Below are 57,671 nucleotides of genomic sequence, written 5' to 3'. Positions count from 1 at the left end.
GACGAGCAGACCGGTGGTCAGGGGCAGGGAATCGTCGACGAGAGCGACGACCGCGGCGGCGACGTGTTCCGGCAGCACCTCCTGCTTGAGCAGGGTCCGCTGCGCGTAGTACTCGCCGAGCTTCTCCTCGGGGACGCCGTAGACCGCGGCGCGCTGGGCGCCCCAGCCGCCGGCGAAGATCCCCGACCCGCGCACGACGCCGTCCGGGTTGATGCCGTTGACCCGTACCCCGTCGGGGCCGAGTTCGGCCGCCAAGAGACGTACCTGGTGGGCCTGCGCGGCCTTCGCCGACGAGTAGGCGATGTTGGCGGGACCGGCGAAGACGGCGTTCTTGCTGGCGATGTAAACGATGTCCCCGCCGTGGCCCTGGGCGCGCAGCACCCGCGCGGCCTCCCGTGAGACGAGGAACGAACCGCGGGCCATCACGTCGAACTGCAGGTCCCACGTCTCGGTGCTGGTGTCCTCCAGCGGCGCCGAGCGGGACAAGCCGGCGTTGTTCACCACGATGTCCAGGCCGCCGAAGGAGAGGCAGGCGGCCTCGATCGCCTCCCGCACCGACGCTTCGTCGGACACGTCGACGCGGACGGCGCTGGCGACGTCCGGGCCGCCGAGTTCCTTGGCGAACTGCCGGGCCCCCTCGTGGTCGAGGTCGGCGATCACGACGCAGGCGCCCTGGGCGGCCAGCGCCGTGCAGGTGGCGCGCCCGATCCCGGACGCGCCGCCGGTGACCAGGGCGACCTGGCCGGCGAGCGCCTTGGGCTTCGGCCGGCGGCGCAGCTTACGTTCCTCGAGTTCCCAGTACTCGACCCGGAACTTCTCGCTCTCGTCGACCGGGGCGTACGTCGACACGGCCTCCGCTCCGCGCATCACGTTGATCGCGTTGACGTAGAACTCGCCGGCGATGCGGGCGGTCTGCTTGTCTCCGCCGAAGGAGAACATGCCCACGCCCGGGACGAGCACGATGGCCGGGTCCGCGCCCCGCATCGGCGGGCTGTCCGCGGTGGCGTGCCGGTGATAGTAGGCGGCGTACTCCTCGCGGTACTGCGCGTGCAGCTCCCGCAGCCGCGTCACCACCTCTTCTAGCGGCGCGTTTGGGGCGGTGTCGAGCAGGAGCGGACGTACCTTCGTGCGCAGGAAGTGGTCCGGGCAGGAGGTGCCGAGCGGCACGAGCCGGTCGAGCGCTTCGCGGCCGAGGAAGTCCAGTACCACCTCGTCGTCGCGGAAGTGGCCGACGACGCGGCTGTCGGTGCCCGCGATGCCGCGCAGGATCGGCGCGAGTTGCGCGGCCCGCGCCCGGCGATCCGCCTCGGGCAGCGGGGCGCGTGCGGCGCGTGCGGCGCCGAACGGCTCGGTCTTGCCGGTGCGCTCGATGAATTCGGCGGCCTCGCGGATGAGCCGCAGCGCCCGCTCCTCGCACTGCTGGCTGGTCGCCCCCCAGGTGGTCAGTCCGTGTCCGCCGAGGACCACGCCCTCGGCCTGCGGCTGGGTCCGGACGATCTCCGCGATCATCTTTCCGAGTTCCCAGCCCGGCCGGATCCACGGCACCCAGCGCACCCGGTCGCCGTAGCACTCCTGCACGAGCCGCTCGCCGTCGGCCGCCGCGGCGAGGGCGATGACGCTGTCCGGGTGCAGGTGGTCGACATGCGTGGCCTCGACCAGGCCGTGCATCGGGGTGTCGATAGACGGTGCGGCCCCGCCCGGGCCGAAGGAGCAGAAGGTGAAGAGGTCGACCATGTCGTCCTCGTGCTCGACCCCCTGGTACCGGTCGTCCAGGCGGCGCAGTCGGTCGAGTTCGAGCACGGCGAGCCCGGGGTAGCGCAGGGTCCCGAGGTCGCCGCCGGATCCCTTGACGTAGAGCAGGGTCGTGGTCTCGCCGGTCGCCGGGTGTACGACCTCAGCCTTGCACGACGAGTTCCCACCGCCGTAGTTGGTCACCGTCGGGTCCGCTCCGAGTTGGTTCGCCCTGTCGAGCATGGCGGTCACCTCGGCGGACACACCGGCGGGAACGTCATCTCGGGTGCTGTTCACGGTCATACCTCAATCTGCTCCGGGGAGTTCCTTCGGTCCTGCGTGGTGGTGGTCGGGTGTGGGGAGAGCCAGCCGCGGCGCACGAGCGCGTCGACGAACCGGGCGTATCCCTCGTCGAGCTGGGCTTTCTCGGCGGGGTCGGGCTCGATCGTGCGGGTGAGGGTCACCATCGCGTCGACGGCCGCGGCCAGATCGGAGTGCACGGCGGACGACGCGGCCAGGACGGCTACGCCGAAGGCGCTGGATGCCTCGGCCGGTACCACGAGCGGACGGCCCAGCACGGTGGCCCGGATCCGCAGCCAGGGCAGGCTACGGCTACCGCCGCCGACGGCGCGCACCGCGCCGCGGCTGGCAGCGCCGGCCCCGGCGAGGACGTCGAGGGCCAGCCGTTCGACGTACGCGACGCCATCGAGCAGCGCGCGGTAGTGCTCGCCTGGGTCGGCGGTCTCCTCGTCGAGCGGTCCGCCGGCGTCGGGCGCGACGAACGGGAACCGCTCGCCGCGGCCCGGCGCGGGGTAGCGCAGCGTCCGCGCGGGCCCGTGCGCCGCGGCCGCGAGGTCTAGGGCCGTCAGGTCGGCGTCCGGGAACGCGTCGCGCAGCGCCCCGGCGCCGGCGTTGCTCGCTCCCCCGGCCCACCAGCAGCGGTCCGGCGCGAGGTGGCTGTAGACACCGAGGGCGGAGTCGGCCACCCGGCGCGGAGCGGCCACCTTGACCACCAGCGTGGTGCCGAGCACGCCGACGGTGTCACCAGCCCGCACGGCGCCCGCCGCGATCTGGCCGGTGCATCCGTCGGTCATCCCGAGCACCACCGGTACACCGGCGGCCAGGCCGGTCGCCGACGCGGTGCCCGCCGAGAGGCCGCCGACCGGGGTTCCGGGCGACGCCAGGCGCGGCAGCCTCGATTCCGGGACCTCCGCCGCGTCGAGCAGGTACGCGGGCCAGCGCAGCGTCTGCGGGTCGGCACCGGTCTTGAGGGCGTGGCTGGTGTCGGTGGGCACGTCCTCGCCTGTGAGCCGCGCAACGACGAGGTCGCTGACGTGCCGGTAGCGGGGCGCGGGCCGGTGCCGGTGCAGCCACGCGACGCGGGCGAGCGCCGGCGCGGCCGCCACCAGCCCAGGATCGATCCCGGCTCCCGGCCGCCCGGCCCGGCGGTCGTTGTACAGCAGGGCCGGTCCGACCGGGGCGAGGTCGTCCGAGCAGGGAACGACGGTGCCGGAGGTTGCGGTCACCGCCACTGCCCGGACCGGGCAGCGCAGGTCGGCACCGAGCCGGGCGAGGACCGCCACCGCCACGTCGGCGTGGACCGGCGACTGCTCAGCGCGTCCGTTAGCGGTCCGCTCCGGCGGCGGAAGTGGTTGCGCCGCCCGCGCCACCACGTTCCCGGCGGGGGTGACCGCGACGGCGCGTACGTCGGCGGTGGCGACGTCCAGGCCGATGACCACCTCGTTCATGCGCGCCCGTCCCCGAGGATCAGCCGGGGAAGCGTACGCAGGTCGTGGACGGCGACGTCGGGCTCGGCGAGTTGCTCGGCCGTCGGCTCCGGAGGGGCTTCGCCGCGCAGCACCCAGACCGTTGCGAGGCCGAGGGCGCGGGCGGGCCGAACGTCGGTGTCGAGGCGGTTGCCGACGTGGACGGCGTTCGCGGGACTGGTTCCCGCCTCCTTGACCGCCCACTCGAACAGCGCCGGGTCGGGCTTCTCGTGGCCGACCAGCGCGGAGACCGCCCAGACCTGCATGAACGGGGCTACGCCGTCGCGGCGCAGCGCGTCGAGGACGTCGGCTTCCTGGTTGGCCAGCACTCCGATGCGTACCCGTCCGTGCAGGGCCCGCAGGCAGGGCAGCACGTCGGGGTGGAGACTGCCCGGCCCGTGCCGCCAGTACCGCCGGGTACGGGCGTGCAGGTCGTCGCGCCGCCGCTCGTCGCCGAGGAACTCCGCGGCGAGGGCGCGCCGCAGTGACCCGGACTGCGCTGCCCGTACGCCGTCGTAAACGGCCCGGAACCGGGCACGGTCGGCCGGCGGCCGGCCCTGCTCGGCGAGCAGGTCGTCGAGCGCCGCCAGCACGGCGGTCGCGAAGTTCTCGTCGTCGTAGATCGGGCCGCCGATGTCGAAGAAGACCGCCTGCACGGTGCGCCCGGCGAACGGCGGGTCCGTCCGGGTCATACCGTTTTCCCGGCGAGCAGGGCGCGCCGGGCGACCTCGTCGGCGCGGGAGGCGAGCGCGTTCCCGCCGGCGGCGTCCAGGTAGCGGGGGGTGCCGACGGCGTGGGCCAGCGCGCGGGTGCGGGCGGCCTTCACCGCCATCGCGGTGACCGCCTCGACCTCCTCGGGCGAGCGGCCCAGCGCGACCATGCCGTGGTTGCCGAGCAGCACCAGCCGGGGCGGCGCCCCGTGCCGTTCGGCGTGCTCGGTGATCGAGCGGGCCACGGCGCGACCGAGCGCGAGGCCCGGCTCGTGGTAGTCGACCCAGGCGGGGCGGCCGACCACCACGGCCTCGTCGGGGAAGAGCGGCGCCTGCCACAGCCGTTCCCCCTCTTCGATCGAGACGAGCCCGACGATCGCGGTGGGATGGGTGTGGGCGACCCAGGTGGCTCCGCCGGCGTGCACCGCGGCGACGTGAACGAGCGTCTCGATCGAGGCGCGCCGCCCGCGCGGATCGTCGGCCACGGCCAGCAGCGCGGAGAGTTCGTCCTGCGTGGCGCGGGGGTCACCGAGGACCCGGGCTGCGGCGTCGAGATCGACGACCACGAAGTCCTCGGTCTTCGCCCGGTCCATCCGGGCGCCGCTCGCCTTGACCACCAGTTCGCCGTCGGCGACGGTCGAGGTGTTGCCTTCGGCGAGGCTGACCAGGTCCCGGGCCGGGTCGCCGATGCGCAGGGTCAGGTCGACCAGCTCGGTGGGGACGGCGCCCGCGTCGCTGCGCACGCTCACCGCACACCTCCGCGGCGGCGCAGGGTGATCGCGTTGAGCAGCGCGGAGAGCACGAGGACGGCACCGAGCGCGAGGAGTTGGAACTGGCTGCCGTCCGAGCCTTCGAAGGCGAGCAGGATGCCGGCGTTGAGCCAGACGATGAGCAGGGCGGCGATCACCACCCCGGCCACCCGGCCCAGGCCGCCGGTGATCGCCACGCCGCCGAGCACGGCGATGGTGATGGCCGGCAGGGCCATCCCGTTGCCGACGCTGCCCGCGTCGGGGCGGGCGGAGGCGAACTGGGCGACGGTGACCACGGCGACCACCCCGGAGAGCAGGCCGGAGGCGACGTAGGCGCGGAAGCGGGTCTGCCGGACGTTGAGGTTGGCGAACCGGGCGGCCACGTCGTTCGTGCCGATCGCGTACAGCTTGCGGCCGTAGGTGCTGCGGTTGATCACCAGCCACACCACGAGGACGCACGGCACGAGGAAGGTCAGCATCTGCGCCGGCAGGTCCGGCACCGCGGGCAGGTCGAGCGGCCGGGTCAGGGAGTGCAGGTCCTGGATGGGCTTGGTGGAGATCGGCGCCCGGTCGTTGCTGACCAGCGCGAGCGACCCGTACGCGTAGTAGGTGGCGAGCGTGGCGATCAAAGCCGGGAACCCGAGGTACGCGATCAGCAGCCCGTTCGCCGCGCCGAGCACCCCGCCGACCAGGACGGTCAGCGCCAGCGCGGGGAGGACGGGCCACCCCCACTGGCCGACCATGAAGCCGAAGGCCATCCCGGAGAGGCTGACGATCGATCCCACGGACAGGTCGATCCCGCCGCGCCCGGAGACGATGACAATGAACTCGGCGAGGCCGAGGAGGCAGAGCGGGACCATTGTCTCCAGCGCCGAGGCGAGGTAGTCGGCGTCGTACGGCGCGACGAGGTAGTCGTTGCGACCCAGGTACCAGAACCACACCACGACGATGACGAGCAGCACGCTCAGCAGCGCGACCCGTTCGGAGAGCACGAATCGCAGTGCGCTCGCGATCCTCGCACCGGTCGGGGCCGGCTTGGTCTTGTCGTCCTTGAGCTGTTCCGGTTCGGCTGTTCTGGTCGTCATCGTGCCCTCCTGCGGCGCTCACGGACCAGGTCGACGCCAACCGCGACCAGGATGAACGCGCCGATGAACAGTTCGGTCAGCTCGCTGGGCCAGCCGAGCAGGGTGATAGCGCTGGTCACGGTGCCGACCAGCAGCGCGCCCAGCAGCGTCCCCAGCACGGTGCCGCGGCCGCCGAGGATGCTCGTCCCGCCGATCACGACGGCGGCGATGACCTGCAATTCCAGGCCGGTGCCGGCGTTCTGCTGCACCAGGCCGCCGCTGCCGACCAGGACGCAGGCTGCCAGCCCGACGAAGAAGCCGGTCAGGGCGTACGCGGAGACGATGCGTCGGCGGACGCGGACGCCGGCGAGACGGGCCGCGTCGGCGTCGTTGCCGATCGCGTACCAGTGGCGGCCGGTCGCCCAGTAGCGCATGTAGCACCAGGTGAGTGCGGCGAGCACCATGGCGAGCCACCAGGCGTGCGGCACGCCCAGCAGGCCGAGCCCGGCCTGACCGCCGCCGAACCACCCCAGGGTGTCCGGCACGCCCGCCACCTGCTTGTTTTCGAAGATGCGCAGCGCCACGAAGCGGAACACGTTCAGGGTGCCGAACGTGACGATGATCGGGTGGATGCCGCCGAGGCTGACCAGCAGCCCGTTGACGCAGCCGAGCGCGAGTCCCAGCGCGACCGCCACCAGCACCGCCAGCGGCGCGGGCGCTCCGGCGTCGCGGACGAGCTTGGCCACCACCACCATGACCACGGCGGCCATGCTGCCGACGGAGACGTCGATGCCGCCGGTGACGATGACGGGCGTCATCCCGATGCCGATGATCGCGGTCGCCGCGACGGCGAACAGGATGTTGCGCAGGTTCGAGCCGGTGAGGAAGGTACTCGTACCGACGGACAAAGCGAGCCAGAGGGCCGCGATGACGACGACGAGCGCGAGTTCCTGGCCTTCGACCGCGCGGGCGATCGGGCGCCGCCGGCGCAGCGGTACGGTCTGGACGAGTCCGGTCATGCCGCTCCCACCTCCGTCGTCGAGTCGCCGCCTGGTGTCGACGCCCGATCCGATCCGTCGTCGCCTGCGGCGGCGGCCAGGACGTCGGCCTGACGGGCACCGCGGTCGAAGCTGGCGGTGATCCGTCCCGCGCGCACCACCAGCACCCGGTCGGCGAGCTGCAGGACCTCCGGCAGGTCGGAGGAGACGACGAGGACGGCGCTGCCGGCGTCGGCGAGCTCGACGATGATTCGGTGGATTTCGTCCTTGGCCCCCACGTCGACACCCTGGGTGGGTTCCTCCAGCAGGAGGATGCGGGGCCGTTCGACGAGCTGGCGGGCGAGGACGACCTTCTGCTGGTTGCCGCCGGAGAGGTTGCCGACGAGGGTCGCCGGGCCGGGTGCCTTGATGGCGATGCGTTTGATGAAGTCCTGCGCGACGGACCGCTCGCGGCCGCGGTCGACCCATAGGCGGGCGCGGCTGAGCAGTCGAAGGTGTGCGCTGGAGATGTTGAAGGCGATGCTCTTGGAGCTGAAGACGCCCTGCACTTTCCGGTTGGCGGGCAGCATGGTGATGCCGTGCCGTACCGCGTCGGCGGGGGATTTGAGCGCGACGCCGCGGCCGTTGATCCGGACGGCACCGGAGTCGGCCGGATCGATCCCGTACAGTGCCCGGGCGATGCTGGCGGCCCCGGAGCCGACCAGGCCGTAAAGGGCGACCACCTCGCCGGGCCGCACTGCCAGATCGACGTCGGCGAAGACGTCCTGGCGGCCGAGGCCGGACGCCGCGAGTGCGGGCTCGGCGTCGGCCACGGTCCGTGTCACCTGCCCGGTTTCGAGCTTGTGCCCGACCATCAGCTCGGCGACGGCGCGGACGGTGAGCTCCCGGGTGGGTCGGCTCGCCACCACCTGCCCGTCCCGCAGCACGGTCACGCGGTCGGTGATCTGGGCCAGTTCGTCGAGGCGGTGGCTGATGTAGATGACCGCGACGCCGCTGTCGCGCATCCCGCGGACCGCGGCGAAAAGCGTCTCGATCTCCCGGTCGGTGAGGATGGCGGAGGGTTCGTCGAGGATGAGGATCCGCGGCTGGCTCGCGAAGGCCTTGGCGATGCTGACCAGCTGCTGCTCGGCGACCGACAGGTCGGCCACCCGGACGTCGGCGACCGCGGCGTCCAGGCCCATGCGTTCGAGGAGCGCGACGACCTCCTCGTGCTGGCGGCCGCGCTGGACGATCCCGGCCCGCCGCCGTTCCCGCCCGATGAAGACGTTCTCCGCCACGGTGAGTTCGCCGAAGAGCTGCGGCTCCTGGTACACGGTGGCGATGCCGGCGCCGAGCGCCGAGGTGGTGCTGCCCGTGGCGATTGTCTCGCCGTTGATCTCGATCCGCCCGGCGTCCGGCGTCTCCGCCCCGGAGACGATCTTGATGAGCGTCGACTTGCCCGCGCCGTTCTCCCCGACGAGCGCGTGCACCTCTCCGCGGGCGAGTTCGAAGTCGACGCCACGCAATGCGTGCACGCCGCCGTACCGCTTGTCGATGCCGGTGAGTCTCAGCACCGGGGGCGCGGTCGCCGACGCGGTCGCGCCTGGCCGAGTGTCCGCCGTGGTCATGCTGGCCTCCGGTGGGGCGGGCCGGGCCGAGGGCCCGACCCGCCGCGCCTGCTAGTAGTTGAACTGGTCGACGTTGTCCTTGGTGATCCGCAGCGGGTCGCCGAGCAGCAGTTCCTTCTTGTCGCTGAAGTACTTGACGCCGCTGAGGTCGCTGCTGACCTGGTTGTCGCTCGCGAGGGTCTTGCCCTCGGCGAGCTGCTTGCCCGCCCACGCGGTCAGGTAGCCGAGGTTCTCCACGTTCCACAGGATCGCCGCGCTGGACGAGCCGTCGGCCAGGTAGGGCTTCATCGCCTGCGGGGTGCCGAGGCCGACGGTGAAGACCTTGCCGACCTTGCCGGCCTCGCGGACGGCCTTCGCGACGCCCGGCGCCGAGCTGGTGCACTCACCGACCAGGCCGGTCAGGTCGGGGTGGGCGTTCATCAGGTCCTTGGCCATCGAGACCGCCTTGGCCTCGTCCTCGCCCGCGTAGACCGTGTCGACGATTTGCGCCTTGGGGTACTTCTCCGCGGTGTACTTCTTCTGCACATCGATCCAGGCGTTCAGGTTCGCGGCGGTCTGGCCGCAGGAGACGATGGCGTACTTGCCCTGGCCGCCCATCTTCTCCAGCAGCGAGTCCGTGAGCGCCTGGCCGATACCGTCGGTGTTGGCCTGGTTGACGAACACCTCGCGCACCGAGTTCGGCGCGTCGGTGTCCGACGTCATGACGTGGATGCCCTTGGCCTTCGCGTCGGCGAGCACCGGCGCCATCGAGTCGGGGTCGTTGGGTGCGACGACGAGCACGTCGACCTTCTGCTGGATCAGGGACTTGACGATGTCCGTCTGCGCCCCCGGGTCCGCCGTGGTGGACCCCTTGTAGATCCAGTTGATACCGAGGTCCTTGGCGGCCTTCTGGCCGCCGGTGTTCATCGCCTCGAAGTACGGGATGCCCTGCAGCTTCGGAACGAACGCGACGCTGATCTGCTTCTGGGTGCCGCCGGACTCGCTCGACGACCCGCTGCCGCCACCCTTCTTGCTGCAGCCGGCCATCGCGAGCGCGCCGACGAGCCCGACGGCGAGCAGTGTCGTCGCCCTCTTCGACATCCGCATGGATACTCCTCTCTAGCCTGCCCCCGCCCGGCGGGTGCAGGATGCCGCCTCGGGGCGGCGGATTCGGAATGGTTACTCGACCAGGTCTTGCCCGGGCGAAACCGACGCGACGACGTCGCGGAATCGGGTGTAGTGCTCCCCCCACATGGCGGGGTCGCGCGGTTCGACGAGGCGACCGTGGTCGTCGCGTCGGACCACCTCTCGTATGTCTTCCAGTCCTGTGAGTTCGCCGAGCGCCATGAGCTGGACGAGCAGGTTGCCCATGGCGGTGGCCTCGACGGGCCCCGTGCGGACGGGTAGTCCGGTGGTGTCGGCGGTCAACTGGTTGAGCAGATCGTTGCGGGATCCACCGCCAACGATGTGTACGGCGGTCATCGGCCGTCCCGTGACCTTGACGATCGATTCGAAGGCCACGCGGTAGCGCAGGGCCAGGCCTTCCAGGACGCACCGGGCGACCTCACCCATGCCGGCGGGCACCGGCTGGCCGGTGGCCCGGCAGTAGGCGCGGATCCGCGCGGGCATGTCGCCGGGGCGTACGAACGAGGGGTGGTCGACGTCGACGACGCTGCGCGCCGCCGGCGCCTCGGCCGCGAGGGCAACCAGCGCCGGGTAGTCGATGTCGTGGCCCTCCCGCGCCCACTGGCGCCGGCACTCCTGCAGCACCCAGAGCCCCATCACGTTGCGCAGCAGCCGGACCGTCCCGGCCACTCCGCCCTCGTTGGTGAGGTTCGCCTCGCGCGAGCCCTCGTCCACCACGGGGTGCGCGAGCTCGACGCCGGCGAGCGACCAGGTGCCGGAGGAGATGTAGCCGGCGTACGGGTTGTCGAACGGCACGGCCGCGACGGCGCTGGCGGTGTCGTGGCTGCCGGGTGTGATGACCCGGGCGCCGGCCAGGCCGGGCAACGCGGCCAGCGGTGGCAGGACCGGACCGAGGTCGGTGCCGGCGTCGACCACCTCGGGCAGCAGGTCGGTTCGGAGGCCGAGATCCTCGAGGAGCTTGGAGGCCCAGGCCCGGCCCGCGACGTCGTACGCCCCGGTGGTGCTGACGGCGGTGAACTCCGCGACGGTGGCGCCGGACATCAGGTGGTGGAACAGGTCCGGCATCATGAGCAGGCGGCGGGCTTGCGGCGGCGGGCCGCCGGCGCTGGACTCGGCGAGGAGCTGAAAGACGGAGTTGATCTCCATGAGCTGGACGCCGGTGCTGCCGTAGAGCCGGTCGCGTCCGACGATCCGCGTGGCTTCCGCGAGCATCCCCTCCGTACGGGCGTCCCGGTGCGACACCGGGTCGGCGACGAGGTCGCCCCGCTCGTCCACGTAGCCGTAGTCGATCCCCCAGGTGTCCACGCCCACCGAGTCGACCCGGCCGGCGGCTCCGGCGCGGCCGAGGCCTGCCAGGATCTCGTGCCACAGCGCGGTCATGTCCCAGCGCAGGTGCCCGTCGACCACGCGCGGCTGGTTCGGGAAGCGGTGCACGATCTCCGTCTCCAGCCGCCGCCCGTCGAACGTGCCCACGACGATGCGGCCGCTCTCCGCACCGAGGTCCACGGCGACGCAGCGGCGGCGGCTCATGATTCTCCTCCCCTGGTGACAGGTACGCGCTCCACCGGCACCCCCCGGGACGACCACTGTCGTGCGACGTCGTCCGGCGTGCCGTCGTCGGTGACGAGACCCGTGAGGTGATCGGTGGCGACGAATGGGTGCAGGCCGAAGCGCCCGAGCTTCGAGGAGTCGAAGAGCCCGTAGACGCGGTCGCAGGCCGCGGCGAGCCGCCGCTTGACCGTGGTCTCCTCCAGGCTCAGCTCCATCAGCCCGTGCGTGGGGCTGAGGGACCGCAGCCCGAAGAAGCCGACGCTGAGCCGGCCCCGCGACGACAGGTCGTCGCCGAAGTCACCGACGAGGGACTGGGACGAGCGGCGTACGGTGCCGCCGAGCACGACGACGGTGATCGCGTCGGACTCGCTGAGCACGTCGGCGGCGCGCAACCCGTTGGTCACCACGACCAGGCCGCGCCGGGCCCGCAGTTCCACCGCGAGGTAGTAGCAGGTCGTGCTGCAGTCCAGGCAGATGGCGTCGCCGTCCTTGACGTGCGCCGCAGCGGCGCGGGCGATCGCCTGCTTCGAAGCCTCGCTGTGACGCAGTCGCATCTCGAAGGCGCCCTCGTCGGCGCCGTCGTGGGGCACGGCGCCGCCGCGGACGCGCCGCAGCAGCCGGCGCCGTTCGAGCGATTCGAGGTCCTTGCGGATCGTCACGGCTGAGACACCGAACCGTTCGATCAGGTCCCCGATGCTGACCCGGCCCTGGCCGTCGAGCAGGCGCAGCACGTGTTGCTGGCGCTCGTGCTCGGCAATCCCCGGCATGGTCCGCGATCCCTCCGTTGCGGTGGTGAGGTGACGCTAGACACACTCAGCCGGACGGTCAATAAAGGAAAGAGAAGTCGCTGTCGTAACAGTTTCGATTGACTCACGTTCGGTTTCGGTTTCGGTTCGGTTACCGCGCCGGGGCAACAGCGAGCGGACCGTGCCGCGCCAGAAGTGACGGTGGTGGAACAGAGCCCGCCCCACGGCTTCGGACGACGACGTTCCGGCGGCCCGCCGTCCAATGGCAACGGTCGGCGGGCCCAGGTTGCGGCGGTGTCAGTCGTCGGCGGGGTGAGCGCTGATCGTGTGGGCTCCGGCGGGCACGCCGGTGGGTAGACATACCGGCCGTCGCCGTGTGCCCCGTACGCCTTGGCTGTCGCCGTGCCAGGCCGGCCGCCCCGCGACAGTGACCGTCGTCGGCCCGTCGGCGAGGACGGCGATCCTGCCGGTGGTGCCGCTGGAAACGTCGATGCAACCCGTGTCCGGATCCGGCCAGCCGCGTCGGGCGCGAGGGCTCGACCGCGGCCGGCGGCGAACGCATCGGGCCACCGGTCGCGGGGTCAGATCAGACTGCGCCGCGCGGCCCAGACCACCGCCTCGATCGCCGTATTCACCCCCAGCCGGTCACAGATTGTCCGGGTCCGGCGGCGCACCGTCCGCTCCGATGTCTCCAGCCGGCGGGCGACGGCCTCCAGCGACAGTCCCCGGGCGAGCAGGGAGAGGAGAGCCACGTCCTCGTCGGACAGCTCAGGACGTGGCTCGGCAACGCGGTTCACCTGCCGCACCCCTTTCGGGTCGTACCAGTCAGGCGCCCCAGCCGGCCTGAGCGCCGCCGCGGCGCTCGGCGACCAGTCGCTCGTGATGACCGGAGCGGTGGTAGGCGGCGATCGGGTCCGGGTCGATCCCCATCTCCTCGCGCACCTCGGCCAGCAGCGGCCGCACGTCGGTGTTGAACGCGTCCATCAGCACTGCGTTAGCACCGAGCACATCCCCGTTCTCCTGGGCCACGCGCAGCGCGTCGGAGTCGACCAGCAGCGCCTTGGCCGTGGCCTCCTGCACGTTCAGCACCGACCGGATCATCGCGGGGATCTTCGGCTCGATGTTGTGGCACTGGTCGAGCATGAACGCCACGTCGGCCTCCGGGTCCAGGCCGCCAGCCTGCACGATCTCGTGCATGATCCGGAACAGCTGGAACGGGTCGGCCGCGCCGACCATCAGGTCGTCGTCGGCGTAGAAGCGGCTGTTGAAGTGGAAACCGCCGAGCCGTCGCGCCCGCAGCAGGAACGCCACGATGAACTCGATGTTCGTCCCGGGCGCATGGTGTCCGGTGTCGACCAGTACCTGGGCCCGCTCCCCCAGCGTCAGGCAGTGCGCGTACGACGTGCCCCAGTCCGGGACGTCCATGGTGTAGAAGGCAGGCTCGAAGAGCTTGTACTCCAGCAGCATCCGCATGTTCGCGGGCATCGCGGCGTACGTCGCCGCCAGCGCCTCGGCCAGCCGGTCCTGTCGGGCCTGGATGCTGTCCTGGCCCGGATAGTTCGTGCCGTCGGCGAACCACAGGCTCAGGATCGTCGAGCCGGTCGCCACACCGATCTCCACACATTCCAGCAGATGGTCCAGCGCCTTGCGCCGCACCGCCGGATCGGGGTTGCAGACGCTGCCCAGGCGGTAGTCGTCCTCCTGGAACACGTTCGGATTGATGGCGCCCAGCCGGATCCCCACCTCCTGCGCGTGCTTGGCGAGGTCGGCGTGGTCGTCCACCCGGTCCCACGGGATGTGCAGCGCCACGCTCGGTGCCACGCCGGTGAACCGGTGCACCGTCGCGGCGTCGTCCACCTTCTCGTACGCGTTTCGCGGCACGCCTTCCTGGGCGAACACCTTGAAGCGGGTGCCGGAGTTGCCGTAGGCCCACGAGGGCGTCTCGATCCGCTGCGCCCGCAAGGCCGCCGTCACCGCTGCCCGGTCGGTCATCAGTACTGCTCCCATCTATCTCAGATGTCAGAGGCCCCGTCGTAGGCGGGCTCGTACGCGAATAGCGAGCGACACCCGGGCGAGCTGAATCGTTTCAATGTGGCCTGTTCTGGGAAACTAAGCCAAAGTTCGAGTACGTGTCAAGGCTCACATCGCCACTACCGGGCACGCGCGTCCGGAACTCCATCGCCCAACTCGGCTACGTCCGCAACGAGTCCGCGCGCCAGATGCCTGCCGGCCAGAACAACACCATCGCTGTCGTCGGCCTCGATGTCACCGCTCTCGTCCCGGGAGGACATGCGGGGGCGACTCTGCAATCCAGCGCGGCCGACCTGAACCCCGAGATCGACACTTCGGAAAGTCACTTCCCGGACCCGCCACACCCCAGGCATCTGCTTGTCGATCGGGCTCGTGAGCACGGCGCCGTGCGGGCCGACGTCACCGGCACCGACGTCATCCTGCTGATGTGCGCACCCAACTACGTCACCAGCTATGTGCCGGACGCCCCGTCCGACCTGTGGCGGCGATACCTTGCCATCATCTTCGACGGCCTTCGCCCGGAAGGCGCCCACCCGCTGCCCCACCCGCCGCCAGCCGTTCCTTGACGCCTCAACACAGGGTCTGGCCGTCGATGCCGGCTGGCGCCTCTGGGCTGCTCGCCTGGACGTGCTCACGTGAAAACGGAAACGGCCGCACGTAGTTGAGCACGTTGGCAAGCAACGTCATGGACATGTCCATGACGCGACATCGCCGCACAACCCGCCATCTGATCGGCTGACCCAAGATGAACGGCGAGCTGATCGTGTGGGAGCGGAGGCGGACCAGCTTCGCTCGGCTGCAGCGCCGGATCACCACCGGCCAGTGCCTGCTCATGATGGCGCGGAAACACCCGGCGCACCACGTCCTGTGGGATCCGCTCGCCCACGCCGGCACGGCGACAACACCGTTCGTCCTCGGACCTCGGCGCCTTGGCGCCTTGGCGCCTTGGCGCCTGAACACTTCCCGGGCCGATTGGCAATGTCAGGTTGGAAGCGCGGAGTTTGCAGAGGAGGGCTATGGCTTCGGACGCGGAGTTGATAGGCCGGTCGCTGGATGGCGATGTCGACGCCTTCGTGGAGGTGGTCGAGCGTCACGAGGCCGCCGTCGGTTCGTACCTCGCTCGCCGGGCAGGGCGCGATGCGGCCGAGGACCTGCTGGGCGAGGTTTGGGTTGCGGCGTTCGAGTCGCGGCGAACGTACGACCAGTCGTACGACGACGCGCGGCCGTGGCTGTACGGGGTGGCATTGAATCGCTTGCGTCGCTACTGGCGGTCCCGGCCGGCCGAGGACTTAATCGGAGACGTGACGGACCTGGCTAGTGGATGGGATCCGTGGTCTGCGGTGGACCTCGGCGTGGACACCCGGGCGGTACTCCGGTCGGCTCTGATGCGGCTCAAACCCCAAGAGCGGGAGGTCCTGAGGCTCGTCGCCTGGGAGGACCTGACCGCAGCCGACGCCGCGCGGGCGCTCGGCATGCCGGCCGGCACCACGCGGCGACTGCTGAGCCAGGCCAGGACGGCATTGCGCGACGCGCCGGGGGTGTCCGAGCTTCTGGAGGATCGCAACAGCGCGAAGGAGAGACACCGATGACCGACGAACTCGATCTGATCGGTGAGTTGGGCAGCGCAGAACCACTGCGCCCGGAGGCGTATCAGCGGGCGCGGGCGGTGCTGCGGGCGGCGATGGCCGACCCCGGAACCGTGCGGCTGCTGGGCGCGATATCAGCGGAGGACACGACTATGGAGACGACTTCGACCATGGAAACGACGACGACCACGCGGGAACAGAATTCCAGCCCGGCGATTCAGCGCCGCCGCGGGATCAGTATTGCGGGCCGGTTCGGCATCGGCGCCGGGGTGGGGGTTGCCGCGGCGGCGGCGGTCGTCGCTGTGGTGCTCAACTCGTCGGCGACCGGGGGCGCAGTGGCCGGCAAGGATTCGCCGGCCCCCGCCTCAGAGTCGGCCACCGTCGACGGGTCCGCCGACCGTGCGCCGCTGATGACTCTTGCCGGGTCCATCAAGACGGCCACCCCGTCGGCGGGCGACGCGTGGCTGGTGAAAGCGACTCAGGTCCACGGCACCAAGACCATGCAGGTCGTCTACACGCTGTACACCGACGGTCGCTCGATCTACACGGGCAACAGCGTGACGGACATCAAGCGTGCGATCACCCGCCACCAGGACCAGATGAAGGCCGGCGGCTACGCTCCGCTCCTCAAGGCGGCCGTCGCCGCGGCGGACAGCAGCCCGGCCGACGGCCGCACCCAGATACTCAAAGCAGCCAAGGACCCGCTGGTCGGCCTCGACCCTGCGGCGCAGAAGGCGGAGTGGGACAAGGAGCAGGCGGCCGCCCAGGCGATCATCAAGCAGAAGGGCGGCAACGCCAAGCCGAAGCCTTACAGCCTCGAGGCCGTCCAGCAGCACTTCGACAACGCCCTGTGGACGTACAGCACCGAAGCGCTGTCCGCCGGCAGCGGCAACCCGCAGGTCCGGGCCGGTGTGCTGCGTCTGCTGTCCACCATCTCTGCGGTCAGCGTCAAGAACTCGACCACCAACGGCAAGGCCACGCTGACGATCACCGCTGGGCCCCAGCTGTTCGGCGGCGAGGGCGGAGAGGTGCTGACCATTGACGCCAAGACCGGCATGCCGGTCAAGGACGTATCCACCGTGCCGGGCCTTCCCCAGGCCTCCACGACGTACGAATCCTCCCGGGTGACGACGGCCCACCTCTAGGCCGGCAACTCCCACCCACCAGCATTCCGGCAGAGGGGCGTAACGCACCCGGCGTTCGGTAACGGTGCGGGCCGTCTTTCTCAGGCGGCCCGCACGGTGCTCCCGGAGCTAACTGACGACCATGTAAGTCAGGATCGAGACGACCTCGGCTCGCTCATCTGGGCCGAAGGTCGCACCCTGGGGTTTGACCAGCATGAGCACCGGCAGCGGCGGTCGACCATGTCGACGGCGGTGCGGATCGCGTTGGTCACGCTTGCTCTATAGATCGCTCCACACTGCTCTAGTCACTACGACCGAAAACTGCACGGCGACAAGGCGACCTGGTCACGGCAACTGAAGACCAGCCGAGTCCGAGTGCAGTGGGATCCCGAACGGCCACTGCACCTGACGGCGTTGCCGTACCGGTCACTGCAGGTTGGGTTGTCCCGCGAGGCCGTCGACCGGTACGTCGACGCCTGGATTGTTGCCATCACCGACATCACCCCCATGGTGCACCAGGTCCGGAACCTCCTGCGCAGCGGCGACGAACAGGCGGCAGTAGCTCAACTGCCAGTCGAGCACGTCTACCCGCTGCCGGACCAGATCGCCGCCGGTCTCAACGCCAGCCCGGGCGTCACCATCGGCAAAGTGCCCGAGCAACAGCACGGACCATGACCGCCGTGCCGCCGGCCGACACGCCCCGTCGCGGCAGATCCGGGCAGGTGACCTTGGCCGATCGAGCCGTTGTCGCGTCGAGGCGCAGGCGGACCACTGATGGATGACCGGCGCCTGCTCTTTGAGGCGGTCCTTGACCGCGGCGCCAGTGTTCGCGTCGTCCGTAGTAGCCGTGGTTGGCTGCGGCATGTCCGATTGCGATACGCGTGCGGACTGTGACGTCGGCTCAGTAGTGGGCGTGGACCTGCGTCAGCGGATGCCCCAGGATGTCACCGGCGGCGGCCAGTTCTCCGTCGCTGAGGTCCCAGACACGCCGGGTCCAGTTCATAGCGCTCACCTCGAACCGCGCGAACCCGACCGGCGCCTCGAAGCGCAGTTGGAGCAACGTAAGCGCTGCTCCGCAGCACGGAACCGTAACGCCCAGGTCGTCGATGGTCGGTTCGCCGACCCGCCGCCCGCCGTTTCTCGCGATCAGCAGATCCCAGAACCAGTCCAGCCCAATCGCGGCGTCGCACCGAGGGCAGAAGACCTCCTCCATGTACTCGCCGCCATCGATCAAAGTGATGCGCTCGTGGAACACCGGCTCAACCACCTCGACATGATTACCCGGGCCGGCGAAGAGATCCGCGATGTATTTCGCCGCGCGAGCGGCCGCCTCGGACGTCGGCTGCCATTCCGGATCCGTGGGGATTACCCGGAGATAGAGGTCGCTCATCCCACCCTCTGCGTTGCGAGTCCGGCGGCAAGGTGACAAGCCGCTTCAAGATGCGATGGAGGGCCGCCCCCACCGCCGAGATCGTATGGGAGTTCTCGGCGGGCTTTAGCGTTGGGTGATCGGGTGCCGCCCAGGTCGATGCACTCACATCGGCCAGCGTCGGACGTTGGCGGGAGCGGGGCTGAACGCGCGCATCGCGGCAAGTCGGGATGCTGGCGCGACACGAGTCGAGACACGAATCCGCACGACCGTCTCACGGTCCTTCGTGAGTAACGGAATCTCTCGGGTCGGTTGTCGCCACGACGGCGTCCACCTCGAACTCCACCAACCACTCTGGATCGATGAAACGCGATACTCCCACGAAGGTGCACGCCGGCCGTACCTGAGAGAACCGTTCGCCATGTGCCCGCGCCGCCTCTCGCCAACGGGCGATGTCAACAAGCATGACCCTGGTTCTGATGACGTCTGCCAGCGTTGCGCCGGCCTCGCGCAGCGCCTGCTCGGCGATGTCCAGGCAACGCACGGATTGCGCGTACACATCTCCCGGACCGGCTGTGGCACCGTCGTCCGCGATCGGCGCGGTGCCGGCCACGGATACGTACGGCCCTATCCGTACGGCGCGTGAGAAGCCGATCTCCGGTTCCAGCGGTGATCCTGAAGTCACCAAGCGGCGAAAAGAAGTCATGGTGCAAGAGCATTGCAGAGCAGCGACCGCGCCGGGCGCCCGCCCGGCGGCTCTAACGCCCGTCGGCTTCACTGGCGCTGCCACCCCAACTGGCTCATCCGCGTAACGTACTCAACTCGGCAGAAGAGCACGTCACCCTGAGCGATCATGTAATCCACCGGAGCTGACCCCTTCGGGATCGCCGAAGTTGAGGGCCGTTCAGTGCGCCCTGCTGCTCCCAACCTGCTCCCCGATCCAGGGCTCACGCGGCGGCTGCGAGCGAGACGGACCGTCCTGCAGGTCGTTCGTGAGAGATCCGGGCCGCTTGCCCGAGCCGCACTGGCTAACGCCGACGCCCGGCCAGCGACCGTACGGCTCAGTCGTTCCCGCCCCGCTCCCACGGCCCGGTCGTCAACCGGACGTGCTCAGGAATGCCGCGCCTTATCAGCGGGACATCCGTGCATCTGATCGCCCTGGCCGGCGTTCTAGCACCGATGCGACCACGTGTGCTTACCGCCTCGTGCGGATGCGTCGTACCGCGACGTAGCGGCGGATCTTCTCTGCGGTTCCGCAGTCGTCCATGCTGCACCACCGACGGCTGCGGTTTTTGCTCTCATCGAGAAACAGGAAGCGGCAGCCCGCGCATCGCTTGATCCGGTCGAGCGCGCCCGTGGTGAGAAGCTGGACCGCCGCATGGACCACTGGCCGTAGGGGCCGGGCAAGCGTGTGGTCGTCTCGCCAGGACCATGCGAATGTGTTCCCGCGCACAAGCTGTGCGTGGGCGAGCGCGTCGGCTTCGTCGTCGCGCAGCCGGGTCAGCGCCGGCAGGCCTGGGTCTCCGCCAGCGGCCAGTGGCCGGAACACCTCGTCCAGGTAGTCACGGGTGTGCAGTGCTTGTGCGAAGGCGGTGTGGGCGCTGTCCGGATTGCCGCGGGACAGCCGGCGCAACGCCGCCGCGTCCGTTTCGGCGAGGGTACCCGCGTACACGCTCCAGGCGATCAGCTCGGCGTAGCCGGTGAGCACGTCGTCGTCCGGAGGCCCGACGGGTGGGCCGGCGCGGGTGTTGAGGAAGTCCAGTGCGAGGTGGCCGCCTACCAAGCGCATTCGCATAACCCCAGATGTTTCCATCAAAGCAGACTTTACCAGTTGCCCCGCGGCGGGAACATTCCTAGGGTGCTCCCATCGTAGCCGGCTTAGGAGGTAACAATGAGCGGGGCACATGGGCGCCGGCGGGCAGTGGGAGCGCTGATCGGTCTCGCCGGCGGAACGTTCCTCTACACCGCAGCCGAGGCGCTGCCGATCGGGCTGCTGTTGCCGATGGCCGTGGACCTGGCCGTGTCGCCGTCCCAGGTGGGCATGCTCGTCACCGTGTACGGCGCAGTGGTGATGGTCGCCTCGGTTCCGCTGACGGCGCTGATGCGCAAAGTCCCTCGCCGACGGTTGCTGTCGGCGCTCCTGGCCGGCTTCGTCGTCAGCAACGCGATCACGGTGTTCGCGAGTACGTTGACCATGCTGATGGCAGCCAGGATCGCCACCGCGGTCACTCATGCTTTGTTCTGGGCTGTCGTTGTGCCGACCGCGGCCGAACTGTTCCGGCCCGGACTGCACGGACGGGTGGTGGCGGTCGTGTTCGCCGGCGGCAACGTCGCTCTCGTCCTGGGCGTACCCGCAGGTACTTGGCTGGGCCAGCGTGCCGGCTGGCGGGCATCGTTCCTGGCGGTGGCTGGGCTCGGTGTGATCGTCTTCGCCATGGTGGCCTGGTTGCTGCCGTCGACGGGGCCACTGCAGGGGCATGCCAGCCGGGGCAGGACACCCGACTCCTGCCGCTTCTGGCTGTTGGTCGCCGTGGCCGTCCTGTCGACCGCCGGCGCCATCGCCGCCTACACCTACATCGCCCTCTTCATCACCGAGGTCAGCGGATTACCCGCCTCGTCGATCGGGACCGTTCTGCTGGCGCGCGGCGTCGCCAGCGTTTTGGGAATCCTCGCGGCCGGACCGATCGTAGACCGCAGCCCGTGGTCCGCCCTGGTCGCGACGGTCGCACTGCAGTGCATGGCGCTGCTCGGGCTGTACGCGTTTGGCCATCAGCCGGCGATCGCCATCGTCCTGATCGCAATCGCCGGACTGGGGTTCGCCGCGTTCACCGCGGCGCTCGGCGGCCTCGTCCTTCAGGTAGCGCCCGGCCGCTCCGACCTCGCCGCCGCGACGCTGTCCGCCGCCGTCAACGTCGGCATCACCGGCGGCGCTTTTCTCGGCGGCCTCACACTTGGGAGTCACGGTGCCCACAGCACGATGCTGCTCGGCGCCGTGCTCGCCGCCGTCGCCCTCACACTCACGCTCGGTGAACGACTCGTTCCACCGCCGCGCAGAAAGCACGGCACGGCGACACCCGAGCCCGTGAGCCGCCGCTACTCCCGACCCACGCGCCCATCCAGTGAGCCATTTTCATCGTGACGGTGCAGGTCACGGCAGGTGGAACCCTGGCGCGCCAGTGCCGCGGCTGCGTCGGCTGCGAAAATCGCCGTCCGGTTGTCGGAGCACACTGGTAGAAAGCCGGAGTGTAAATGACTTTGACGTTCTCCCCAGTCGTCGGCGGCGAGGGCGTCCAAGTGTGCTCGAATCTCCGACAGAAGGGCAGCGGGCAAACTACGACAAAGTCGTAGCTCTCGGCATCTTGGGCCACGCTGAAGGTGAGCGTGGCCACGGCTTTGGACGGGCGGCGTTACCGGTGAAGGTCTTCCCGTTGAACCACCGGCCTGACGGCGGCACCGATCCGGTATGCGAGCCGAAGGATCATGATGCGAACACCGCCGATGACGCGGCCGGTCGGGTCAGCCGGCGGTGCCGGCGCGCCGGGTGCTGCCGCGGCCGGTGGGCCAGGGCAGGCAGCCCGTGCCCGACCCCGGCACCGTGAACACGTCCAGGCCGTGGTCGATGCTCGACGTCACGATCTCCAGCGTCCCGTCGCCGTCGAGGTCGCCGATGGACGGCGCCGCCGCGATCCCGACACCGTTGCCGTTGGCGGACTGGCGCGGCAGCCGGGTGTAGGACAGTTGCTGCCCGGTCGCGGACAGCACCACCACCCGGCCGGCTCCGACGGAGGGGCCGTACGTGCCGAACACCAGCTCGGGCGTGCCGTCTCGGTTCAGATCTGCCGCGATCACCTCGGAGCCGAACGTCTTCGCCGCGCCGCGCGCGTAGTTGTACTTCCACAGCAGCTTGCCATCAGGGGACACCGCGTAGACGCTGCCGTCCGGGGTCGCGGACACGATCTCGGGCCGGCCATCGCCGGTGAGGTCGACCAGGGTTGGCGCCGGGATACCGCTGGGCGGATACCAGTCGCCGTCCCCGCGTAACGCCGGTTTGGCGGTGAGCACCGGCGTCTCGAACCCGGCGTGCCGACGCGCGGACCGCGCCCCGCCGTTCTGTGCCCCGTCGAAGGCCATCACCGCATAGCCCTGGGTCTCGTACGGCTCCTTCATCTCGGCGTTCGGCAGCCCGATCACCTCAGCGTGCCCGTCGCCGTCGAGGTCGACCATCGACGGCGGCGACGCGGTCCACTGCAGCCACATGGTGCTCTTGATGTCCGGCCACGTCCCGGTGTGCTTGTGGTAGTGCGCTTCCTCCACGGCGGGGTCGAGCCAGCGGATCATCTGCCCCCAGCCCAGCCGCTTACCCTGGTGCTGATTCTGCCGGTTGGTGAACCAGCGCGAGGCGAGCACCGACGTGCCATCAGGGTTGAACATGTTGATCTGGTGGTTGTCGTAGGTGACGACGATCTCCAGGTCGGGGTCGTCATCGAGGTTGGCGATCCCGACGTTCTCCCCGTAGGTGCCGTAGCCGTGATTGCCCGCGCCGTTGAAGGCGGCGTCGCTGCCCGTGTTGTACCGCGGCCAGGACGTGGCAGCGGCGCCCTTGGGGTGGTAGATCTTTCCGTTCGCACCGAACACGAACACCTGCGAGCCGGTGGTGGAAGTGTTCGTGGTGGTCGCCACGATCTCCATCCGGCCGTCGTGGTCGAGATCGGCCGCCGCGAGCCCGCGCGCCTCCGGGCATTGTCCGCCGCTGCACGTGGAGACCGGCCAGCCGGGCTTGACGCGCAGCTTGCGGCCGCGGAACTCGTACGCCACGACGGTGCCCTCGCCGCCGCCGGTCACGATGTCGGTGACCGAGTCGCCGTCGAGGTCGGTGACCACGGCGGGGGCGTACACGCGCCCCTTGCTCGCCGTGCCGGTGGCCAGCCGGGTGCCGGTGGCACTGTAGACGAAGGTCGAGTAGTCCGGCGCCACGATCTCCAGCTTGCCGTCGCGGTCGAGGTCGACCAGGCTCGGCGAGGAGAACCAGCCGGTCTGACCGGTGGCGACGGTACGCACATGTTTCGGCCGGGCCACCGCCGCGGCGCCGCCCTGGGCCTGACACGTGGACGGCGCCGTCGGCTTTGGCTTCTCCCCTAAGCCCGCTCTGGCGGCGGTCACCGTCGCGGAGCTCTCGGCCGGACCGGGCGCCGCCGCCCGGTTGCCGCCGCCCTCGCCGCGCGCCGTGGTCACCAGTGCGACCGCCACCAGCACCACCGTCGCCGCGCCTGCCGCGATCATCCGCCGCCTCATCGCCAGACCATGCACCCATCGGAACCTACCCGGCGACCGTGCCCGCGCAACGACGGGTCGCCCGCACACTCGGCGGCCGGCGCGGCGGTGCAGCCAGGATTCCGGAACGCTGGAACGAGCGGTCACCGGCCAAGCTCGGTTCCCTCGCCCGGCGAAGGTGCCGTAGCCGACGACGGCGAATAGAACGCGACCACCCTCGCCTACTGGCACCGGAGTGTCGGCGACGTCCGGAATGCCGCACGTGCGCGCACGGGCAGGACTCAGCGGTCCGCTGACGGATAGCGTTCGCGCAGGTCGAGCAGCGGGTTGCAGCGGCGTCGTGGTTTCCGACCCGGCTGGAGTCCTTGTGTGCCCGGGTGTGGTCAGCCTGAGGAATGCTGACAAGCTACTCAGCTACGGGTTTGCCGGGACGTATTCCGACCAGTTACGGTCGGCGATGCCGGAGTGAGAGGCGCTGCGACGGATCGGATCCGCCACGCTCACCCGGGAACATCGGATCCAAGGGCGCCTTCCGCGACGAGGGAGGCGTGATGAGTGCATCCGTGACCACGTGGGCTGCCGGCGACTATCCGGCCATGGCGCGGCGGCTGATGCCGGTCGCCGAAGCGGTGGTGGCCGCGGCCGCGATCCGGCCGGATGACCGGGTGGTCGACGTGGGCACCGGCACGGGCAACGCGGCGATACTGGCCGCACAGCGCGAAGCCCGCAGCATCGGGGTGGATCTGGAGCCCGCGCTGTTGGAGGTGGCCCGGCGGCGTGCCGAGGATGCCGGTCTGGTGGTCGATTGGCGGGTCGGCGACGCGACGCGGTTACCGCTGCCAGATGACTCGGCCGAGGTGGTCCTGTCCGTGCTCGGTGTGATCTACGCGAACGACCACGACGCGGCGGCCCGAGAGCTGAGCCGGGTATGTGCCCCCTCAGGCCGAGTCCTGCTGGCCGCTTGGACGCCGGGCAGCCTGATGCCGGCCATGGGGCAGGTCCTCGGCGGCCATCTACCGCCGCCGCCGGCCGCAGGCGCCCCGCCGAGCCGGTGGGGTGACCGCACGCTGGTCGAACGGCTCTTGGCAGCCGCCGATCTGCGGGTCACGTCGACGGCCGTTCACCGGTTGGCCTTGAGCTTCACCAGCGCCGACGCGGCGACCAGCCTGCTGATCGACACCGCCGGGCACGTCGTCGCCGAACGGGATCGGCTCGTGGCTCAGGGCCGGTGGGAGGCGCTGCGCGCGGACCTGCGCTCGTTCGTCGGCGACCGTGGGGTAGTCGACGGCGGCCGCTTCCGGCTGGAGCTCGAGTACCTGCTTGTGACGGCCGCGCCGGCAGCAGCGGTGACAGCATGACCCGAGCGGATCTGGACAAACAGCCGCCAGCGGTCGCCGCGATGTTCGACGGCGTCGCCGAACGGTACGACCTGGCCAACAGGATCATCTCGTTCGGCCAGGACGCCAGGTGGCGGCGGGCGACCAGAGCGGCATTGGGCCTGCGCCCAGGCGAACGCGTGCTCGATGTCGGCGCCGGCACCGGCGTCTCCACCGAGGAACTGGCCCGTTCCGGGGCGTTCGCAGTGGGAGTGGACCTTTCCACCGGCATGCTGGCGGTCGGCCGACGCCTCCGGCCTGCGGTGCCGCTGGTGGCCGGCGACGCGCTGCGCCTGCCGTTCCCGGATGGTGCTTTCGATGCGGTAACCATTTCTTTCGCGCTGCGCAACGTGGTCGATCTCGATGCTGCGTTGCGCGAGTTCGCCCGGATCGTCAGGCCAGGCGGGCGGCTTGTCGTCTGCGAGTGCAGCCACCCGACGATGCCCGCATTCCGTACCTTCTATCTTGACCACCTGATTCGGACCATACCCATGGTGGCCAGATGGGTGTCCAGCAACCCAGACGCATACGTCTACCTGATTGAATCCATCCGTGTCTGGCCGAATCAGCCGGATCTGGCGAAGCGGATCAGCGCATCGGGCTGGCAGCAGGTCAATTGGCGCAACCTCAGCGGAGGTGTCGCCGCGCTGCACCGCGCCACCCGCTGTTAAGGACGTCCGGGTCTGCAGTAACCAAGAGTAGACGGAGGTGCACGCCGCGGCTGAGCCGACGGAGCCGGTGGAAGTAGACAGGGTGCTGTCTCCTGAGACAGCTGACCCATCGAGATGTCATCGGGCAATACCCAACGACGCCGGCTCAACCGCGGCGGCGACCGCCAAGCCAGCTCCGCCCTCTGCATGATCCTCATCGCGCGACTTCGCTGGGACCTGCGCACCCGCGCCTACATCGACCGACGCGTCAGCGAAGGCAAAACCAGACGCGAAGCGATCCGCTGCCTGAAACGCTACGCCGTACGCGAGCTCGACGACCTCATCGCTCAGACACCGCAATCCGTCCTGACATCGACCGCTTGACATCCAGAGTGGCATCAAGCTCGCCGTGCGGTTCGAAGCCGTCCTACACATCGCCGCTATCAACGAGTGGCTGTGACCGCGGACCGTGAGATGCTCAACCCGTTGATCTCCACCTGGGACAAGGGGTGCCGATGACAGCCGAGTACCACGCCGCCGACACCGAAAACGGCGACCACATCGACGACCCATCCGAAGATGCCCTGTTCATGCTGATCAACCAGCTGGGCCACCCGGACAACACCTTTGTCACCATCACCCCGGGCCGACGACAGCGAGTGGTACGCCTCGGTATCTCTACTCGACGACGGCAGCTACGAGGTTGAACGCCGCGACCCCCGCTGGCGCGAGCACGACCCCACTACCGCAACCGACCTCAGCCGCATCGCCACCGACCTCACCATCTGGCTAGCCGCTCGCGGCTACCCCGGCCGACCGCAAGCCCGCCCCCGCGACGAATTCTGAAACACGCGGTCCTGGCCGCCACGTAGCCGAGGGTCGTGTAGGCCTCGAGAATCGGCTCCTCGGCGGAAGTGGCGAATCCATCTGGAAGTAGTGGTCCATGACCGTGAACGCGGGCACCGCGGCCTGCTCCGCGATCCGGGCGGTCTCCGCCAGGGCACCGGCCACCTCGGACGGGTCGTCGGGCGTGGAGAAGTTCCAGTAATGCAGTCCGAGTCTCATCGCCCGTCTCTTCCCGTCCCTGGGCCACCTGGCACTATGCCCGGGACTCGGCCGCTGCACCGCCGAACGGCCTGCCGGCGGCCCGGCAGAGCCGCCGGCACGCCGCCGCCCGTCAGCCGGCCGCCCAGGGCCGGATCTTCTCGGGGTTGAGGATCGCCCAGATGTGCGTGATCCGGTTGTCCGAGACGTGGAACGCGTACACCGCCACGGTGACGCCGTCCTGCTGAGCGACCAGACCGGGCTGACCGTTGACCGTCCGCTCCAGGATCGTCAGGTCGGTCGCCCGGCTGGCGAGGTCGGCGAAGAAGCGCGCGATCTGCTCGCCGCCTTCGACCGGGCGCGGCGCGGCGTTGACCAGGCCGCCACCGTCGCCGGTCGCCGTGGCGTCGGGGTCGAGGAGGCCGATGAGCGCGCCGATGTCGCTGGCTTCCCAGGCCCGCTTGAAGTCCCGGACGACCGCGGCCTGTCGGGCCGCCGGGAGCGCGGGAGCGTGCGAGGCGCGGAGGCGCCGGCGGGCCGAGGAGGCCAACTGGCGGCACGCCGCCGGGGTACGGCCGACGATCTCGGCCACCTCCGGGAACGAGAACCGGAAGACGTCGTGCAGGATGAACGACACCCGCTCGGCCGGAGTCATCGCCTCGAGCACGACGAGGAAGGCCATGTTGACCGACTCGTCCAGGGTGACCCGGTCGGCCGGGTCCGCCGTGCCGCCACCGGTCCGCCCGCTGATCCACTCGCTGGGCTCGGGCAGCGGCTCGGGAATCCACTCGCCCACGTAGCGCTCCCGCCGGGCCCGTGCCGAGCCGAGCACGTCCAGGCAGATGCGGCTGGCAACCGTGGTGAGCCAGGCGCCGGGGGAGGCGATGGCGTCCCGCTGCGGCGCGGACATGGCGTACCAGCGGGTGTACGTCTCCTGGACGGCGTCCTCCGCCTCGGCCAGAGAGCCGAGGAGCCGGTACGCGAGATTGATCAGTTGACGCCGCTCGCTCACGATCGCGCTCAGGTGCGGATCGGGCCGGCCGTGTCCTGGCTCGGGTCGGGTGGTCATCGCGCCGTCGGCTCCCTTGCTCGCGTTAATCCTCACGGATCCGACGAGACAGCGCACCGGAGTGTGAGGGCGGGCACGTCGCCTGACACTCCCGGGAGCCACATCGTCGGACAGGTCGAGGAACACCGATCCCACCCCAGCTGACAAGGAGAGAGCCAATGAGCGACTTCCAGGCCATCGCCGACCGCGTCGAGATCGAGGCGCTGCGCGGCGAATTCACCGACGCGGTGATGATGCGCGACCGGGCCCGCCTCGCCTCGCTGTTCACCCCCGATGGCGTGCTGCGCATGCCCAACATCCCCGCCGAGCAGATCGGCCGGGAGGAGATCCGCGCCGGCGGCGAGCGGCTGCAGGCGCAGTGGGACTTCTTCGTGCAGAACACCCACCCGGGCACCATCCAGCTCGACGGCGACACCGCCACCGGCCGTGCCTACATGCAGGAGTTGGCGCGCACCCTCGACGGCCGCCAGGGGCTGAACTTCGCCATCTACCACGACCGCTACCAGCGCACCCCGGACGGTTGGAAGTTCACCGAGCGGGTCTACGAGGTCCGGTACCTCGACACCACTCCGCTGGCCGGCTCGGCGCCCCGCCCGGCGGAGCCCGCCACCGAGTCCGCCACCAACTGAGCCCCCCACCCGAGCAACCCAGGAGGAACCATGACCACCTCTCTCCCGGCAGCGCTGTTCACCGAGCCGGCATCCGCGCAGCGCCTGGAGCGGGCCGCCGCCGCGCTGACCGCGCACGGCTTCACCGTCGAGATCCTCGACGACGTCGCCGCCGCGCGTACCCGGATCAGGGAGCTGATCCCGGCGGGCGCGAGCGTGTTCACCGCGGCCAGCGAGACCCTCCGCCTGTCCGGCATCGATCAGGACATCAACGCCGGCGGCCAGTACCAGGCGTTGAAGCCACGCCTGCTGGCGATGGACCGGGCCACCGAGGCCGACGGCATCCGGCGGCTGGTCGCCAGCCCCGACGTCGTCGTGGGCAGTGTCAACGCGGTGACCGAAACCGGCGCCCTGGTGGCCGCCTCCGCCAGCGGAAGCCAACTACCCGCCTACTCCGGCGGCGCCGGCCGCGCGATCTGGATCGTCGGGGCGCAGAAGGTGGTACCCGACCTGGGCACCGCGCTGCGCCGCATCGAAGAGCACGCCCTGCCGCTGGAGAGCGCCCGCGCCCAGGTGGCGTACGGGCAGCCCAGCGCCATCAACCGGCTGCTCGTCCTCAACGCCGAACCGCACCCCGGGCGGGCCACCGTACTGCTGCTCCGCGAGGCCATCGGCTTCTGAACCGAGGCCCGGCTGGAGCGGCTGCTCGTCGACGCGCCGGGGCAGCTGACCGTGACCCCGGAGACGACCGGCATGCGGGAGGTGGCGGACTGGCTGCTGAACTGGACTGTCGCGGCTGGCATCGAGGGCGTGGTGAGCAAGCGGCTGGTCGGGCGGTACGAGCCGGGACGGCGCGGCTGGTGGAAGTTCCGGACCAGGCTGGTGACCGAGGCGATCGTCGGCGGGGTGACCGGCAGCCTCCGCATCCCGGTCACTGTGCTGCTCGGCCGGTTCGATCGGCGTGGCCGGCTGCGGTACACCGGCTGCACGCCGAGCGGTACCTGGCCGCCCTGCCGTGACCGGCGCGCCCGAGGTCCGGCCGGGGGGCCGGACCTCGGGACTACGGCTGTCCGTGCAGTCGGGAGGCGATGTCGGTGACCGTCGCTCTGGCTGTGCGGCCGGCACCCACCAACGTGGCTGACGCCGGTCCCGTCCAGTATCAAGGCTGCGGAGAAGGACCTCCAGGAGCTGGTGGTCGCCCGCGGCTCCACGCTGATGGACCTGCACGGCATCGGTCCCTCAGGAGCGGCACGGCTGCTGGCCGACGTCGGCGATATCCGTCGGTTCGCCGACCGCGACCGGTTCGCGTCCTGGAACGGAACCGCCCCGCTGGACGCCTCCAACGGGGACCAGCAGCGTCACCGGCTCTTCCGCGCCGGCAACCGCCGGATCAACCGGGCACTGCACATCATGGCCGTGGTCCAGCTGCGCAACCGCACCGAAGGCCGCGCCTAGGGCGTGTCCTGCCGATCTTGTAGTGGTTGATCGTTGACGATGTGCCGGTGGTGCGTCGTGGTGAGTTGACCGATGAGGCATGGGTGGTAATCGCGCCGCTGCTTCCCGAGCCGGGCGGCGCGCGGGGCGGTGGCGGGATCACCGACAGGTCATCAACGGGATCCTGTGGAAGCTGCGCACGGGCGCACCGTGGCGGCCGGGACCGGGCCGGCCCGGCAAACGGCCCGACGTGCTGATCGCGGACAAGGGCTACGCGCACGACTCCACCCGCCGAGCACTGCGGCAACGAGGGATCCGGCACGTCATCCCGGAACGGTCCGACCAAGTCGCCCGCCGGGCCGCCAGAGGCACCGCCGGCGGCAGGCCACCCACCTTCGACAAGGCGATCTACCGCAAGCGCAACGTCGTGGAACGGTGCTTCAACCGCCTCAAGCAGTGGCGCGACCTGGCCACCAGATACGCCAAACGCGCATCCCTCTACCGCGCCAGCCTCGTCCTCATCGCGGCCATCATCTGGCTTCCATGATCGGCAGGACACGCCCTAGTCGATGTCACGGCGGCCGGCTGCTTCCCGGTCGGCGGGGTGGCCTGCGACCGGCTGGAGACCGCGACGGTGCGCATGGTCCGCGCCGAGTTGCTCGCCGCAGGGCTGGCCGACGAAGATCGGCTCGGAATAGGCGGTTCTGCCTGTGTCGGTGGGGATGGCTGGGTATGGCGGAGAGATGCTGACTCCGTAGCCGGCCCTACTCAGCGTTCTGTGCCTCGATCAGGTCAAGGTCGCGGACGCAGAAGCCGTGGTGCTCGAAGGTCTCGTTGAGCACCGTGCCGAGGCACTGCCGCACCGAGCGGCCCCGGGCGTACGGCGGCCAGACATCGTCGTCGGGCACCGGCGCTCGCGCTGCGAGCTGCGCAGCGGTGACCTCGTCGAGCCAGGCCTCGAGCTCGGCGGCCTGTGCGTCACGCACGCTCACGATCTCGTCGAGCGCTGGATCGAGCGAGAGGTCAAGCCCGTGCGCTCCACGGTAGGGCTCGACGGTCGTACCGATGCCCATCGGCGTGAACAGCTCCGTCGAGCCCAGGCAGCAGCGGCGGAACCACGAGTCGTGGACGAAGACCAGGTGGCGCATCGTCTGCACCGCCGACCACTCGCCGTTGACGCTGCGGTGCTCGATGCCGGGCGTACGGCGGATTCGCTCGATCGTGGCGGCCCAGCCGGCATGAAGCTGACGCGCTGCCTCGCGCAGATCGGCCGGATCCTCGGAGCGGATCAGCGCCCGCACCGGATGACGCCGGTCGAGCTCTGCCTCGACGTACTCGGTGACCTCGACACCGTTCACCACAAGGTTGGTGATGAGCCCCTCGATCACGGCATCCTGCATGACGACGCCGATCAGGCGTGCCCCGGTCAGATCGCATTCGCGGAACTCCGCACCGCGCAGATCCTCGTCGACATAGCGTGTCATGCTCCGCATGGTAGGTCCGAACACCGACAAGCCAGCCTCCCGGCTTGATTTGGCCTCTTCCAGGTCCTGACCGAGCGCGTGTGGCCCTCCCCTGCTGTCGTGCGGCAACCACGCTGCAGAGATCGGCAGCGATCGAGGTTGTCATCGGCTCGACAGCGCGAAGCATGTCAAGAGTCGAAATCACCGGATGATCGCCCTGGTACTCGCACAGGCATGCCTCGAGGCTGGCCACTACGGTCACCGTCGCCACTGCGTTGGGCAATCGAGACGGAGGTATGACGCCCGCTCGAACACCCACCCGACACGGGTACCGGCAGAAATGCACACGGTGCTGGAGTCGATCTCGGTCATGTACATCGAGTACGACTCCGGGCGACGTCGACCACATGTACGTGGTCGTCATCTGCCACGAGCTACTACTGACACGCTGGCACGACCAGCGCCGTGCTCGGCAACACCGTAAGCAGCAAACGAGCGCCGATAGCCGGTCACAACAGCCCCAACCTTGGCGAGTCGAGGTTAGGACGCGGCTGGGTCGGCCTCGCAGGGGTCCCGAGGAACGCAAATCCGACAGTTACGGTGAATCAGGCGCAGAGGATGTGTTCGCCATATCCGGCTCGCCTGCCTGACGCGACGCGCTTGGCCGGCTCTGGGAGGCACGCTTTGCCATAACCGAGCCATTTCCAAGGTGATCTCGCAGCTCGGGGCGGGCGCGACGACCTCGCCGATCTCATCCAAGCGCACCGCAAACGTCGTTCCCGGTGGCGGCGTCTCGGTCCGGGCCGACAGGCACTGCTCGCACTGGCCCACCTGCCCAACGGTGACACCTATACCCGGCTCGCCGCCGGGTTCGAGACTGGTGTCGCCACCGCCTGGCGCTTCGTGCACGAAGCGATCGTGCTTCTCGCCGCGGTCGCCGAGGACCTGGCCACGGCGATGCGGCGAATCCGGCGGCTGGCGTACGCGATCCTGGACGGCACCCTCATTCCAATCGATCGACTGGCGGACCAGAAGCCGTACTACTCCGGCAAGCACAAGAGGCATGGCTTGGACGTGCAGGTCATGGCCGACCGGGCTGGGCGACTCGCGTAGGCCTCACCGGCACTATCAGGCTCGGCGCACAACCTCATCGCCGCCCGCATCCACGACATCATCGACGCGCTGAACAGCGCAGACGTGAGGACTTTCGCCGATAAGCGCTACCAGGGCGCCCGAGGCAGCGTACGCACGCCGTTCAAGCGGCGCCCCTTCCGGCCGAAGCTGTCACGCCGACAGAAGACGGTCAACCGGACGCACGCGAGGATCGGTGCTCGTGGCGAACAACCCGGCACGCTCAAGACCTGGAAGACCCTGACCAAGCTACGCTGCTGCCCGCGCCGCGCCACCGCGATCGTGCAGGCCATCCTCGTCCTGCACCACACCGAAGCGAACCGCTACGCAGCATGAGAGTGGTTTTATGATCATCGCATGATCGATGCTGAGGTGACGGTGCGCCGGGCCTCCGACGCGGATGCGCCCGCCCTGGCCGGCCTGCGCTGGCGGCGGGCCATCCAGGAGCGCGGCTACCAGGGCGACAACCTGGACGAGTTCGTCGCGACGCTCGGCGACTGGATGCGCGGCCACCCCGAGCACCGGGCGTTCGTGGCCGAGGTCGCCGGCGAGGTGGTCGGGATGGCCTGGCTGGCAGTGCTCGACCGTGTGCCCACGGCAAACAAGTACGCCCGGCGCGGCGGCGACGTGCAGTCCGTCTTCGTCGTCCCCGAGCTGCGCGACCGCCGGATCGGCGCGCTTCTGATGTCGGCCGTGCTGAACGAGGCCCGTCGCCTGGAGCTGGAGCACGTGACGGTGCACTCCAGCACCCGGGCGGTGCCCTTCTACGAGCGCAACGGCTGGGGTCACGATCCCGAGTGGCTCAGCTGGGCCTCCGAGGTGTAGATCCGCTGCCCGTGCTGGCGCCTCAATCGGCCGGGACATCGTTCCGCCGGCCCGTTGCACTTCCTGCGGGTGGGCATCGTGCGGAGGCAACGCGATCAAGCAGCTGCCCACGCCGCGTCACTGCGACAGTGCAGCCCCCTCGTCCTGCACCACGTCGACGCGAACCGCTACGCAGGATGAAAACACTCGTCAAGTCCCCGCGGCGACGCCGACGCGGCTGCCGGGGGCCTGCTGGCAGGGTCGCCGCGCGCCCGAAATGCAAAGTTTGAGCCGGCTGATTTGTTCTTCGACCTCGTGTTCGTGTTCGCCGTCTCCCAGCTGTCTCACCACCTGTCGATCACCTGTCCTGGCTCGGCGCCGCGCAGAGCCTGCTTCCGCGTTGTCGGTCAAGCGGCAGTGAAGACGCACGCTCACCAGGACGAGGATGGACTCGTGAGAGCCGAGCGGACAGCGGCCGAACCAATCGGGCGAGGCGATGCCCGGCGGTCAGGTCGGCGGTGGCGACCGGCAGGTGGATGACGTACCGCTGGGTCACCGCTGGTGTCCCCGGACGTCGCGGGCGCGGGCCTGGTCGGACTGCCACAGTCCCCCAAGTCGCCAGTTCACGGCTCGCCGCAGGCCTATGCGATCGCGTGCGTGCAGCGCATCGACTCGTCGGGTGTGGTTGGCCGTGGGTGCGCTGAAGGTGCGCCTCGCCCCAGACCCGGACGCCTTCCACGACGGGCAAGACCGTGGTGCCGTAGGAGGTGAGCCGGTAGATGATCGGCGCCGGGACGGGTCCGGTCACGACGCGTTCAACGAGCCCGTCCGCCTCGAGCTCGCGCAGTTGCTCGGCCAGCACTTTCGGCGTGATCGGTGCGACCAGACGGCGGAGGCCGGCGAAGTGGCACTCGCCATGGGCCAGCCAGTACAGAAGGGTCAGCTTCCACTTCCCACCGATCGCGGCGAACGCCGCGGCCATCGGGCAGCCGGGTAGCGGATTGGGGCGCGACGGTGAGGGGTTACCTGCAGGTGCCTTCTTGTTCATGGGCGTGCTCCGCTCAGATAGTCGGATCATGAACCTTCACACCAAGATCACCTTGCCGTACAGGCGGGTCCTGGTCCCGTGCCTGTCGCTTCTCATGCTGACCGTGATAGCGGCGGCGGGCGACGCGGCGGCGGCTCCCCTCAGGGATTCGGCGGCTGTCGAGGACGGCCGACGTGACTTCGACTGGGAGATCGGTGCCTGGCATACCACGGTTCGGGTGCTCGCCGATCCGCTCTCGGACTCCGAGGATGAATGGCTCCAGTTCGAGGGTACGAGCGTCGTGCGCCCACTGCTGGACCAGCATGCGAATGTCGTCGAACTTAAGGTCTCGGGGCCGAACGGACGGATCGAGGGCCTCAACCTGCGGCTCTATGAGCCCCAGGCGGGGCGCTGGAGCCTGACCTTCGTGAACATCCGCGATGGACTGCTCACCCCGTCCGTGTACGGCGGGTTCCACGACGGTGTCGGCGAGTTCTACGGCGACGATCAGGTCGGCGGACGTGCGATCAAGGTGCGCTTCCTCATATTCCGACAGGGCCCGGACAAGGCGAGGTTCGAGCAGGCCTTCTCAGACGACGGCGGGAAGACGTGGGAGACGAACTGGATCGCCGTGGACAACCGAATTGCCAACGTCAACTGAGCAGCACCACGTGTCTGACCCCGGTCCGCGTCGCCGCGTCGCCGCGTCGAGGACGTTGTGGTGGTTGACGAACACCCGCGCGGCCTTGCCATCGCTGGGCACGAACACCAGCGCGTCGTCGAGGGTGGCATGCAGCGCCGCGGGGTCGTCCGGCGAGGGGTGGCGGGATCGCAGGACGGACGGTAACCGGTTACATTCGTCGAACCGGTTCAATCAAGACCGCCAGGAGGTACCCGGTGATGAACGCCAGCGGACCCCAGCCGTCCGACGCCCGGACCGATTGGGAAGCCCGCATCGCCCGCCGCAGCGACGATGGCGACACGGCCGCGCTACCCGACCTGCCACCACCGGCCCGCCTCACCGCCACCCCCGGCCGCGGACACGTCCGCCTCTCCTGGCAGCCTGTCGACGGCGCGGTCGGCTACCTGGTGCATCGTGCAACGCTGGATGGCGATCAAGTATCCGGCCCGTTCACCCCGCTGGACCACCTCGGCGGCGACGTGCTCACCGTTCCCGACACCTGGTACGTCGACACCACCGGCACGCCGGGCGAGCGGTATGCGTATGCGGTGGCTGCCGTACCCGAGGTGACCGTGACCGGCGCGCTGAGCGACCCGGTCACGGCGGCCGCCCTGCCCGGCGCCGGCGGGCCGAGCACCGTCACGCTGCGCCTCGACGCGGACGCCCCGGGCACCACCCTGCACCGTCCCTGGCAGCCGATGATCGGCAGCGAGCGGCTGTCCCAACTGCTCTGCCGTGACCACTCAGGCGGCCAGGAGATCGGCATCGAGCTGCTGGCCGCGCTCCGCCGGGTACGGGAGGAGATCGGCGTGACCGCCGTGCGGGCGCACGCGATCCTGCATGACGACCTCGGCGTCTACCGCGAGGTCGGCGGCGAGCCGGTGTACGACTTCAGCCGCGTGGACCAGATCTACGATCTACTCCTGGGCATCGGAATGACGCCGGTGGTGGAGATCGGGTTCATGCCCCGCGATCTGGCCAGGGACCCGGACCGCACCGTCTTCACCTATCGCGGCATCATTTCCCCGCCGCGCGACTGGGACCGGTGGTCCGGGCTCGTTCGGGCGCTGGTGACCCATCTGCTGAACCGGTACGGCGAGCAGGTGCTCGGTTGGGACTTCGAGGTGTGGAACGAGGCCAACCTGGAGGTCTTCTGGAGCGGCAGCCGCGAGGAATGGATGCGGCTGTACGACGTGACCGCCCGCGCGGTCAAGGACGTCGACCTGCGGATCCCGGTCGGTGGGCCCTCGTCGGCGGCCGCCGGCTGGGTGGACGCGCTGCTGGAGCATGCCGTGCGGTCCGGCGCACCGGTGGACTTCGTCTCCACCCACACGTACGGCAGCCCGCCGCTGGACCTGCGGCCCACCCTGGCCCGCCTCGGCTTCCCCGACGCGCGGATCCTGTGGACCGAGTGGGGCGTCACCCCCACCCACTTCCACCCGGTCAACGACGGCACCTCGGCCGCCACCTTCTTGCTCACCGGCATGCGGTCGGCCGCCGGCAGGGTCGAGGCGCTGTCCTACTGGGTGGCCAGCGACCATTTCGAGGAACTCGGCCGGCCGCAACGGCTGCTGCACGGCGGCTTCGGCCTGCTCACCGTCGGCGGTATCGCCAAGCCGCGCTACCACGCGCTGCGGATGCTCGCCCAGCTCGGCGAGACCGAACTGCCGGTGCGGGCCGCCGGCGACGGCGCGGACGGCCTGGTGCAGAGCTGGGCCAGCCGGCGCGGCGACGGCAGCCTGGCGATCCTGATCTGGGTGTCCACCCTCGACCAGGGCAAGCGGGACGGAGACCCGGCGCTGGCCCGGCGGATCCGATTGGTCATCGACGGTGCGGCCGGCCGGCCCGCCCTGGTTTCCCGGCTCGACCGGGAGCACGGTGACATCACCACCCTCGCCGACCGGCTGGGCGTCGCCGAGTGGCCGACCGATGAGCAGTGGGCCGCGCTGCGCGCCGCCGACCAGCTCCCGGCGGAGAAGGTGCAGGCCTCCACCGACGCTGGAGCGGCGGTGATCGAGCTGGACCTGCCGCAACCCGGCGCGGTGCTGGTGGAGGTCCCCGGCGCCTGATCCCTGCCCGCTCCGGTGGCGTCGTCGGCCGGGGTATCGGGCAGCCAGGTTCGCGGACCGGCCGGCCTCGGCTCGGCTCCCGCGGTGCCGACCACTCGGAAGATCGTGTTGCCGAAGTAGGGCCCTACGGCCGCGTGGGCGAGGGCCCTACTTCGCTGCACCGGTGCGATCGACGGGTTGGGCAGGTCGACCGTTAGCTTTTCGGCGGCGTCAGGCGGCCCCACGCAGCTGTGGAAGGTTCTGGTTGGCCGGCACGTTGAACGTCTCTTGTGCGATCAGTGGACGGATCCGGCGTTCGAACTGTGGCGAGACGAACGCGCGGCGCAGGAGGTCGTTGGCCAGCTCATTGCCGAGCGCACCCATGATCATGGCTTGATCGAGCGAGAGGTAACGCTTGGCCACGGTGCCGCTGCCGACCGCGATCGCGTCGTAGAAGCCGCCGGGGCCGTACGAGTCGAAGTTGGCCTTGAGTCGGGCGAGGTTGTCGACGACCGCTGCCTTGGCGTACGGGAGAGCGAGGAACGCCGCGTGCGGGGTCACCACGCCGTCGCCGTAGTCGGGGTCCGGGCCTGCTGGGCGGCAGTCGCCGAACCCCGCGTCGTACTTCGAGTGCTCCATGTCGGACGGGTAGCCGTCGGTGTCCATTCCCATCGCGTCGACTCCCCAGGCCAGGTAGCCGCCGGCCGGGTCGCTCGCCGGGGAGAAGCCCCAGTAGCTGTACCCGGCGTCGTTCAACCCGTGCTCGATCTGGCCGGCGACCGTCGCGGGATGGTTGCGGCCCCAGCTGTTGGGGGCCCACTGCGCTTCGGGCACGAACAGGTCGGGCATCAGAGCCTCGAACATGTCGCCGCCCCAGCTGGGTACGAACTGGATGCCGCGGTAGCGGTAGGCGCCCTCGTACACCGGAACGCCCTCGTAGGTGGTGTCGAAGCCGACCGGCTGCATCTCGTGCCAGCTCCAGTCGCAGGTGGCCGGCAGGGTGCGCATCGTGTTGTAGTAGGCCTTCGGTGGGATCTGGCCCATCGCGATGCCGAGGTACGTCGCGATGCGCGGCTCGGTGACGGTGATGTCGTAGTGGTTGCAGGTGAACCAGACGCCGTCGCGCTGCCGCGAGCACCCGGGGGGTGGCGCGTCCCAGAAGCCGCCGGCGATCAGGCCGCTGGCCCCGAACGGCGTCGACGCCGCCGGGTTGTAGTAGAAGCCGAAGTTCATCTTTCGCAGGATCGCGTCGGCCTTGCCGCGCAGCTCCGGCACGGCTCCCTTGACCACGTTGAGCGCGGCCGCGAGCCAGCCGTTGTCCACGCTGGACATGAAGGGGTAGACCGGGCTGCCGTTGTCGGGCCATACCGTGACGACCGAGCCGTCTCGCGGGTCGTACCAGTTGTAATACATGCCCGAGGCGGTGTGGTGCTTGAGCCGGGCGAGCGTGTCGAGGGTCCTGGCAATCCGTTGGCGGGCTTCGGCCCGCGAGATGATGCCGAGCTTGCTGGCGACCACCGCGGACCACAGGTAGCCGCCGATGTTGGTGGGGGATGTGTAGGTGGCGCGGCCGTCGGCGGCGAGGTCGCCGGTGATGTTGTCAGCGACCAGGCCGGTGCCGGGGTCGGTCATGGCGGCCATCGACCGCCACGTGTCCGAGGCGTAGCGGAGCAGGGCCCGGTCGGGGCCGCGCTCGTCGGGTGCCGCGACGGCGGCTGGGCCGCCTGCCAGCACGAGTGCCAGCGCGAGGAGCGGTGCGAGAAGGCGTCGCATGGGTCTCCTTGTCTGGTGCGGGGATGGGTCACTTGATTCCGGTGGTCGCGATGCCGCGCAGGAAGTGCCGCTGGAGGAACAGGAACACGATGAGCACCGGGAGCACGACGACGACTGCGCCGGCGAGGAGCAGCCCGTAGTTGCGTTCGTTCTCGCCGACGCTGTAGAGCGCGAGGGCGACCGGCAACGTGTACTTGTCCTCGGTGGTGGCGACCACGAGGGGCCACAGGAAGTTGTTCCAGGACGCGAGGAAGGTGAGGATCCCGAGGGTGGCCAGTGCCGGCCGGCACAGCGGAAGCACCACCCGCCAGAAGATCCGGAATTCGCCGGCGCCGTCGACCCGGGCGGCCTCGATGAGCTCGTCGGGGATCGACTGGAGGAACTGCCGCATGAGGAACACGCCGAACGGTCCGACGAGGAACGGCAGGATCAGGCCGGCGTAGGTATTGGTCAGGCCCATGTTGCTGACCAGCACGAACTGCGGGACGAAGGTCACCATGCCGGGCACCATGAGCATGCCGAGCACGGCCAGGAAGAGCGCCCGCTTGCCGGGGTAGCGCAGCTTTGCCAACGCGTACCCGACGAGCGAGCAGAACAGCAGGTTGCCGACCATGACCAGCGTCGCGACCAGTGCGGAGTTGAAGAAGTAGAGCGGAAAGTCGAGCCGGGAGAACAGCCCACGGAAGTTGTCGAGCGTGACCGTCTCGGGCCACCAGGTCGGCGGCACGTCGCGGATCTCCCGCTCCGGCTTGAGCGATGACAATGCCATCCAGAGGAACGGTCCGGCCACGGCGAGTAGCCCGATGAGCAGGACGGCGTAGAGCATGGCCTTCGCAACCCGATCGCGGGTACGCAGGGTGATGTCCTTCGTGGCCATCGTCAGTTCCTCTCCCCCAACAGGCGGAACTGGACGGCCGACAGCGCCACGATCACCAGGAAGAGCACGTAGCTGGCGGCGGCCGCGTAGCCGTAGTTGCCGAAGCCGAACTGGTTGTAGATGTGGAACGACACCGACAGCGTCGAAGAGAGCGGGCCGCCCTGCGTCATGACGAGCGGCTCCTCGAAGAACTGGAGATAGCCGATGCCGGTGATCACCCCGCCGAAGAGCAGCGTCGGCCGGAGCATCGGCACGGTGACGTTGCGGAACTGCTGCCACCGCGTCGCGCCGTCGAGCGTCGCCGCCTCGTAGAGGTCGGCCGGCACCGCCTGGAGTCCGGCCAGGAAGATCACCATCAGGAAGCCGAAGTTGCGCCACGCCGCCATGACGATCAGCGACGGCAGCGCGAGCCTGGTGTCGTACAGCCAGTTCGGCCCGTCGATCCCGACCAGGCGCAACAGGTTGTTGACCAGTCCGACCTCTGGGTCGAGCAGGAAACGCCAGACCACCGAGAGCGCCACGATGCTGGCCACGACCGGCAAGTAGAAGCCGACCCGGAACAGCGCGCGGAAGCGTACGAGCCCGGAGTTGAGCGCGGTCGCGGCGGCCAGGGCCAGCACCATCGTGAGCGGGACGCCGATGACGACGAAGACCAGGGTGTTGACCGACGAGCGCAGGAACAGTTGATCGGAGAACAGGCGGGTGTAGTTGTCGAGGCCGACGACGTTGACGGCCAGCGGGTTGCGCAGGTCGGTGGAGCGCAGGTCGGTGAAGCTCATGAGCAGCGAGACCACCACCGGCAGCGCCATGAACACGAGGAACAACACGGTGAAGGGCGCGGAGAAGGCCCAGCCGGTCAGCGCACGCCGCAGGCGCTGCCGCCGCCGGACCGACCCGGCGGGCCGGTCGGGGCTCGTCGCCCCGGCCGGTCGCGCCGGTGCCGTCGCCGCGGGGGCGCCGGCCATGTCAGCTCCCGGTCCCGATGGCGCTCGCCTTCTCCTGGATCGCCTTGGCGGTCGCGGCCGGGTCCGCGTTCTGCTTGCACAGCTTCTCGGCCTCGAGGTCGAAGGCGGCCGCGATCTGCTCCCAGGTCGTGATCGCCGGCGGTGCCTTGGCGCTCTTGAGCTGCTGGCCGAACGCGGTCAGGAACGTGTCGCCGGACAGCGTCGGGTCGTTCCAGGCCGACTGCACCGCGGGCAGGTCCTTGACCGCCTGGTACCACTTGACCTGCACCTCGGGCCTGCTCAGCCACTGCACAAACTTCCAGCCGCCGTCACGGTTCTTGGCGTCCTTGAAGACCGCGAGATTGCTGCCGCCGATGAACGAGGTCGACGACTTCTTCGTCGGCAGCTGTGCGACCGCGTACTTGTCCTTGAAGCCGGCACCGCCCTGCTCCTCGACGATGCCCATGTGCCATGGGCCGGAGATGAAGGCGCCGATCTCACCCTTGACGAAGCCGGGCTCGAGCGAGCCCTCCGGCAGCGCGGTCGGGGACAGGCCCTCCTTGAAGAAGGACTGGTAGTAGGCGAGCGCCTCGGTCATCTCCGGAGTGTCGAAGCTCAACTTGGTTGCGCTGGCCACGTCGGCACCGTTGGACCAGGCGAACGGCAGGACCGACTGCCAGCTGCCGGTCTTGCCGGGCTGGAGGTTGAGGCCCCACTTGGCGCCGGCCTTCTCCTTCATGCCCTTGGCCATGGCCTTGAGGTCGTCCCACGACTTCGGGGCGTCCGGGAACCCGGCCTTGGTGGCCAGGTCCTTGCGGTAGTAGATCAGCCGGGTCTCGACGTACCACGGGACGCCGTACGAGGTGTCGTCGACGATCGTGGTGTCCCAGGCGCCGGGGAAGAAGTCGTCTTTCTTGATGAGGTCCGGCGGGGTCGGGTCGAGGGCACCGGTCTTGGCGAACTCGCCCTGCCAGGTGGTACCGATCATCGACACGTCCGGCGTCTGCTTCGCGGCGATGGCGCTCGCGATCTTCTGGTGCGCCGCGTCCCAGGGCACCGCTGTGACGGAGACCTTGGCGTCGGGGTTCTCGGTGGAGAACTCCTTCGCGAACTCGGCAAGCTTCTCGCCTTCGGTGCCCATCGCCCAGACGGTGATGTCCCCGCTCGCCTTTCCCGCGCCGACGGACTTCGCCTCGTCCTGGCCGCCGCCCGAGTCACGGCCACAACCCGCCAGCGCGACCGACGCGGCCAGGACGACCGCGGCCGCGGCGGTTAACCGCCTACTTCTCATCTCTTGCCTCCGGAGGTTGGTGGTTTCGATGGGTGAGCTACTTACCTGCCGGTACCTCTGGTCGGGGGCGCCGGACAGCCGCAACTGCGGCGCAGGACGAGTTCGGTGGGCAGCACGAGACTGCCCGCGGCAGCGTTGCCGGGCCGGTCGGCAGCACGCAGGATCAGCCGGGCCGCCTCGGCGCTGAGTTCGCGTACCGGTTGGCGGACGGTGGTTAGGGCGGGAGTGACGAGGGCGGCGGCCGGCATGTCGTCGAAGCCGGTGATGACCAGGTCCTGCGGCACCCGCAGGCCCCGGCCAAGCGCGCCGACCAGCACGCCGAGGGCGATCTCGTCGTTGGCGCAGACCACTCCGGCGGGCCTGGGTGTATCGCCGCACAGCAACTGGTCGGCGGCGAGCACCCCGTCGGCCTGCTGCATGCTGACCGCGACCGGCTCGGCCGGCGGATCGATGCCGAGGTCGTGGTGCGCGCCCCGGAAGGCGGCCCAGCGTTCGCTGACATCGGGCGAGCCCGCCGGGTTGCCGACGAAGACCAGATCGCGCAGATCGTGGTCGACGAGCAGGTGTCGGGTGAGCGCCAGCATGTTGCCGGCGTTGTCGGCGCGTACCGACGGGATGTCCCCGGGTCCCTCGCCGGCGACCACCACCACGGGGACCATCGTGGCGAGCCGCAGCAGCGCCTCGTCGGAGATGGTGCCGCCGATCACGGCGACGCCGTCCACCCGGTGGCCCATCTCCAACACCTGGTCGTCGGCGTCGGAGCGCAGGTGCGTGCAGAGGATATGCACGCTGGCCCGAGACGGCACCGCCTCGGACTCGAAGCCCTGGATCAGCTCGGTGAAGTAGGGGCCGGACAGGCCGGGGAAGACCAGGCCGAGGGCGCCGTGCCGGCCGGCGGCCAGGGCGCGGCCGAGGTGGTGGGGACGGTATCCGTGCTTCTCGATCGCTTCCAGCACCCGGCGACGCATCTCGTCGGAGACCTGGCCGGTGCCGTTGGAGACCCGGGAGACGGTGGCGACGGAGACGCCGGCGAGCTTGGCGATCTCGCGAACACTCATACGGCTGTTGCTCATCGCTCCCTCGATCCGTAACGTGCCTCACAGAAACCGGTTTCAGCCGAACCATAGGCAGCCGGGACGAACTTCACAAGCCTCCGGTCCATAATCTCCGGCGTAAGGAGCTCTGCCTCATATGCCAGAAGTGCGACTCTGCGATCGCCGGATCCTCGTGGACGGCCGGCCCGAGCTGCTGCTCGCCGGTGAGGTGCACTACTTCCGCCTCGGCCGGGCCGACTGGGCGCACCGGCTCGACCGCCTACTCGACTGCGGCGGCGACACTGTCGCCACCTACGTGCCATGGCTGTGGCACGAACTGCCGGATGGCTCGGTCGACCTGACCGGGCGTACCTGCGAGCAGCGCGACCTGGCCGGCTTCCTCGACCTTGCGCACCAGCGCGGGCTGCGGGCCGTGGTCCGCCCCGGCCCGTTCGTCATGGCCGAGCTGAAGAACGAGGGCATCCCCTACCGGGTGTACGACGAGCACCCGCACCTGCTGTCCACCACCTGGGACGGCGCGCCGATCAGCACCCGCAACGAATCACCTGATGCCCTGCTGCGTCACTCGGGCACGCCTCTGCATCGGTGACGAGGCACGCCGGTGTCACCAGGCCCGCAGGCGGCACCTGACCGATCGCCATCGTCAGCGTTTGCGGCTAAGAGGCAGGGCTCAGCATCGAGTTCAAAGTGGGCACCCTGCGCCGAGGTGGATCCGGACGAGAGCGACTCGGTGAGGATAAAGCCCTGCGAGCTGAACCTGAACCGCAACTCCGGCGTCGACACCGGCAGCCGCCGGCCGCTCCCAGGGACCCGCGCGGCACGGGCGATGTGGACCTGGGCGGCTCGGTGGGATCGGTAAACAGGTGCGCTCTATGACGCGGCCGAGGAGCTCCAGCCAGCGGTGTTCGTGACCGGGCTGCTTCCAGGATGTGCGTCGACCAGCCGATGAGCACGCCGGCGGCGACAGGAACCCGTAGCGGAACGGAGCATCCTGGAGATGAAGCAGGTCCTCGAAGCCGGACGGTAGGCGGCGAACGCTCGGCACACTCACATCGGCACCACCGTGCATGCCGCCCTTGAGGCGCCATGGGCAACGTCCGAATCAGGTGCAACCGGTCTGGCGGGTGCAGTTGGTGGTACTCGGGGCGATGCGCCGCAGCGATTTCCATGTTCGACAGCCCTCACGCGTCCTACCGGGAGGCTGGAACGCGCCGAGGCGCGGCCCGGTCCACACCGGGCCGCGCCTCGGTGGAGGGGCGGCGGATCGGGACGGTCAGCCGGCGCGGTACGCCCGGATGATCGCCTGCTCGATGCCGCTACCGCCGTCGGCGGTCGCCTTCACCCGCAGCGAGACCGCCTGCCCGCCCGTCACGGCCGGCAGCGCGGCGTGGTAGCCGTCCTGGTCCCGGTCGACCGTGGCCGGCTGCCAGGTGGCGCCGTCGTCGGTCGAGGTCCAGACCTGGAACGAGGTGACCCGCTGGGCCGGCGCCCCCTGGGCCTGCCGTACCGCGAACGTGGCCGGACCACTGGTGGGATGGTTCGCCGCGTCCAGCGGCAGGGCGTAGTCGACCGACAGGAGCGGCAGGGCGCTGCGCGCCGTGCCGGCCGGTCCGGCCGACCGGAAGGTCCACGCGGTGTTGACGTGGGTCGAGAACGGCAGAATCCGGCTGGTGTCGACGTCGAAGGTGAGCCGGTAGTCCGCCGCCTCCGCCGGCACGCTGAAGTCGGTCCGGGCGGCGTTGCGCTCGTCGACGAGCTGGCCGTCCCGGTAGAGCGCCAGCTTCCGCGTGATGCCGATCGCGCCGGCCTGCAGGCAGTCGGCCCGCTGGTGCTCGTCGACGAGCATGACCAGGTCGACGTGCAGGTTGCCGCTGGTCCGCCACGGCGCGCCGGCGCAGCTCAACCCCCAGTCGGCCGGGTCGTCGAACCAGTCGGAGCGCAGCGGCTGCCGCGCCCAGATCTTGGTCTGCCGGCTACCCGGGGCGTAGTCCCGAGGCGCCTCCTGCGCCGGGAGACCGCCGTAGGTCCCGGTGTCCTGCCAGAGGAACCCGGGCGAGACGTAGTCGGTACGCGTCGCCGGCAGGTCGTAGGTGGGGTTCTGGGTCAGGTAGTACCCGTCCAGGGTGAAGCCGAAGCGGCGCATCGAGGTCACCATCCCGTCCAGGTCCAGCTGGTTGAACCGCTGGTCGATCCGGGCGAGCCGGGCCTGCTCGGCGGCGGTGACCCGGTAGGTGGGGTCGGCCGGCACGCCCTCGGTGTACTCGTGAGCCAGGTCGTAGTGGTACGGCGCGGCCGTCCCCGCTGGCGAGTCCAGCCCCCAGCCGCCGTACATCCGCGCCGACCCGACGCCGGGCATAGCCACCGGGCCGGTCGCGACCGTGGCCGAGTCACCCCACGCCGCGATGCCCTGCCACCAGGACAGACCGTTCCCGGCCGTCTGCACGTACAGGAAATCGCTCGCGAGGGTCTGGGTGGGCTTCCCGGGCACGGTCGCGGTCATCGGCTTGGCCTGCGTCGGGTCGAGGACGACCGTCCGGGGGCCGTCGACGGCGAGGTCGCTGTCCCCGACGAACGCACCCGTCTGCGCGCCGGTCTGGTCGTCGTAGGTGCTGAACCCGGCGGTGACCTGGTAGCGGCCGGCCGGGACCCGCAGCGTGGCCGACTTGCCGGGGGTGAAGAACACGCCGCCGCCGTAGAGCAGCGGGTCGGCGAGGTTGGTCACCTCCACCCCGACGGCGCTGTACCCGCTCGCCGGGGCGCCCGGCACGGGACGGGTCTGGATCGTCAGGTCGTAGCTGCGCGGCTCCACGTAGAAGGCGACCGGCGTGGTCGCCACCAGCGGGTGATTAGGCCTGCGGGCGGTGACCGTGGCCAGGTAGTACCCGGGCGAGCCAGCCAGCGCCGCGCGGTCGAGCCGCAGCGTCGCCGTGGCGGGCACGCCGCGCTTGAGCGTCACCCGGGTGGTCGACAGCTTCGCGGCGCGGCGGGGTACGGCGGTCCCGTCGTGGTTGGCGACCGTGACGGCGAGATCGAGCGGGACGGCCGCCGGGGTCCGGTCGCCGGTCCAGCTCAGCCGCACCTCGTGGGTGCCGGACTGCGGGTAGCTGAAGGTGCCGACGTTGACCACCGGCTGGTCGCTCACCGGACCGGTGAGGGCCCGCGCCGCGTTGAGCCGGCCGGCGCCGACGGTGTACGGCTCGGCATCCGGCAGCGGGTCGGCGGCACCGACGAGCCCGGCCTTGAGCCGGTCCGCGGTCCAGTCGGGGTGCCGCTGGGCGAGCAGCGCGGCGGCCCCTGCGGCATGCGGGGTGGCCATGGAGGTGCCGGAGAGGGTGGTGTGGTACTCGTCGAACGGCGTGCCGAGCGACGTGCCGGCGGCCCGGCCGGCGACGATGTCGACACCCGGGGCGACCAGCTCCGGCTTCGCCGCCCAGGTGTTGATCAGCGGTCCCCGGCTGGAGAAGTCGGCCCGCTCGTCGTCCGCGTCGACCGCGCCGACGGTCAGCGCGCGCCCGGCCGAGCCGGGGGACGCGATCGCGCCGCCGCTGTTGCCGGCGGCGATGACGAACAGGGCCCCGGTCTGCTCGGTGAGGTTGTCGACGGCGACCGCCATCGGGTCGGTGCCGTCGTCCGGCATGGAGCCGCCCAGGCTCATGTTGATCACGTCGGCGCGGGCCGCGGCCCACTCCATGCCGGCGATGATGCCGGAGTCGGACCCGGAGCCGAAGTCGTCGAGGACCTTGCCGATGACCAGGCGCGCGTCGGGCGCGATGCCGCGACGCTGGCCGTGCGAGGCGGCCCCGGTGCCGGCGATGGTGGTTGCGACGTGGGTGCCGTGCCCGTTGTGGTCGACCGCGTCGCCGCCCGGGATGACGAAGTCGGCGCGGTCGACGACCTGACCGGCCAGGTCGGGGTGGCTGAAGTCGGCGCCGGTGTCGAGCACGGCCACCCGGGTGCCCGTGCCGGTGTAGCCGGCCTGCCAGGCCTGCGGCGCGGAGATCTGGCTGATGTTGTGGTCGAGTTGAGCGGGCTGCCCGCCGCCGTGGTTGCCGGCGGTGATCCCGGTCGCGTGCACCTTCCGGTCGAGCCAGACCTTGCGCGCACTGGTGAGCAGGGAGGTGGTCGCCGTCCTGGCGTTGGCCGCGGACTTCTTCGGCACGGCCCCGGCGACCGCGCCGATGCTCGACAGCGGTCGGACGCCGGCGAGCGCGGTCGTCCGCTGGTTCTCGGCGGGCTGCACGATCACCGGCAGCTCGGCGGTGCTCTCGTCGTCGTAGCCGTCGGCGATCAGCGTGGTCACGTCGAAGAGGTCCGGGTCGAGCACGGTACCGACCTGAGCCGCCACCTTCGCCGGGATGACCTTCATATGCCCGTCGGCACCGCAGCTGCGCCGGATCACCCCGGCCGGGTCGACGGGCTGCACGCGGACTCGGGGGCAGCCGGATCCGGTGGTCTCGACGGTCACCACGTCGCCGGTGAGCAGCGTGACGGTGTGCGTCTCACCGCTGCCGGCCGGGGCCGCGGCGGCAGGGTTCGGGGTGGTGAGGTCTGGGGTCGGGTTCGCCAGCGCCGGGGTTCCCGGCACCGCTTGCAGCGTCGCGACCACTGTGGTGGTCGCCAACAGCCACCGGATTCGTCTGGGCATCTCGCTCCCGTGTTGGGGGGCGGCCGCACCTGCCGCGGGCAGGATCAGCTCGGCCGTCCATTCTGGAAAGGATCGAAAAAAACCGGGCCCGAGCGGCTTGTAGCCGCTCGGGCCCGGCCTCGCTCGGTTACCGGGGCCGCACCTCGTAGGCGCGGTGGACGGTCTGCGTGACCTGGTTGCCGTCCTGGTCGGTCAGCGTGACCCGCAGCGCGACGTGGCCCGCCGCGGCCGGGCTGGGGACCATCACCTTGCCCAGCGTCCCGTCCGGCCCGCCGGTGACCGTCAGCGACTGCCAGGTGCCGCCCTCGTCGAAGGACGCCTCCACCCGGGTGGCATGGACGCCGCCGGCGGGCTGGCCGCTGACGCCGATCAGCACCTTGGTGGGCGCGTTGCCGGCGGCCCGGTTGTAGTCGTCGAGGCCGACGGCGGCCAGGCGGGGCACCATGAGCGGGTTGGCCACCCACTCGGTGGTGCCTGCCGCGGTGAACCGCCACTCGGCGTCGATCCGGCTGGACAGGGTGGCGAACGGCACCGACCGGGTGACGCTGGCCTGCAGGGTGTACGTGGCCTTCTCCACGGGCAGCCCGTAGGCGTAACCCCACTGGCCGGCCTGCCACTGCGCGACCTGCTCCCCCTCCCGCTTCAGCGTCAGGGTGCCGGACGCGGGGGTGTACGCGAAGTCGTGCGTCTCGGCGTCGACGAACCACGGGATGTCGGGGATCGACATGAAGCCGTCGCCGTTCAACCCGGTGGTGCTGTCCAGCGTCGGCCCGAGGATCGCGTTGTTCCAGGTCTCCCGGCCGGCGTCTGCCAGGCTGACGGTCCGGGCCGGTGCCGTGATCCAGTTGTCGCCGATGCGGATCTCGCTTTCGTACCGCCCCGGCGCCCGGTAGTCGATGACCGTCGACGGGAAGGTGACCGGCCCTTCGACGGTGAGCGTGGGAAGGCTGCTGTCGGTGCTCATGCCGACGGCGGCGGAGCCGCTGGAGGCGACGCCGGGGGCCTTGTAGTCCATGACGACCCGGGCGAGGTCCTCCCTGGCCACGGTGCGTACCGGATCGGTGGGGATGCCGGCGCGGGTGTCGGCGATGCGGTAGTGGTAGGGGCTCGGCGACTGCTCGCTCGATCCCTTCTTGTCGAAGACCGCCCGGGCGCCGTAGGTGACGGCCGGATCCTCGACCGGGAGCACGTAGCTCGCGCCCTGCACACCGAAGGAGCCGCCGTGCGCCATCCGGGTACCCGCGACGTCGAGGGTCAGGTCCACGGACGTGACGACATGCTCGGCCGAGCGGTCGGAGACCTCGAGCCGAACCTGCTTGCCGCGGCGGGCGTCGACCCGTACCGGCAGGACGGCCGTGTTGTCGGTGACCGTGACCGGCACGATGCCGTAGGTGAAGGCGATGTCCTCCGGTCCACCCGGATACACCGTGGTCAGCAGGTAGTGCCGGCCGGTGGGCAGCATTCCCCGGGCCGTGCCTCCGTTGACCGTCAAGTACGTCACCGCGCCGGTGTCGCCGTTCACCGCGGCCACACTGCCCTCGGCGGGTGCGCCGAGCCGGTTGACCAGCTCCACCGACACGTCGTACCGCGCGTCCTGGTGGTAGCTCAGCGCGGTCCGGGCCATCGGGGTGCCGTCGACGGTGGCGGTGAGGGCGCCGAGGTGGTACGCCTCCGCCTCGCCCTCGTTGCCGACAGTGAGTGTCACCGAGGCGCTGTCGCCGGCGGGCACCGTCAACCGCTGGGTGCTCAGCGTGACAAGCGCGGCCGGGATCGACGAGACGGCCAGGTCGAGGACGACCGGCTCGGTCCCGGCGTTGCGGTAGCTGACCGTGCGGGTGACGCCCTGCGTGGGGCGTGGCCAGGGCTGGTTGATGTTGAGAGCACCGGCGCTCGGCGTGACCTGAGCGGCGATCGCCCGCGCCACGTCGACGCGGCCGGCCCCGTACCGGGGTGATGGCATGCTCTCCCATTGGGGCTGGGAGGCGCTGCTCATGAGGCCGGACTTCAGCTGCTCCCCGGTCCAGTCCGGATGCTGCTGGGCCAGGATCGCCGCCGCGCCGGTGACGTGCGGGGCGGCCATCGACGTGCCGCTGGAGGTCCCGTAGCCTCCGCCGGGGACGGCCGCGACGATGCCCACCCCGGGCGCGCTGATCTCCGGCTTCAGCGCGTTGTCGATCACGCGCGGACCGCAGCTGGAGAAGTCGGCGATGAAGTCGGCGCTGCTGACGGCTGCCACGCTCAGCGCCGCGTCGGCGGTGCTGGGCGAGCCGACCGGGCGCGCGCCGTACCGGCAGCCGTTGTTGCCGGCCGCGATGACGAAGAGCGCTCCGGTCTGGGCCGACAGGTCGTTCACGGCAGCCTCGAGCGGGTCGATGCCGGGGGTGTCGAGCCCGCCGAGGCTCATGTTGATGACCTTCGCGTGCACCTCGTTGGCCGCCCACTGCATCCCGGCGAGGATCGCCGACCAGGGGCAGCCGTCCTCGGTGCACACCTTGCCCTCGGCCAGCTTCGCGCCGGGCGCCACACCCTTGCGCAGCCCGTCCGAGGCCGCTCCGCTGCCCGCGATGGTCGAGGACACATGGGTGCCGTGCCCGACGTGGTCGTCCACCGTGCCCTCGCCGACGAAGTCGGCGGACGCGACGACCACGTCCTTCAGATCCGGGTGGTCGAGGTCGTAGCCGGTGTCCAGAACGGCGACGGTGACACCGGTCCCGGTGAGCCCGGCCTGCCAGGCGGTCGGCGCGCCGATCTGGGGCACGCTGCGCTCCAGTGAGACCTTCATCCTGCGGTCTAGCCAGAGCTTGCCAAGGCCAGCATGCAGACTCTGAGCGGCCCTCTCCCCACCGGTGACCGCACGCCACATGCGTCCGGTGTCGTCCGTGGGGACGCGCATCGCGTTCAGCCCGAGCCGGGGCAGGGCGAGAGTGGTCCGGGCGTTGTCGGCGAGCACGCCCCGCACCCGGTCGGCGGGCCCGGACGTGGTCGCCTTCGCGTACTGGGCGATCAGCGGCAGCTCGCCACCGCCGTCGGGCGCGCTGTCGATCAGCGCGCCCAGGTCGAACAGCTGGGGGTCCAGCCGGTCAGCGGAGAGCAGCTTCAGCGCGTCGGAGGGGATGACGGAGACGCTCCCGTCGCCGGACGATCGGGTCAGGAACGTCACGTCCTCGCGGCCGGGGCCAGGGGTGATGCTGTACGAGGTGATGCCCTTTGGTCCGCGAGTGACGGACACCGTGTCGCCCGTGACGAGTGTGATCGTGTGATGTTCGGGGCTTTGGTGCGTCGGGCCGGGCGCGGTGGCTGGTTGCGGCGAGGCTAGCGCCGGCGGCAGGGGCAGGGCCGCGAGCCCCACCGCGAGGACGCCGGACACCACCGCCAGGGCAGCACGCCGTTGTGGCCGGGAAAGTCGCACAGACATGGGCTCACTTCTTCACTCGGCCGCCCTTGAGCCTGCGGCGACCCCACTACAGGGCCCTCCTCCCGACCGCGGTCTCCCGGATGATCGTGGAAGCGAGCTTGGCCGAGTGTCACAGTCGGCACCACCTGGGGCCAGATCACTCCGTGGCACACATGAGACATGGCAAAAGTGCGTCACCACCGTCCACTCCGGCCGCGGTCGTGGCTCACCGGCCTGCCGTCGTCGTCGTCGACGGCACCGTGATCAACCCGTGATCCGGGCATCTACTCCCACGCCTGGGAAAGACGCTCGAAGGTCGCCGGATCGCTGTGACACGGGATGACGCACACGAGGTGACCGCCCGGAGCCCGCAAGGTTACGCACTTGAGGCACTTGAGCTGATCGACCGAGGCGCCGGGCCGCCCGCCCGGTCAGGCACCGTGTCGTTGCTGGCGCCACACGGCTACAACGTGGCGAGGGTCTGTTGCGTTGCCCGTGTCGAGCGATCGAGGCAGGCTTGACGTGTAAAGCGGTCGAGTCCTCGTCGTCCCTGGTCGCCGCCGAAGTCGGCGATCACCGGGTTCCGGTTCCCCGCAGAGGTGATTGTCGTCGCGGTCCGCTGGTACCTGCGCTACAACCTCTCCTACCGGGCGTGGAGGAACTCCTGGTTGGGCGCGGTGTCGAGGTTGACCACGTCACCGTCTTCCGATGGGTGCAACGGTTCACCCCGCTGCTGGCCGACGCCGCCCGGTTCGCTCGCCGCTCGCCGGGTGATCGGTGGTTCGTCGACGAGACGTATGTGAAGGTCAACGGGGTGTGGCGGTACGTCTACCGGGCGATCGACCAATACGGGCAGGTCATCGACGTGCTCGTCTCGGCCCGCCGTGATGCCGCCGCGGCCCGGCGGTTCTTCCAGCGGGCGCTGCGGATGCTGAAGGTGACGCCTACCGAGGTCGTTACCGACGCCGCCCCGGTCTACCCCGCCGTGCTCGACGACCTATTCCCCTCGGCGTGGCACCACGTCGAGCAGCACGCCAACAATCCGATCGAGGCCGACCACAGTCAGCTCAAGCACCGGTTACGACCGATGCGCGGGCTCCGGACCGACCAGACCGCACAAGTGATCATCGCCGGACACGCATTCATCCAGAACCTCCGCCGCGGACACTACGAACTCGGGCTCGACAGTCAGCCCAAGTTCCGAGTCGCTTCGGCGTTCAGCGAACTCGCCCGGGCCATCTGACCGGGACCGACCCGGGCGTGACGCGTCTCTCGATCAGATAATGCAACGGCACCGCACGCGCCGATCCTAGGGCGCTACGAACCAGCCGTCCGACCTCCAAAGCGGTTACCCTGACCCGAAGATCGTCTAGCCGGACGTGTCACCCACGTCCCGAGACTGATCAGTCACGCAGGTCCTGAGACCCGACAGGCCAACCCAAGGCCTGTCCTGCGCCGGTTGATGGTTGACACGGCGGCCTCGGTTGACGTTGGACACCTGGTCGGCCCGGCCCTCTTTTCGTCTGTAGCCCAGGCGGGAGGAGCACCGGGTGGGACTCACGCAGGGCCAGCTCGGGCTCGATCGAAGGAGCTTAACCCGCGCTCAGGAAGTTCTCCTATACGAAAGGATCTTGTCGGCGTACGGTCTCGTCCGGTCCTCCGATCGATGCCCTTGCCCGGTGACAACCACTTCGGCCAGTGGCATCCGGAGGCGGCGCCGTCCCCTCAGGCGGCGACTGGAGCAGTAGACGAGGCAAGGACGACACAAGTGAAGTTCCCCCGTCCCCGTGGAGCCCGGCTCGCCGCCGTGGTCTCCGCGGTTCTGGCGGCGACCGGAGGCTCACCAGCCATGGCCGCCGCTTCCGACCCGGCGGCTCAGCCCGGCCGGACAGCCGCGGCCCCCGCCGCACCGACGAGCGACCTGCCCACCCCACCCGGAACCCGGTCGGTCACGCTGATCACCGGCGACGTGATCACCACCCGGCGCGACGCGAACGGCGGCACCGTCGACGCCCGCCGCCCGGACGGCGCTCCGACCCAGGTACGGGTGGTGGAGGCCGGCAACGACCTGTACGTCTACCCGCAGTCCGTGCTCCCCTACCTGGCCGCCGGCACGCTGGACAAGCGACTGTTCAATGTCACCGGACTGATCGCCGACGGGTACGACGACGCACACGTGGACCACCTGCCGCTGATCGTCTCGTATGCCGACGCGGCGGCGGGGCTGCGGAGCGCCGCCGTACCGACCGGGGCGACCCGCACCCGCACCTTGAGCAGCATCAAGGGCGCCGCGCTGAACGAAGACCGCGTCCAGGCCGACAAGTTTTGGGCCGCTGTCACCGCCACGGCGAAGTCGACCGTGGGGGCCTCCGGCGGCACCGGACGCTTCGGCGGCGGGATCGCTAAGATCTGGCTCGACGGGCGGGTACACGCCGACCTCGCCGACACCACCGCGCAGATCGGCGCCCCCGAGGTGTGGGCCGGCGGCGACACCGGCGCGGGCGTACGCGTCGGCGTGCTGGACACGGGCATCGACTCCGGTCACCCCGACCTGGCCGACCGGATCGCCGAGTCGGCCGTGTTCGTACCCGGTGCGGACCTCGCCGACCGGATCGGCCACGGAACCCACGTCGCGTCCACCATCGCCGGCACCGGCGCCGCCTCCGATGGGCGGGAGAAGGGCGTCGCCCCGGACGCCCGGCTCGCCATCGGCAAGGTGCTCAGCGACGACGGGTACGGGCTGGACTCCTGGATCCTCGCCGGCATGGAGTGGGCGGCCCGGGACGCCGACGCCACGGTCATCAACATGAGCCTGGGCTCGAGCCAGCCGACCGACGGAACCGACCCGATCAGCCAGGCGGTCAACACGCTCAGCGCGGAGACCGGCGCCCTGTTCGTCGTCTCCGCCGGCAACCTCGGCGCGCCGGGCACCGTGACCGCCCCGGGCGCCGCGGACGCCGCGCTGACCGTCGGTGCGGTCGACTCCGGCGACCAGCTCGCCTACTTCTCCAGCCAGGGGCCACGGATCAGCGACGAGGCGATCAAGCCGGAGCTGACCGCTCCGGGCGTCGGCGTGCTGGCGGCCCGCTCGCAGTACGCGCCCGGTGAGGGCGCATACGAGAAGCATGACGGCACCTCGATGGCCGCGCCGCACGTGGCCGGCGCCGCCGCTCTGCTCGCTGCGAAGCACCCGGACTGGACCGGCCAGCAGCTCAAGGACGCCCTGGTCAGCACGACCAGGGCCACCCCGCAGTACGACGCGTACCAGGCCGGCACCGGCCGGGTCGACGTCGCCGCGGCGGTACGCGCCCCGATCGTCGCCACCGGCACCGTTTACACTGCCGTGCGCCACGAGCCCGCGGAGGCGGCCGCCACCACGCACCCGGTGACGTACACCAACACGACCGGGCAGCCGATCACGTTGGACGTGGCGGTGGACGCCGCGTCCGCGCCGGCCGGGCTGTTCGGTCTGTCCGCGGCGCGGCTGACCGTACCCGCGCACGGCACCGCCGCCGTCACCCTGACCACGGACACCTCCCGGGCCAGCGCCGGCAGCCGGTACACCGGGCAGGTCGTCGCGACCGGCCCGGACCGGGTCGTGCTGACCCGCACCGCGATCGGCGTGGGCACGTTCACCCCGTACCACCAGCTCCGGATGGAACTGACCGACCGCGCCGGTCGGCCGGCCGCTGGCACGATCGAGCTGGGTCAGCCGGGCAGCTACGAGCCGGCCTTCGTCAACACCGACCCCGACGGCACGCTGCAGCTGAACCTGCCCGAAGGCGTCTACTCGGCGATGAGCTTCCTCAACGTCACCGGCAGCCACGGGCCGAACTCGCTGGGCCTGGCCCTGCTGGGCGACCCGGACATCGACCTGCGCGCCGACACCACCGTGCGGCTGGACGGCACGGCGGCCCGGCAGGTCCAGTCGCTGGTGCCGCAGCCGACCTCCGACACGTTCGCCCGGCTGGACTACTACCGGTCCGAGGGTGACGGCCGGTGGCGCTCGTTCATCGAGGGCGCCGTCTTCTACGACAGCCTCTGGGCGCAGCCGACCAGCCACGACGTCACGCACGGCGACTTCTACGTCGGTGCCCGCTGGCGGCGGGAACAGCCGGTGCTCAGCGTCGGCACCACGACCGTCGACTTCGACGACGTGGTCCGCCAGGAGGGCACCACCCAGCTGCCGAAGGGCCGGTGGACGCTGCCGGCCGTGTACGCCGGCAACGGTGCGGCGGGCGACTACGCCACGCTCGACGCCCGCGGCAAGGTGGTCGTGGTCCGGCACAATGGGGAGGTCGGCGACTCCGAGCAGGCCGCCGCGGCGACCGCCGCCGGAGCGAAGCTGATGCTGGTGGTGAACGACCGTCCATGGCGCCAGGTACGCAACTACGGGGTCGACTTCTTCACCCCCACCCCGATCGAGGTGGCGCTGCTCAGCATGGACGAGGGCGAGGCGCTTATCCAGCGGATCCAGCGCGGGTCGACGACGCTCGAGGTGGCGTCGCAGCCGGTCGCCGACTACGTGTACGACCTGGCCCAGGGCTACCACAACCGGATCCCGCGTGAGCTGACCCGGACCGAGAGCAGGAAAACGCTGGCCCGGATCGACGTGGGCTTTGGCGCCCCGACCCCGCAGACCCGGGGTGGCGAGTTCCGCTTCGACTGGCCGTCGTACTCGGACTGGGGCATCGGCCGGACCAGCAACCGGCCGCTCGCGCCGGTCCGCACCGACTGGGTGTCCACCGGCGGCCTGTACCAGTGGGGTCAGGAGGCGTACCTGGAATCCGGCACGTACCAGATCGACACGCGGACCAACTACCGGGCCGGCAGCAGCGGCGCGGAGCAGTTCTTCGAGCCGATCGAGCGGCCCCACCTGAACAACAACTTCAAGCTGCCTACCCGGTCGGGTGACAGCCTGAACCTGGACGTGCCCGGTTGGGGCGGCGACGACCACGTCGGCATGGCGCTGAACGGGGCCACGCAGACCAACGAGCTCTACCAGGGGGACACGCTGCTCGGCCAGGGCAGCAGCACGTGGATCAGCGGCACCGCGCCGGGCGCGGGTGACCTGCCGTACCGGCTGGTCGTCAAGACCTCGCAGGAGCCGGCCGCCGGTCGGTACTCCACCAGCACCCAGACGCAGTGGCGGTTCCGGTCGGCGGCGCCGGCCGCGGGAGTGGAGTCGAGCGTGCTGCCGCTGCTCCAGCTCGACTACGCCGTCGACACCGACGCCGCCGGCACCGCGAAGGGCCGGAGCGACCTGACCGTCACCGCCGGGCACCTGCCCGGCGCCGTCGGCGGCGGGATCGGGCCGATCACGCTGGAGGTGTCGTACGACGACGGCCGGCACTGGCAGAAGCAGACGCTCGACGGTGCACCGGGTGGCGCCTGGACCGCGCACCTGCAGGCACCGAAGGGCGCGGCCTACGCGTCGCTGCGCGCCAGCGCCACAGACCGCTCGGGCAACTCGGTCGACCAGACCGTGATCCGCGCCTTCAGCGTGCGCTAACCGCTCCGCTCCCCTCCGCCGAGTCGATCTAGGGCAGATCGTGGTGATCAGAGATCATCCAGCAACGATCTGCCCTAGATCGGCACGCGAACCGGCGGTGGTCAGCCGGCCGGCGTCCGGCAGAGGCGGATCCACCGGTAGCCGTGGCCGGCCAGCGCGAGCCGGTCCAGTTTGCCCACCTCGTCGTAGCCCCGGTCGGTGAGCACGTCGATCGGCAGATCGGCCTCCGGCTCCAGCGTGCTGAGGTCCACCTCGACGTCCTCGCTGCCGAGGTTGTGCAGGAAGACCATCGTGCCGGTGGGTCCGTCGGCCCGGTGGGCGAGCACCCCGGGCGGCATCGGCACGTCGATGTGGGTCGTCGAGCCGGAGCCGATCTCCGGCGCCTCCCGCAGGGTACGGATCATCCGCTCGAACCAGCCCAGCAGCGCCTGAATTCTTGTGATCGAGCCGCCGCCGCCCGTGGATCTTGCGGCGCTCGGCCATGCGGTCGCGAAAGCCAGACAGGCGGCCAATCTCACCCTCGAGGGCCTCGCCGAGCGCAGCGGCGTCTCGCGGCGGATGCTGGTTGAGGTTGAGGGAGGCCGCATCAACTGCACCATGGGCGTCCTGCATGGCATCGCGCATGCCGTCGGCGTGCCATTGGGCGACCTAGCCCAAACGGCCTGCACAGACAGCCGCGCCGACTAGTTGGAACCGCCTCAGACCGAGGACGACGCTGACGCCCGCAATGAGACGCTGGCCGGACGCTAGACGCGCCGAAGCACGCAGACAACCTTGCCCAAGATGACCGCGTGTTCGGCGGAGATCACCTCGTAGAGCGGATTTCGCGGGACGAGCTCGATCCGACCATGGCGGGACCGGTAGACCTTGACCGTCGCCTCGCCCTCGATCGTCGCTGCGACGATGTCGCCGTTCTCGGCGACCGCCTGCTGGCGCACGTCGCACGACCTCATGGGAACAGCCGACCTGCCGCCCGATCTCCCACAACGACAGGCCCCGGGCGCTGAGCCGCCGCGCCAACTGCCGTTGCTCCACCGTCAGGTGAGTCGCCATCCACAACTCCCTCGATCGAATCGACCTATTCTCATCGACCCGCCAAGTTCGTTGCGCTGACCGGTTGAACCCGCCCATCCGCGTCACCTGATGCTTGACAGTGGCCGTGATCGGCCGTTGGTTACGACGGTAGCCAAGACGACCGTCAAATGTTGAAACGGAACTTAGAGCGCTGTCGCGCCACCAGCGCGAGCGGTGCTCGACGCCAGCTCACACCGTGTCTCGGGCTGCCTCCGTTCGGCGCTTGTCGACGACGCCTCGCGGTGTCTTGTCCCCCTGTGAGCCCACTGCCGGGCGCCGGCGTTGCTGCGTTTCGCCGCGCTGCAATGCCCACAGCACCCTGTGACTTGCTTCGGCGGCCGC

The 57,671-nt window shown here is 70.2% G+C and carries 44 protein-coding genes and 8 pseudogenes (1 of these 52 running past the window's edge); 22 read left to right on the top strand and 30 right to left on the bottom strand.

What is annotated here, in order from left to right:
- The 12 genes from rhaD to rhaI form a co-directional block, all read right to left on the bottom strand.
- On the bottom strand, positions 1 to 1,974 hold the 5' portion of the coding sequence (rhaD, locus tag NFX44_RS29020) for a bifunctional rhamnulose-1-phosphate aldolase/short-chain dehydrogenase (protein WP_262286786.1). Its footprint begins 39 nt before the window's first position; 1,974 of the gene's 2,013 nt are visible here — the first part of the coding sequence; its start codon is at positions 1,972 to 1,974; its stop codon lies off the left edge, out of view.
- A 56-nt stretch (positions 1,975 to 2,030) separates the two neighbouring features.
- Entirely contained in the window at positions 2,031 to 3,479 is a 1,449-nt protein-coding gene (locus NFX44_RS29015) for an FGGY-family carbohydrate kinase (RefSeq protein WP_262286785.1), read from the bottom strand.
- Positions 3,476 to 4,189 (bottom strand): HAD family hydrolase, encoded by a 714-nt coding sequence (locus NFX44_RS29010; protein WP_262286784.1) that lies wholly within the window; start codon positions 4,187 to 4,189, stop codon positions 3,476 to 3,478. The genes NFX44_RS29015 and NFX44_RS29010 overlap by 4 nt, the downstream gene beginning before the upstream one ends.
- The gene (locus tag NFX44_RS29005) at positions 4,186 to 4,956 is read right to left on the bottom strand and encodes a class II aldolase/adducin family protein (RefSeq protein ID WP_262286783.1); all 771 of its coding nucleotides are present in this window, start codon (positions 4,954 to 4,956) and stop codon (positions 4,186 to 4,188) included. The genes NFX44_RS29010 and NFX44_RS29005 overlap by 4 nt, the downstream gene beginning before the upstream one ends.
- Complete coding sequence (locus NFX44_RS29000) at positions 4,953 to 6,041, bottom strand: ABC transporter permease (RefSeq protein WP_262286782.1); 1,089 nt, start codon at positions 6,039 to 6,041, stop codon at positions 4,953 to 4,955. The genes NFX44_RS29005 and NFX44_RS29000 overlap by 4 nt, the downstream gene beginning before the upstream one ends.
- A complete protein-coding gene (locus NFX44_RS28995; protein ID WP_262286781.1) occupies positions 6,038 to 7,039 on the bottom strand; it encodes an ABC transporter permease in 1,002 nt (333 codons plus the stop codon). Before NFX44_RS28995 ends, NFX44_RS29000 begins: the two co-directional genes overlap by 4 nt.
- Positions 7,036 to 8,571 (bottom strand): sugar ABC transporter ATP-binding protein, encoded by a 1,536-nt coding sequence (locus tag NFX44_RS28990; RefSeq protein ID WP_262286780.1) that lies wholly within the window; start codon positions 8,569 to 8,571, stop codon positions 7,036 to 7,038. The genes NFX44_RS28995 and NFX44_RS28990 overlap by 4 nt, the downstream gene beginning before the upstream one ends.
- A 105-nt stretch (positions 8,572 to 8,676) precedes the next feature.
- Positions 8,677 to 9,711 carry an autoinducer 2 ABC transporter substrate-binding protein gene (locus tag NFX44_RS28985; protein WP_262286779.1) on the bottom strand — a complete coding sequence of 345 codons (1,035 nt, stop codon included), beginning with the start codon at positions 9,709 to 9,711 and terminating at the stop codon, positions 8,677 to 8,679.
- Positions 9,712 to 9,783: 72 nt separating this feature from the next.
- Positions 9,784 to 11,280 (bottom strand): rhamnulokinase family protein, encoded by a 1,497-nt coding sequence (locus NFX44_RS28980; RefSeq protein ID WP_262286778.1) that lies wholly within the window; start codon positions 11,278 to 11,280, stop codon positions 9,784 to 9,786.
- Positions 11,277 to 12,068 carry a DeoR/GlpR family DNA-binding transcription regulator gene (locus tag NFX44_RS28975; RefSeq protein WP_262286777.1) on the bottom strand — a complete coding sequence of 264 codons (792 nt, stop codon included), beginning with the start codon at positions 12,066 to 12,068 and terminating at the stop codon, positions 11,277 to 11,279. Before NFX44_RS28975 ends, NFX44_RS28980 begins: the two co-directional genes overlap by 4 nt.
- A gap of 560 nt (positions 12,069 to 12,628) precedes the next feature.
- Positions 12,629 to 12,844 carry a LuxR C-terminal-related transcriptional regulator gene (locus NFX44_RS28970; RefSeq protein ID WP_262286776.1) on the bottom strand — a complete coding sequence of 72 codons (216 nt, stop codon included), beginning with the start codon at positions 12,842 to 12,844 and terminating at the stop codon, positions 12,629 to 12,631.
- Between the two features lie 28 nt (positions 12,845 to 12,872).
- Positions 12,873 to 14,039 (bottom strand): L-rhamnose isomerase, encoded by a 1,167-nt coding sequence (rhaI, locus tag NFX44_RS28965; protein WP_262286775.1) that lies wholly within the window; start codon positions 14,037 to 14,039, stop codon positions 12,873 to 12,875.
- A gap of 137 nt (positions 14,040 to 14,176) precedes the next feature.
- Here rhaI and NFX44_RS28960 point away from each other — a divergent pair, with 137 nt between their 5' ends.
- Positions 14,177 to 14,644 carry a hypothetical protein gene (locus NFX44_RS28960; RefSeq protein WP_262286774.1) on the top strand — a complete coding sequence of 156 codons (468 nt, stop codon included), beginning with the start codon at positions 14,177 to 14,179 and terminating at the stop codon, positions 14,642 to 14,644.
- Between the two features lie 4 nt (positions 14,645 to 14,648).
- Here NFX44_RS28960 and NFX44_RS28955 read toward each other — a convergent pair whose 3' ends face one another.
- Positions 14,649 to 14,771, bottom strand: coding sequence for a hypothetical protein (locus NFX44_RS28955; RefSeq protein WP_262286773.1), 123 nt, complete (start codon positions 14,769 to 14,771; stop codon positions 14,649 to 14,651).
- 323 nt (positions 14,772 to 15,094) lie between these two features.
- On the opposite strand from NFX44_RS28955, the gene NFX44_RS28950 reads away from it, so the two are divergent.
- From NFX44_RS28950 to NFX44_RS28940, 3 genes and pseudogenes are all read left to right on the top strand, one after another.
- A complete protein-coding gene (locus NFX44_RS28950) occupies positions 15,095 to 15,667 on the top strand; it encodes an RNA polymerase sigma factor (RefSeq protein WP_262286772.1) in 573 nt (190 codons plus the stop codon).
- Entirely contained in the window at positions 15,664 to 16,809 is a 1,146-nt protein-coding gene (locus NFX44_RS28945; RefSeq protein WP_262286771.1) for a hypothetical protein, read from the top strand. The genes NFX44_RS28950 and NFX44_RS28945 overlap by 4 nt, the downstream gene beginning before the upstream one ends.
- A gap of 264 nt (positions 16,810 to 17,073) precedes the next feature.
- Positions 17,074 to 17,463: pseudogene (locus tag NFX44_RS28940) on the top strand (DUF4291 family protein); the annotation flags it as partial.
- A 226-nt stretch (positions 17,464 to 17,689) separates the two neighbouring features.
- Here the strand turns inward: NFX44_RS28940 and NFX44_RS28935 are convergent.
- From NFX44_RS28935 to NFX44_RS28925, 3 genes are all read right to left on the bottom strand, one after another.
- Entirely contained in the window at positions 17,690 to 18,178 is a 489-nt protein-coding gene (locus tag NFX44_RS28935; RefSeq protein WP_262286770.1) for a hypothetical protein, read from the bottom strand.
- A gap of 253 nt (positions 18,179 to 18,431) precedes the next feature.
- Positions 18,432 to 18,863 carry a RidA family protein gene (locus NFX44_RS28930; RefSeq protein WP_262286769.1) on the bottom strand — a complete coding sequence of 144 codons (432 nt, stop codon included), beginning with the start codon at positions 18,861 to 18,863 and terminating at the stop codon, positions 18,432 to 18,434.
- 489 nt (positions 18,864 to 19,352) lie between these two features.
- Positions 19,353 to 19,946, bottom strand: a complete 594-nt coding sequence (locus tag NFX44_RS28925; RefSeq protein ID WP_262286768.1) for an ABATE domain-containing protein — start codon at positions 19,944 to 19,946, stop codon at positions 19,353 to 19,355.
- A gap of 132 nt (positions 19,947 to 20,078) precedes the next feature.
- On the opposite strand from NFX44_RS28925, the gene NFX44_RS28920 reads away from it, so the two are divergent.
- Entirely contained in the window at positions 20,079 to 21,296 is a 1,218-nt protein-coding gene (locus NFX44_RS28920) for an MFS transporter (RefSeq protein ID WP_262286767.1), read from the top strand.
- A gap of 377 nt (positions 21,297 to 21,673) precedes the next feature.
- On the opposite strand, the gene NFX44_RS28915 is transcribed toward NFX44_RS28920, so the two are convergent.
- A complete protein-coding gene (locus tag NFX44_RS28915; RefSeq protein ID WP_262286766.1) occupies positions 21,674 to 23,659 on the bottom strand; it encodes a VCBS repeat-containing protein in 1,986 nt (661 codons plus the stop codon).
- Between the two features lie 320 nt (positions 23,660 to 23,979).
- On the opposite strand from NFX44_RS28915, the gene NFX44_RS28910 reads away from it, so the two are divergent.
- From NFX44_RS28910 to NFX44_RS28895, 4 genes and pseudogenes are all read left to right on the top strand, one after another.
- Positions 23,980 to 24,786: a class I SAM-dependent methyltransferase gene (locus NFX44_RS28910; protein WP_262286765.1), complete on the top strand. Its 807-nt coding sequence runs from the start codon at positions 23,980 to 23,982 to the stop codon at positions 24,784 to 24,786.
- Complete coding sequence (locus tag NFX44_RS28905; protein ID WP_262286764.1) at positions 24,783 to 25,475, top strand: demethylmenaquinone methyltransferase; 693 nt, start codon at positions 24,783 to 24,785, stop codon at positions 25,473 to 25,475. The genes NFX44_RS28910 and NFX44_RS28905 overlap by 4 nt, the downstream gene beginning before the upstream one ends.
- Positions 25,476 to 25,580: 105 nt before the next feature.
- Positions 25,581 to 25,838 (top strand): annotated as a pseudogene (locus NFX44_RS28900) (transposase); the annotation flags it as partial.
- Positions 25,839 to 25,969: 131 nt separating this feature from the next.
- Positions 25,970 to 26,161 (top strand): hypothetical protein, encoded by a 192-nt coding sequence (locus tag NFX44_RS28895; RefSeq protein ID WP_262286763.1) that lies wholly within the window; start codon positions 25,970 to 25,972, stop codon positions 26,159 to 26,161.
- Positions 26,162 to 26,631: 470 nt separating this feature from the next.
- On the opposite strand, the gene sigJ is transcribed toward NFX44_RS28895, so the two are convergent.
- On the bottom strand, positions 26,632 to 27,567 hold the full coding sequence (gene sigJ, locus NFX44_RS28890; protein ID WP_262286762.1) for an RNA polymerase sigma factor SigJ: 936 nt from the start codon (positions 27,565 to 27,567) through the stop codon (positions 26,632 to 26,634).
- A 158-nt stretch (positions 27,568 to 27,725) separates the two neighbouring features.
- Between sigJ and NFX44_RS28885 the strand changes: the two genes are divergently transcribed.
- The 5 genes and pseudogenes from NFX44_RS28885 to NFX44_RS28865 all read left to right on the top strand — a co-directional run bounded on the left by NFX44_RS28885 (position 27,726) and on the right by NFX44_RS28865 (position 30,156).
- Positions 27,726 to 28,196, top strand: coding sequence for a nuclear transport factor 2 family protein (locus NFX44_RS28885; RefSeq protein WP_262286761.1), 471 nt, complete (start codon positions 27,726 to 27,728; stop codon positions 28,194 to 28,196).
- Positions 28,197 to 28,226: 30 nt separating this feature from the next.
- Positions 28,227 to 28,856 carry a lactate utilization protein gene (locus NFX44_RS28880; RefSeq protein ID WP_262286760.1) on the top strand — a complete coding sequence of 210 codons (630 nt, stop codon included), beginning with the start codon at positions 28,227 to 28,229 and terminating at the stop codon, positions 28,854 to 28,856.
- A gap of 12 nt (positions 28,857 to 28,868) precedes the next feature.
- Positions 28,869 to 29,273 (top strand): hypothetical protein, encoded by a 405-nt coding sequence (locus NFX44_RS28875; protein WP_315974650.1) that lies wholly within the window; start codon positions 28,869 to 28,871, stop codon positions 29,271 to 29,273.
- Positions 29,274 to 29,366: 93 nt separating this feature from the next.
- Positions 29,367 to 29,630: an IS110 family transposase gene (locus NFX44_RS28870; RefSeq protein ID WP_262286759.1), complete on the top strand. Its 264-nt coding sequence runs from the start codon at positions 29,367 to 29,369 to the stop codon at positions 29,628 to 29,630.
- Positions 29,631 to 29,680: 50 nt separating this feature from the next.
- A pseudogene (locus tag NFX44_RS28865) lies at positions 29,681 to 30,156 on the top strand (transposase).
- A gap of 217 nt (positions 30,157 to 30,373) precedes the next feature.
- Here NFX44_RS28865 and NFX44_RS28860 read toward each other — a convergent pair.
- Positions 30,374 to 31,093 (bottom strand): DinB family protein, encoded by a 720-nt coding sequence (locus NFX44_RS28860; protein WP_262286758.1) that lies wholly within the window; start codon positions 31,091 to 31,093, stop codon positions 30,374 to 30,376.
- 714 nt (positions 31,094 to 31,807) lie between these two features.
- Between NFX44_RS28860 and NFX44_RS28855 the strand changes: the two are divergent.
- Both NFX44_RS28855 and NFX44_RS28850 read left to right on the top strand, forming a co-directional pair.
- Positions 31,808 to 32,539 (top strand): annotated as a pseudogene (locus NFX44_RS28855) (transposase family protein); the annotation flags it as partial.
- Between the two features lie 21 nt (positions 32,540 to 32,560).
- Entirely contained in the window at positions 32,561 to 33,028 is a 468-nt protein-coding gene (locus NFX44_RS28850) for a GNAT family N-acetyltransferase (protein WP_262286757.1), read from the top strand.
- A 337-nt stretch (positions 33,029 to 33,365) separates the two neighbouring features.
- Here the strand turns inward: NFX44_RS28850 and NFX44_RS28845 are convergent, their stop codons facing one another.
- On the bottom strand, positions 33,366 to 34,055 hold the full coding sequence (locus NFX44_RS28845; protein ID WP_262286756.1) for a helix-turn-helix domain-containing protein: 690 nt from the start codon (positions 34,053 to 34,055) through the stop codon (positions 33,366 to 33,368).
- A gap of 28 nt (positions 34,056 to 34,083) precedes the next feature.
- On the opposite strand from NFX44_RS28845, the gene NFX44_RS28840 reads away from it, so the two are divergent.
- Positions 34,084 to 34,695, top strand: coding sequence for a hypothetical protein (locus tag NFX44_RS28840; protein ID WP_262286755.1), 612 nt, complete (start codon positions 34,084 to 34,086; stop codon positions 34,693 to 34,695).
- 239 nt (positions 34,696 to 34,934) lie between these two features.
- A complete protein-coding gene (locus NFX44_RS28835; protein ID WP_262286754.1) occupies positions 34,935 to 36,785 on the top strand; it encodes a xylan 1,4-beta-xylosidase in 1,851 nt (616 codons plus the stop codon).
- A 210-nt stretch (positions 36,786 to 36,995) separates the two neighbouring features.
- On the opposite strand, the gene NFX44_RS28830 is transcribed toward NFX44_RS28835, so the two are convergent.
- From NFX44_RS28830 to NFX44_RS28810, 5 genes are read right to left on the bottom strand one after another with little or no spacing between them, the layout of a single operon-like run.
- A complete protein-coding gene (locus NFX44_RS28830; protein ID WP_262286753.1) occupies positions 36,996 to 38,537 on the bottom strand; it encodes a glucoamylase family protein in 1,542 nt (513 codons plus the stop codon).
- A 28-nt stretch (positions 38,538 to 38,565) separates the two neighbouring features.
- The gene (locus NFX44_RS28825) at positions 38,566 to 39,414 is read right to left on the bottom strand and encodes a carbohydrate ABC transporter permease (protein ID WP_262286752.1); all 849 of its coding nucleotides are present in this window, start codon (positions 39,412 to 39,414) and stop codon (positions 38,566 to 38,568) included.
- A 2-nt stretch (positions 39,415 to 39,416) separates the two neighbouring features.
- A complete protein-coding gene (locus tag NFX44_RS28820; RefSeq protein ID WP_262286751.1) occupies positions 39,417 to 40,379 on the bottom strand; it encodes a carbohydrate ABC transporter permease in 963 nt (320 codons plus the stop codon).
- 1 nt (position 40,380) lies between these two features.
- Complete coding sequence (locus tag NFX44_RS28815; protein WP_262286750.1) at positions 40,381 to 41,649, bottom strand: sugar ABC transporter substrate-binding protein; 1,269 nt, start codon at positions 41,647 to 41,649, stop codon at positions 40,381 to 40,383.
- Positions 41,650 to 41,690: 41 nt separating this feature from the next.
- Complete coding sequence (locus NFX44_RS28810; RefSeq protein WP_262286749.1) at positions 41,691 to 42,722, bottom strand: LacI family DNA-binding transcriptional regulator; 1,032 nt, start codon at positions 42,720 to 42,722, stop codon at positions 41,691 to 41,693.
- A gap of 118 nt (positions 42,723 to 42,840) precedes the next feature.
- Between NFX44_RS28810 and NFX44_RS28805 the strand changes: the two genes are divergently transcribed.
- The gene (locus NFX44_RS28805; protein ID WP_262286748.1) at positions 42,841 to 43,293 is read left to right on the top strand and encodes a beta-galactosidase; all 453 of its coding nucleotides are present in this window, start codon (positions 42,841 to 42,843) and stop codon (positions 43,291 to 43,293) included.
- A gap of 684 nt (positions 43,294 to 43,977) precedes the next feature.
- Here NFX44_RS28805 and NFX44_RS28800 read toward each other — a convergent pair.
- Together NFX44_RS28800 and NFX44_RS28795 are read right to left on the bottom strand one after the other, a co-directional pair.
- Positions 43,978 to 47,349 (bottom strand): S8 family serine peptidase, encoded by a 3,372-nt coding sequence (locus NFX44_RS28800; RefSeq protein ID WP_262286747.1) that lies wholly within the window; start codon positions 47,347 to 47,349, stop codon positions 43,978 to 43,980.
- 127 nt (positions 47,350 to 47,476) lie between these two features.
- Entirely contained in the window at positions 47,477 to 50,578 is a 3,102-nt protein-coding gene (locus NFX44_RS28795) for a S8 family serine peptidase (RefSeq protein ID WP_262286746.1), read from the bottom strand.
- Between the two features lie 737 nt (positions 50,579 to 51,315).
- On the opposite strand from NFX44_RS28795, the pseudogene NFX44_RS28790 reads away from it, so the two are divergent.
- Both NFX44_RS28790 and NFX44_RS28785 read left to right on the top strand, forming a co-directional pair.
- Positions 51,316 to 51,986, top strand: a pseudogene (locus NFX44_RS28790) (IS6 family transposase).
- A 606-nt stretch (positions 51,987 to 52,592) separates the two neighbouring features.
- On the top strand, positions 52,593 to 56,255 hold the full coding sequence (locus tag NFX44_RS28785; RefSeq protein WP_262286745.1) for a S8 family serine peptidase: 3,663 nt from the start codon (positions 52,593 to 52,595) through the stop codon (positions 56,253 to 56,255).
- A 101-nt stretch (positions 56,256 to 56,356) separates the two neighbouring features.
- On the opposite strand, the pseudogene NFX44_RS28780 reads toward NFX44_RS28785, so the two are convergent.
- Positions 56,357 to 56,686, bottom strand: a pseudogene (locus NFX44_RS28780) (trehalose synthase); the annotation flags it as partial.
- Between the two features lie 7 nt (positions 56,687 to 56,693).
- Here NFX44_RS28780 and NFX44_RS28775 point away from each other — a divergent pair.
- Entirely contained in the window at positions 56,694 to 56,942 is a 249-nt protein-coding gene (locus tag NFX44_RS28775; protein WP_262286744.1) for a helix-turn-helix domain-containing protein, read from the top strand.
- Positions 56,943 to 57,001: 59 nt separating this feature from the next.
- Here NFX44_RS28775 and NFX44_RS28770 read toward each other — a convergent pair.
- Positions 57,002 to 57,193 (bottom strand): annotated as a pseudogene (locus NFX44_RS28770) (LexA family protein); the annotation flags it as partial.
- A gap of 49 nt (positions 57,194 to 57,242) precedes the next feature.
- Positions 57,243 to 57,308, bottom strand: a pseudogene (locus NFX44_RS33395) (hypothetical protein); the annotation flags it as partial.
- Positions 57,309 to 57,671 lie beyond the last annotated feature (363 nt).

It is taken from the genome of Micromonospora sp. MA102, from assembly GCF_025460765.1.
Lineage (GTDB): Bacteria > Actinomycetota > Actinomycetes > Mycobacteriales > Micromonosporaceae > Micromonospora > Micromonospora halotolerans.
This window is presented reverse-complemented; position numbering and strand designations above follow the sequence as displayed.

Bases quoted from the DNA above. Each gene is read 5' to 3' on its own strand.
- NFX44_RS28925 (WP_262286768.1), bottom strand. From the start codon at position 19,946: ATGCGCTTGGTAGGCGGCCACCTCGCACTGGACTTCCTCAACACCCGC.
- NFX44_RS28945 (WP_262286771.1), top strand. From the start codon at position 15,664: ATGACCGACGAACTCGATCTGATCGGTGAGTTGGGCAGCGCAGAACCA.
- NFX44_RS28950 (WP_262286772.1), top strand. From the start codon at position 15,095: ATGGCTTCGGACGCGGAGTTGATAGGCCGGTCGCTGGATGGCGATGTC.
- NFX44_RS28910 (WP_262286765.1), top strand. From the start codon at position 23,980: ATGAGTGCATCCGTGACCACGTGGGCTGCCGGCGACTATCCGGCCATG.
- NFX44_RS28955 (WP_262286773.1), bottom strand. From the start codon at position 14,771: ATGTCCATGACGTTGCTTGCCAACGTGCTCAACTACGTGCGGCCGTTT.
- NFX44_RS28845 (WP_262286756.1), bottom strand. From the start codon at position 34,055: ATGAACAAGAAGGCACCTGCAGGTAACCCCTCACCGTCGCGCCCCAAT.
- NFX44_RS29010 (WP_262286784.1), bottom strand. From the start codon at position 4,189: ATGACCCGGACGGACCCGCCGTTCGCCGGGCGCACCGTGCAGGCGGTC.
- NFX44_RS28835 (WP_262286754.1), top strand. From the start codon at position 34,935: ATGAACGCCAGCGGACCCCAGCCGTCCGACGCCCGGACCGATTGGGAA.
- NFX44_RS28820 (WP_262286751.1), bottom strand. From the start codon at position 40,379: ATGGCCGGCGCCCCCGCGGCGACGGCACCGGCGCGACCGGCCGGGGCG.
- NFX44_RS28840 (WP_262286755.1), top strand. From the start codon at position 34,084: ATGAACCTTCACACCAAGATCACCTTGCCGTACAGGCGGGTCCTGGTC.
- NFX44_RS28880 (WP_262286760.1), top strand. From the start codon at position 28,227: ATGACCACCTCTCTCCCGGCAGCGCTGTTCACCGAGCCGGCATCCGCG.
- rhaI (WP_262286775.1), bottom strand. From the start codon at position 14,039: ATGACCGACCGGGCAGCGGTGACGGCGGCCTTGCGGGCGCAGCGGATC.
- NFX44_RS28810 (WP_262286749.1), bottom strand. From the start codon at position 42,722: ATGAGCAACAGCCGTATGAGTGTTCGCGAGATCGCCAAGCTCGCCGGC.
- NFX44_RS28830 (WP_262286753.1), bottom strand. From the start codon at position 38,537: ATGCGACGCCTTCTCGCACCGCTCCTCGCGCTGGCACTCGTGCTGGCA.
- NFX44_RS28895 (WP_262286763.1), top strand. From the start codon at position 25,970: ATGACAGCCGAGTACCACGCCGCCGACACCGAAAACGGCGACCACATC.
- NFX44_RS28850 (WP_262286757.1), top strand. From the start codon at position 32,561: ATGATCGATGCTGAGGTGACGGTGCGCCGGGCCTCCGACGCGGATGCG.
- NFX44_RS28805 (WP_262286748.1), top strand. From the start codon at position 42,841: ATGCCAGAAGTGCGACTCTGCGATCGCCGGATCCTCGTGGACGGCCGG.
- NFX44_RS28985 (WP_262286779.1), bottom strand. From the start codon at position 9,711: ATGCGGATGTCGAAGAGGGCGACGACACTGCTCGCCGTCGGGCTCGTC.
- NFX44_RS28935 (WP_262286770.1), bottom strand. From the start codon at position 18,178: ATGAGCGACCTCTATCTCCGGGTAATCCCCACGGATCCGGAATGGCAG.
- NFX44_RS29015 (WP_262286785.1), bottom strand. From the start codon at position 3,479: ATGAACGAGGTGGTCATCGGCCTGGACGTCGCCACCGCCGACGTACGC.
- NFX44_RS28885 (WP_262286761.1), top strand. From the start codon at position 27,726: ATGAGCGACTTCCAGGCCATCGCCGACCGCGTCGAGATCGAGGCGCTG.
- NFX44_RS29000 (WP_262286782.1), bottom strand. From the start codon at position 6,041: ATGACGACCAGAACAGCCGAACCGGAACAGCTCAAGGACGACAAGACC.
- NFX44_RS28825 (WP_262286752.1), bottom strand. From the start codon at position 39,414: ATGGCCACGAAGGACATCACCCTGCGTACCCGCGATCGGGTTGCGAAG.
- NFX44_RS28815 (WP_262286750.1), bottom strand. From the start codon at position 41,649: ATGAGAAGTAGGCGGTTAACCGCCGCGGCCGCGGTCGTCCTGGCCGCG.
- NFX44_RS28975 (WP_262286777.1), bottom strand. From the start codon at position 12,068: ATGCCGGGGATTGCCGAGCACGAGCGCCAGCAACACGTGCTGCGCCTG.
- sigJ (WP_262286762.1), bottom strand. From the start codon at position 27,567: ATGACCACCCGACCCGAGCCAGGACACGGCCGGCCCGATCCGCACCTG.
- NFX44_RS28995 (WP_262286781.1), bottom strand. From the start codon at position 7,039: ATGACCGGACTCGTCCAGACCGTACCGCTGCGCCGGCGGCGCCCGATC.
- NFX44_RS28860 (WP_262286758.1), bottom strand. From the start codon at position 31,093: ATGACACGCTATGTCGACGAGGATCTGCGCGGTGCGGAGTTCCGCGAA.
- NFX44_RS28930 (WP_262286769.1), bottom strand. From the start codon at position 18,863: ATGACTTCTTTTCGCCGCTTGGTGACTTCAGGATCACCGCTGGAACCG.
- NFX44_RS28905 (WP_262286764.1), top strand. From the start codon at position 24,783: ATGACCCGAGCGGATCTGGACAAACAGCCGCCAGCGGTCGCCGCGATG.
- NFX44_RS28980 (WP_262286778.1), bottom strand. From the start codon at position 11,280: ATGAGCCGCCGCCGCTGCGTCGCCGTGGACCTCGGTGCGGAGAGCGGC.
- NFX44_RS28785 (WP_262286745.1), top strand. From the start codon at position 52,593: ATGGCCGCCGCTTCCGACCCGGCGGCTCAGCCCGGCCGGACAGCCGCG.
- NFX44_RS28800 (WP_262286747.1), bottom strand. From the start codon at position 47,349: ATGCCCAGACGAATCCGGTGGCTGTTGGCGACCACCACAGTGGTCGCG.